Source organism: Gammaproteobacteria bacterium (assembly GCA_016765075.1).
In the GTDB taxonomy this organism is placed as follows: Bacteria; Pseudomonadota; Gammaproteobacteria.
The window spans coordinates 1-44,357 of the sequence record JAESQP010000114.1 but is presented as its reverse complement, the minus strand read 5'-3'; the positions used below and the strand labels follow the sequence as shown (position 1 = coordinate 44,357).

The following is a 44,357-nucleotide window of genomic DNA, read 5'->3' as shown; positions in this document are numbered from 1 at the left end:
TTAAACCCTGTGTCACTTCTCACGTCGGTGATCAATTCGGTCAAAGCAATCAACACCTACTCAGCACCACCTATAGCTGGTTCTATTTTGCCATCAATCTCGGTGCCTTTATCTCGTTTCTATTCACACCCTGACTGTTAAAATATTATGGCGCAAGTGTTGCCTTTGCCGTGCCTGGCATCTTAATGTTAATAGCCACGCTGGTTTTTTGGGCAGGCCGACATCAATTTGCACATATTCCACCCCCGATAGTGTCGCAAGCTCGTCGCTGGCTCGTAACACTACCTCAATGGCTCTACAGCAACTATAGCTGTATTATTTTCTTCTCCATCACTCGCTAACGCTCCTAATTACGAAAAAATAATACAGCGTTGCCTATCGGAGACTACTCGCCCTCGCAGCGCGAGTCCGTAATATATTTAAGGCCGCTCTGAATAAGTCAACGAAAAATAATGTTACACAAAAACATTCATACAATAACTACTCGGCTGCAAACAATACTTCCTTCACCAATGGTACCGTTAACCCTCGTTGCTTCATCAACGAGTGCTTATCAAGCTTATCAAGTAACCCAAATAAGCTATGCGTGCCTCGCTGCGCGCGACTAATTAAATAATTTGCCACATCATCAGCTAAATCTAAACCACGCATTTTTGCGCGTTGCTGCAGGGCAGCTACTTTTTCAATATCCGTTAATACCTGCTGTTCAAAAATTAGGCTTGCAGCAAGACGCGACTGAAGATCTGCAAACACATTCAAGTATTGTGGTGAATAACGGCCACTAATCACCATATTCGTATCGCTTACTTTCGCACGATTAAGCAAATGAAACAGGGCTTGTTGCCAGGCTCGATCATCAATAATTGCATCAATATCGTCTATACAAATAAGGCGGCATTGTTCTAACCCTTCACACACCCGACTATCTGGCCGTTGACTATTTTTTAATGATAACAATGCAACTGCTTTCCCCTGCCGAACCTGCTGGCTCAATAAAGCGTGTAGAAGATGTGTTTTACCACTACCAGCTTCCCCCCAAAAATATAAGGGATGCTCTGCATGTACAGTGCTTAATACAGAAACAAGTTGCTGGTTTGATGAAGAAGAATAACTATCAAAGTTGAAATCATCGCGCAAATGTAGGTCTAGTGCTAGTTGTGTCATAGGGAAGACGCCTATTACTGGCTACGGTTCAACCAGGCTTTTTTACTCCATATCCAAACGTAGTCAATACCGCTAAGCACAGTGGTTGCAAAGACAATATAAACCAGGGGCGTAATAATAATTTCTAGCCCGCTTATCAAACTAATCAGCAACACTACTACCACTAGCGTTATTTGCACACCTGTATTAATTTTACTAATAATCGATGGTGCCATATCAACGCGGCCAATTAAAACAAAATAGCCCAAGGAACCGATAACAATAATAATATCGCGCAGAATAACGGTCGCAACCAACCAAACAGGCAGCAAACCAACCCAACCGAGAACAAGGTAACTGCTGATTAGTAGCGTTTTATCAGCAAGCGGGTCAAGAAAAGTGCCTAGCGTACTGATCCAACCATTACGCTTTGCCAGATAACCATCGACACCATCGGAAACACCAGCAATAACAAATAAGACCAAGGCAAAAACAAGTTGTTGATGGTACAACAGATAAACGATGGGCAATACCAAGAGTATTCTAAAAATACTGATCAGGTTCGGTATATCGCGTTGTGTCACGGAACTAAGCTATAACTCAACGTATCGTCATTAAAAGAAAACTGTGTGCTAGCACTAGATCGTAAAACGCTACCACGCTCAATGCTAGCCCTAACATCGTCGAGATGACCTTTATAACGCACGATAAAGCTGGCATTGGCACCGCGCACTTCGTGTACGCTAACACGATCAACAAAGTTTAATGACTCAAGATACGCCAATGCCTTAGCGTAGTCTTCAACACCACTAATATTATTGACGGATAGCGTGACAATGGCGCGCCGCGTATTATCAATCCGGCTTGCATAGCGACGACCCAATCTGTCTGCCAAAGCGTCTATCCCAGCGGCCAATACGGCTGCCTCATTATTGCCCTCAGCATCCCAAATATCAGTCGAACCATCTTCGTTAAGTAATGACCAATGGCTGCGCCAACCACCAGCGGCTTGGTATAAACGCCCTATTACGGTTGCTTCAGGCGAATAGCGAATGGATGCTTGACGGATCACATCACGAAAACCACCCCACACTTCAGCCACGGAAACTAAGGCACGATCATCAAGATCTAACAGCGGCAGAAAATAAGGTATACCGCGCCTCTGCATCGATTGTTCAATCGCATCTTGAGTGTGAGGATGGCTATTGGCGCCAATCAGTTGTCGTTTATTGGCTTTTTCCACCACCAGCCACAGCAACACTGAGGGACGCTCTGCCTGCCATAATGGGAGATTATTATTGAGCAACAGGTCGTTGACAGCGGTTTCATCAAACTCGACGTTAAGTCGCTGAGCACCACTATCATTGCTATAGCCAAATTGACTCAGATAACGCAGGGGCTTGTTAATGGCTTGCTTTACCTGAGCTTCAACCAAGACACTACGACTACCGCTAAGCTTGACCAGCACTTGCGCCAATGCGCGTTGTAATCCACGTTGACGCTCGGTATCACCCTGATCACTGACAATAACGCTGGCGCTGTGTAGATCCGTCACGCTTACTGCGTTCACAGTAAAAGAGAGGAATAAAGTGATAAACAGGAATAATGGCAAATGCTTAGAAAATATCTGATTCATAGTAATATTATAAAGGCTGATAAGGAAAGAGATAAAGCTCTCTAAATCCAACAGGCCGCCATACATTGGCAATCAATGTTGCGGCAACCTGAGAGTAATCGCCGCACCTTGTAAGCGGCTGCGACCAATGGTCATCACACCCTTATAAATATTAATAATTTCAGCAGCCGCAGAAAGCCCTATACCCTGACCAGGTGTAGATGTATCAGCGCGCGCGCCACGCCGCAACACTTGATCAACCATGTCTTCTGCAATGCCCTGTCCATCATCTTCAATAACAATGACAACTTCGCCAGGCTCCGAAACATGAATGCTCACCTCAACGCGCTTATGACACCACTTAAAGGCATTATCTAATAAATTACCCAGTAATTCGTAAAGGTCACTCTCATCCATACGAATTTTGGCCTTATGCGTATCAAGCAAGCGTGTCGATACGTGTTTTTCAGCATGCACTTTTTCTAAGGCTAAAAGAATCTTGGACGCGATGCTGGAAATAGCAATCGGTACCGTTATCGATTCGCCGCCCGATGTCGCGGCACGGCGCAACTGAGAGTCAATAATGCTGCGCATACGCTCAATCTGCTCATCAAAGATCTTGGTCGTTTTATCATCGATGGCAGTATTACTTTCTATTGTGCTACGCATCAATGCCAGCGGCGTTTTTAAACTGTGCGCAAGATTATCCAGGGTATTGCGATAGCGTAGTAGACGCTCATGATTACTGTGAATTAATGAGTTAATATTTTCAGTCAAACCCAATAATTCTTTTGGATAAGCACCACTTAAGCTGGCCTTGCTACCACTCTTAATCGCATCGAGGTCTTTTTCTGCGCGTCTTAACGGCACCAGGCTCCAGTGCAAAACACTACCTTGCACTGCCAACAAAATTAGTGACACAGTACCGAGCCAACCCCACAGAATACGGCGAAAATTTGCGATCCGCTCATCGACATCGGCAGAGGCTTCGGCAATGCTAAAGGTATAGCCCGTTGCATTATCAAGCTCATCATCGGTATCAACACCCCAGGTGACTCCAATACTAAATGCATAGACATCTTCTGCATCATCAGACTCTTGCATCTCTATCCGCTCGAAACTGCTATTGCCACTGGCAAGACCAGAACGAAAGGGAATATCCCGACCTGCCATCGATGCCGAATACCAACCATATTGACCATCGTTGCTGACAAAGCGTGCATACAGGCCAGAATTAGAATAATTGAAACGCTCCTCAGGCAAAACATCAATCAAACGCGCAACGCCTTCTTCACTTTGTTCAGACAATGCGATAAGCACGCCAGCATAACCCTCTAGCCGATCGTACAAACTACCCTTGGCACTATTGGTAAAGGCACGCTCCAGCGTTACTCCAGTGACACCAAAAAATAGCATCAACACAATGGTGAGTGCGATCAATAGCCGCGCTTTAAGCGAGGACATCAGGCCCTAATCGCTATGTCGTTGCAACGTAAAGCGATAACCCTGGCCACGTAATGTCTCGATAGGTTTAATTTCGTTGTTGGGATCTAATTTGCGCCGCAAACGACCAATAAAGACCTCAATAACATTACTGTCACGATCAAAATCCTGATCATAGATATGCTCAGTCAACTCGCTTTTTGACACCACGGCACCGCTGTTTAGCATCAAATACTCTAATGTCTTGTATTCGTAGGCGGTAAGATCGACATCGTTATCGTTTACCGTCACCTTACGCGAACGTGTATCAAGCGCCACTGACTCACACACCAATACAGGCTGTGACCAGCCGCTGGATCGACGCAGCAATGCCTGCACGCGCGCCAGCAACTCTTCGATATGAAAGGGCTTGACCAAATAATCATCAGCACCGGCATTAAGCCCTTCGACTTTTTCTTGCCAACGACCGCGTGCGGTCAATATGAGTACAGGAAACGACTTACCCTGACTACGTAGCGCCTTGATTAGATCGATGCCATCAATTTTGGGTAAGCCCAGGTCAATAATGGCGGCGTCAAAGGGGAATTCGCAACCCAGATATTGACCTTCTAAACCATCAGCGGCAACATCAACAGCATAGCCCTCTTTTTTTAGCTGAGACTGTAGCTGCTCGCGTAAGGAGGGTTCATCTTCTACTAGCAATAAACGCATAGGTACGTCCTATTATTATAGAGAATTTGCTAAAAGCACCTACTATAGCGATAGAAAAACGATAGTGATAGCAAAAGCTAGTGCCCTGTCACACATCTAATAGCGCACTCAGCAAGACGAGAAGCGCGCAGATGCTAGGCGCGCGCGAGCAGGACTAGCGGTGGCTAATTCAAGTGAGCGCAACAACGTAGATGGGCGTTTCTCGTCTTGCCCGAAGGGGACCCCGCAAAAACGCGCCAATGCTGCGTTGCAGCCCTTAAAAAGGGCTTCAGCCATCCTCTGCGGACTGCGCCTTGCCTTGACGCGTTTTGCGGGGCTCTGAGTGCGCCATTAGATGTGTGACAGAACACTAAGCACAAAAAAGCCGACCCTTGTGAGGTCGGCTTTTATCTTTATTGCCCTGGCCGCTGGTTCGGTGAGCCAGGTCAAGTGAACCCCTAAAGCCTATAGGGCCAGGATAAAGTCCACCAACTTCTCGATGTTTTCATCACTCACACGCGGTGAGTAAGGAGGCATGGCAGCCGTGATACCTTGATCGGCCCAAGCGCCTTTGCCGCCTTTAGCGACCTTGGTCAACAGCAGGGCTTTGCCTGCAGCCTTGTCACCAGCATATTTTGCAGCAACGTCTTTCCAGCCCGGACCAAGCACCTTTTTTTCAATTGAATGGCATGCAAAACAACCACTGGCTTTGGCTAATGCTTCATCTGCACTTACCGTGCTAACACCCACCACTAAACTCGCAGCTGCTGCTGCACTCACAATCCAACTTGCTTTCATGTTAATTTCCTCGTTTTTTTAAAACTTAGAGCCTTCATAAAGGTTCCGAACCAAGAATGGTTGATGCGAATATTAGGCTTTTTTCACTGAATCCATCCTGAACTATCTGAATAAAGCTAAATATATAGTGATATCAATGATTTCTGGCTCTTACACTACTTGCTGAGATATAATAGCAGCTCATAATTTCATATTACACAGCCTAGAATATACCCTAATGAATACCCTATGAGCACACTAAGTTACCGTGATGCCGGCGTTGACATTGAAGCTGGCAACTCTTTAGTTGAGCGTATCAAGCCACACGCGAAAGCGACTTTTCGGCCTGAGGTGCTCACTGGCCTTGGCGGTTTTGGCGCCTTATTTGAACTGCCTGTTGACCGCTACCGCAAACCAGTATTGGTTGCCGGCACCGATGGCGTAGGCACCAAGCTTAAACTCGCCATTGAAAGCCAACGCTATGATGGCGTCGGCATTGATTTAGTCGCCATGTGCGTTAACGATTTAATTGTTCAAGGTGCTGAGCCCCTGTTTTTCCTCGATTATTACGCCACTGGCAAACTCAATGTCGATATTGCCAGCGCCGTTATCGCTGGTATCGCCGAAGGTTGCAAACTCTCTGGCGCCGCATTGATCGGCGGTGAAACGGCCGAGATGCCCGGCATGTACGCTAAAGGTGATTTTGATCTGGCTGGCTTTTGTGTCGGCATTGTCGAACGTGACGAGATTATTGATGGTTCCAGTTGTGCCGAGGGTGACTCATTAATTGGCATAGCCTCCAGCGGCCCGCATTCAAATGGCTACTCGCTGGTTCGCAAAGTACTCGAAATATCAGGACAATCATTAGCTAGCCCATTTGAAAAGGGTACACTCGGCGATGCTTTGATGGCGCCAACCAAGATTTACGTCAAAACCATACTCGAATTGTTGAAATCACATTCAGTAAAAGCCATTTCACATATTACCGGTGGTGGCTTGACTGAAAACCTACCGCGCGTATTACCTAATAATCTAACCGCTGAAATTGATCTTAATGCCTGGGCAAAACCTGAGATATTCAATTGGCTATCGCAACAGGGCAATATCAGCAACGAGGAGTTGTTGCGCACATTTAACTGCGGTATTGGGATGGTGCTTTGCGTAGACGCTAACGATGAAGCTGCGGTACTAAAAAGCCTAGACCAACTAGGCGAACAAGCCTGGAACATTGGCCACCTTATTGAACGCGTCAACCAGCAAGGCGTTGTCTACGCGAATAGCTGATGGTGTCAGAAAACCGCTTACGCATTGTCGTACTCATCTCCGGCAATGGCAGCAACTTACAAGCCATCATTAATGCCAACCAAGCTGGTCTGCCCATCGAGATTTGTGCGGTTATCAGTAATCGTCCCAAAGCCTATGGTCTGCACCGAGCAGCTAGCGCAGGGATCGCGCATCATGCCATCGATCATACGCAATACGCTAACCGCAAGGCCTTTGATGCAGCGCTTAAAATCACCATAGACCAATACAAACCTGATTTTGTCCTGCTTGCAGGCTTCATGCGCGTCTTAACTAACACGTTTGCCCGCAGCTATCGAGGCCGCATGCTGAACATCCATCCGTCTTTACTGCCGAAATATCGCGGCCTCAATACCCACGCCAAAGCCATCGCTGCTGGTGACACACATCACGGCGCCAGCGTTCATTTTGTTACCGAGACTTTAGACAGCGGGCCGGTTGTCGTTCAGACAAGAGTGCCTATACTGACTAACGACACAATAGAAAGCCTGTCACAACGTGTGCAACAGGAAGAACACAAGATCTACGTTGAGGTATTGCATTGGCTTTGTCAGCAACGCCTGGTTTGGCAAGATGATAAACTCATGCTCGACGACAAACCATTACTGCAACCTGTTGTTATAGAGAGCAAGTAAGCGCATGAAACATGCCATTATTTAAAACCTTTCTTTTTGGCTTGCTGACTCTGGTAATCAGCTCAGGGGCAGTCAGCCCAGGCGCAATAGCGCAATCCGGTTTCACCTTGCCAGTGGGCATGAATCTGGAGTACGTCTTCTATCGTGGCAACACCAAAATCGGTACTATGCAACGCACACTCACTCGCTCTGATGACGATCATTACGTTTTAGAATCTAACGTCAAAGTCACTCATTTTTTCGCAAGGTTATTCTTAAAAGGCATCGTCGAGCGTTCAACGTTTACCTTTGAAAATAACCACGCTAAACCACTCAAATATTTGCATCATCGTAGCGGCAGTAAAAAATCACGCAATCAAAATTTAACATTCGACTGGGACGCCGGGCAGATTGGCGGCACCGGGCAGGTAAGCGACAACAGCCAAGAAACGCCTTGGGTCTTAGAAATTCCAGCCAATACTGTCGATCGCCATCTTTACCAACTTAACGTCATGTTTGATATGCAGGATGAACCCACGTCACTGCAATACCTTGTCGCAGATAAAGGCAGACTCAAAACCTATAACGTCGAAAACCTCGGTAGTGAAACCATCGACACACCGCTTGGCGAAATCGACACCATAAAGCTGTTACGTCAAACAGAAAAACGCTCAACAACGATTTGGGTCGCGCCTAAATATAATTACCTACCCGTACAAATTGAACAAAATGAAAAAGGTCAGAAATTCAGGTCGGTAATCAAAAATATCGGCGGCCTATAGCGACCAGGGGGTGTTAACAATTACCTTCGTTAGCGTGATTGTGAGTCATTTTTCGTGCTGGCGAGGCGCACTGAGGCGTAATAGTTGTTCTATTACAACGAAGTGCAACGTTGCCAGCGCGGAAAAGGGTCACAATCTCGGCACGAACGGTAATTGTTAACACCCCCCTAGGGAGCCTGTCGGACTTAGGATGAATCTACTGCGCAAAAGCCCTTTTAGCCCCTTTTTTCGATCCTTTTCGTTAAATATGCTCAATATTCGCCTCAAACGATCAAAAAAATGGACTCAAAATGGCTTTTTCTCGTTACGATCACCTAAGCCCGACAGGCTCCTAGGCCTTAGGTAAGGTCACTCCCTTCTGGCCTTGATATTTGCCACCACGGTCTTTATACGACACGTCACACACCTCATCCGACTCAAAAAACAGCATTTGAGCGATGCCTTCATTGGCATAGATACGCGCAGGCAGCGGTGTGGTATTGGAAAATTCCAGGGTCACATGGCCTTCCCACTCTGGCTCCAAGGGTGTTACGTTGACAATAATTCCACAACGCGCATAGGTCGATTTACCTAAACAGATAGTGAGGATGTTGCGTGGGATACGGAAGTACTCAATGGTACGAGCCAAAGCGAATGAGTTGGGCGGAATAATGCATTCATCACCCTGGACATCAACAAAGCTGTTTTCATCAAAATTCTTGGGATCAACAATGGCAGAATTAATGTTAGTAAAAATCTTGAACTCATCGGCGCAACGTACATCGTAGCCATAGCTGGAGGTACCATAAGAAATGACACGATCATCACCGTGATAACGCACTTGCCCTGCTTCAAATGGTTCAATCAAACTGTTGTTTTCAGCCATACGTCGGATCCAAAGATCAGATTTAATACTCATTATTCGCTACCCTAAGTCGGAACACATGATTGCGTAAGGTTAATTATTCTCGATAACAATATTGGGGAACTTCGAGGCATATTCTTTTTGTTGTAACGATAGCTTTGCTGCAACATTGCGTGCAATAGCACGATAGCTTTTAGTGATAACGCCATCAGGTTCGGCGACAACTGTCGGTCTGCCACCATCAGCATCTTCGCGTATACGCATCGCCAAAGGTAAACTGCCGAGAAAACTAATGTCGTAGTCTTGCGCCATAGCTTGACCACCACCTTGACCAAAAATATGTTCTTCATTACCGCATTGCCCACAGACATACGTGCTCATATTTTCAACAACACCAAGCACTGGTATTTTAACCTTCTCAAACATTTTGTAGGCTTTGCGTGCATCTAATAGCGCAATGTCTTGCGGTGTTGTGACAATAACCGCTGCGCTCACTGGGATTTTTTGTGCCAAGGTTAATTGAATATCGCCGGTACCAGGCGGTAGATCAATGATTAAATAATCAAGGTCACGCCAGCGCGTATCTCGTAATAACTGCTCCAGCGCCTGCGTCACCATTGGCCCACGCCAAATCATCGGTGTTTCGTCGTCAATGAGAAAACCAATTGACATCACTTGTATACCGTAATTTTCTTTTGGCTCTAAAGACTTGCCATCCTTGGTGTCCGGCTTACCGCTAACACCTAACATACGTGGCTGGCTAGGGCCATAGATATCAGCATCAAGCACACCCACATGCGCACCTTCAGCGGCCAAGGCCAAGGCCAAGTTGGCGGAAACCGTTGATTTCCCCACGCCACCTTTACCGGACGCAACGGCAATTGTGTTTTTAACACCAGCCAATAATTTCACGCCTGCTTGCACCGAACGTGAAGCAATGATGGTATCAATGTTCAACACAACATCACTAGCGCCATCCAGCGTCGATACTGCGTTTTTAACATCCTCCGTTAGTTGGCTATGATAGCCCGCAGCAGGATAGGCCAAGGTTGCTTTGATCACAACACGGCCACTGTCTTCAATCACAACATCACCGATAATTCCCGCTGACACCAGGTCTTTTTCTAAGTACGGCTCTGCTATACCAGACAACACTGACAACACCTGCTCTTTTGTTACCTCTACCACGCTTACTCCTGCTCGCCTTATTTTTAAATGGCCAGCCAACTTTATTTAAAAGAAGGCGATTTTACTCTATCGTAGCGCTTAAAGCAGCTTAACGAGTGTCATGCCCCCTATAAATTGCACATTCAGAACCCTCCTTAACACGCCTTACAGAGGATTGTTTGTCAATTCACTGAATATGCAGTTTATAGGGAAGGCTCACAACACTGAATATCAATGATGGCAGTGAGTTTATCCACACGCGAACAAAGCTATTTTAGTGAACAGGCAGAGACAGCCTTATGCTAGTATCGCCGCGTGCCACGCGGCGGCTAATCACCTCGCAGCGACGAGCAACAAACCACACAACCGTTACAAAGGAACTCCAATGCGTCGCAGTTTGACTCTAACCTTAACTATTTGTTTATTCAGCCCATTTACCTATGCCGACAAAGATGCGCCAGGCTGGCACGGCGAAGGCGAATTCGGCCTAGCAATCACAAGTGGTAATAGCGATACAGAAAATCTCCACGGCCGTTTAAAACTCACCAATAACACTGACTTATGGCGCTATACCTTAGGGCTTGAAGCGCTCTTTGTTTCTGATAGTAATGCAACCACAGCAGAACGCTATACCTTTGGCTATAAAGCTGATCGTAAAATTAGCGCTGATAACTATTTATTTGGCGCCTTTCGTTATGACGATGACCGTTTCAGTGGCTTCGATTTCCAGTCCTCACTGACAGCAGGTTATGGTCGCAGACTATTTAAATACTCACGTAGCCGTCTCGACGTCGAGGCAGGTGCCGGTTATAGATTCAGCGAAACCGTTGATGGTGCAAGCCAAAACCAAGTCATTGGTCGTTTTTATGGTGATTACGAATATACAGTCAGCGACAATGCCTTGTTCAGCCAGACCCTGCTCATAGAACCAGGCTCAGACAACACCTTCACCGAAAGCGTGACTGCCTTTAAGGTTGGCTCTGCTAAAAAACTAGCGTTGAAGCTATCGCTAACAGCGAGAAACAATAGCAACACACCCACTGGTACAGTATCAACCGATACGATCAGCACCGCTTCCGTTGTTTATTCTTTCTAGAATTTGCTAACTCAAGCCACAGTAAAACGAAAAAACCTGGCTGGCAATGAGAAGTGAGGGGAGGTAGTACAAAAACGCCAGCCAGTTATATAGACATAAACTATATTAAGATCAACAGTTCAAGTAGGGTAAAACTGCTGAGTGGTGGTAACATTACCGCTAGGGCTCGATTATGACTATTTAATTAAACTAATCAGCCTTATAGCTTTCTTCTATAATCAGGTGTTTGCAGCATATTAGTAACGACAGCACCTATAGCCGACCATCTTAGATACAATAGGGGGTTTGCCTACTCACAGAACTCACATGCTCCTATCAAAACAAAAAATACCGGCAAAACGAAAAATGCTGGTTACCAGCGCCTTACCCTACGCCAATGGACCCATTCATTTGGGTCACTTAGTCGAATATATCCAGACCGACATCTGGTCGCGCTTTCAGAAAATGCGTGGTCACGATTGTTATTATATTTGCGCCGATGATGCCCACGGCACACCGATTATGCTGCACGCAGAAAAGCGTGGTATCAGCCCAGAACAGCTAATTGAAGAAAGCTCAATTGAGCACCAACGTGATTTTGCCGCCTTTGCCATCGATTTCGATTATTACTACAGTACCCATTCTGACGAAAACCGTGAATTGGCTGAAACCATTTATACCCGCTTAAAGGATGCTGGCCATATCACCACACGCGACGTCGAGCAAGCCTATGACCCTGAAAAAGAGATGTTTCTACCCGATCGCTTTATCAAAGGTGAGTGTCCGCGCTGCCACGCGCCAGATCAATATGGCGACAACTGTGAAGTCTGTGGCGCCAGCTACAGCCCAACCGAACTGATTAATCCAGTCTCTGCTGTCAGCGGCGCTACGCCTATCACGCGCTCATCAGAGCATCATTTCTTCAAGCTACAAAACTTTGCCGACATGTTGCGTCACTGGATAAAACAAGGCCATGTCCAGACAGAAATGGCCAATAAACTTGGTGAATGGCTGGACGGCGATTTGCGTGAATGGGATATCTCACGCGACGCACCGTATTTTGGTTTTGAAATTCCTGGCGCGCCAGGTAAATATTTTTACGTCTGGCTTGATGCGCCTGTCGGTTATATGGCCAGTTTTAAAAAACTGTGCGCAGCAAAAAACCTAAACTTTGACGAATACTGGGGTAAAGAGTCAACGACTGAGCTTTACCATTTCATCGGCAAAGACATTGTCTATTTCCACGCCCTGTTCTGGCCAGCCATGCTTGAAGGCGCAGGCTTTCGCAAACCCAGTGGTATTTTTGCCCACGGTTTTCTTACCGTTAATGGTGAGAAGATGTCAAAGTCACGCGGCACCTTTATCAAGGCCAGCACCTATCTCGATCATTTAAACCCTGAGTATTTACGCTATTACTTCGCCGCCAAACTGGGTAGCAAAGTGGCAGACCTTGACCTTAATTTCGATGACTTTACCAGCCGCGTCAATTCTGACCTAGTTGGCAAGGTCATTAACATTGCCAGCCGTTGCGCCGGTTTCATCGCAAAACGCTTTGCTAGCAAGCTCAGCGCAGAGATTGATCAGCCCGGTTTACTGGCCGAACTGGTTGACGCTGGCGACACCATTGCTGAGTCATATGAAAACCGCGACTATAACCGAGCCATGCGCGATATCATGGCGTTAGCCGATCGTGCCAATCAATACATAGATCAAAAACAACCCTGGGTCATGGCCAAAGTAGAAGGTAAAGACCAAGAGTTACATCAAGTCTGCAGCATGGGTATTAATCTGTTCCGTATTCTAGTGACTTATCTCAAGCCAGTGCTACCAGTCACCGTCGAAAAGTCTGAAGCCTTTTTGAACATCGCAGCGCTTACTTGGGCTGATCGTACGCAGCCACTAACCAATCACACTATTAATCAATTTAAACCGTTAATGACCCGCGTTGACCCGAAAGCGGTTGAAGCCATCATTAACACCGCACAACACACCCTCGGAGCTCAAGATAAAGTGTCTCAAGCCACCTCCACGCAAAAAACGACCAAGGCCGTTCAACAGAACAATGCAAGCCAAGACAGTAGCACCATTACCTTTGACGACTTCGCCAAAATCGACCTACGTATCGCTCGCATCACCAAAGCCGAACACGTTGACGGCGCCGACAAATTATTACAACTCACACTCGACTTGGGCGACATGGGTACACGTAATGTGTTGGCCGGAATTAAATCCGCCTACCGGCCTGAAGACCTTGAAGGCAAGCTAACCATCATGGTCGCCAACCTCGCGCCACGCAAAATGCGCTTTGGCGTCTCCGAAGGCATGGTATTGGCTGCCGGGCCAGGTGGCGAAGATCTGTGGCTACTAGAACCCCATATTGGTGCCCAACCAGGCATGAAAGTAAAATAAGCAATGAAGCACTGGATTTTCAATCACTTACTGAACACAGCGTTTGAAACGAAGCTCAAGCTCAGTTAACATGTCAATGTAGAATTTTTTATTATAACTTACGGGTTTATTATATTTTTTAATTATATGAAAACTACTTACCGCGATAAGAAACGACCATGACTGAAAGTTTGACCGGGTATGCTCTGATATTGGTGAGCACGGTCCTCGTCAACAACTTTGTTTTGTCACAGTTTCTTGGGCTGTGCCCGTTTCTCGGTGTGTCGAAGAAACTCGATACCGCACTGGGCATGGCTTTCGCCACCACCTTTGTGCTCACGCTGTCCTCGGTTTGCAGCTACCTTGCCAACGAATACCTGCTTGCGCCGTTAGGCCTGGAATATTTACGCACCATTACTTTTATTCTGGTGATTGCCGCCGTCGTGCAATTCACTGAAATGGTGATCTACAAAACCAGCCCCTTACTCTATCAAGTATTAGGTATTTTTCTTCCGCTGATCACCACTAACTGCGCTGTACTGGGTGTGGCACTACTTAACATTCAAAAGCAACATGACCTCATCGACTCCTTTATTTATGGCTTTGGTGCATCAGTCGGTTTTTCTTTGGTTTTAATTTTGTTCGGCGCTATGCGTGAGAGGTTAGAAGTCGCCGATGTGCCTGTCGCCTTTCGTGGCCCGGCAATCGCACTGATAACCGCTGGTTTGATGTCGATGGCATTCCTCGGCTTTGCTGGCTTGGTCAGAACGTAACGTCGTGTTAAGTGCAATATTGGCACTCAGTACATTGGCCCTGGTCTTTGGTTTAATCCTCGGTTTTGCAGCGGTGTATTTCAAAGTCGAAGGCGACCCACTGGTCGAAAAAATCGACGCCTTGTTGCCGCAAACCCAATGCGGCCAATGTACCTATCCTGGCTGTAAACCCTATGCCACAGCAATCGCTAATGGTGAGGCCGATATCAACCAATGCCCCCCTGGTGGCGAAGCAACCATTCAAGCACTTGCCGATTTGCTTGGCAGGGAACCGAAAGAACTCAACCCGGAAAACGGCGAAGAAAGCGTTAAAGCCATTGCTATCATTAACGAAGCAACCTGTATTGGCTGTACCCGTTGCATACAAGCCTGCCCGGTGGATGCCATTCTCGGTGCAGCCAAACAAATGCACACCGTGATTGGCCCTGAATGTACTGGCTGTAAACTGTGTATCGAACCTTGCCCGGTAATCGACTGTATTACCATGGTGCCAATAGCAACCGATATCAGCGAATGGAATTGGCCGTTCCCAACTGACAATGTCACACTTGCTAAGCTGGCTCAATACAATGAGCCAGAGAAAAAAAGCGCATGATTGAATCATTGCTTCATCATTGGCGTTCACCACATAAATTCCCCGGCGGCGTGCATCCACCGCAACATAAGGCAGAATCAAACAAGCTTGCTTCAATAAAGGCAAAAATCCCTGCGCGTTTGATTTTGCCACTACACCAACATATTGGTGAGCCGGCAGAGCCGGTTGTGGCTATTGGTGACACGGTATTAAAAGGCCAGCGCATCGCTAAAGCCAATGGCTACGTCAGTGCTGCCATCCACGCCCCCACCTCTGGCACCGTCACTGATATTGCCAACTACCCTATTCCTCACCCATCCGGTATGAATGCGCCCTGCATCATTATCGAAACCGACGGTGAGGATAAATGGGGTCAGCGCAACGCCGTACAGGACTGGAAAAAACTCGACGCCAGCGCGCTGCGTAATGTCATTCGCGACGCCGGCATTGTTGGTTTAGGGGGCGCCGGTTTTCCCTCGTTTATAAAATTAAACCCTGGCGCTAATAAACAAATCGATACCTTGATTTTAAATGGTGTTGAGTGCGAGCCATACATCACCTGCGACGATGTCATCATGCGCGAACGTTCGGGTGAGATCATGCTCGGCCTGACCATTATGCGTCATGCTTTAAATGCTAAAGAGTGCGTTATCGCCGTCGAAGAAAATAAACCACAAGCGCTTGCCGCTATGACGATGATGGCCAAAGAAACCAGCGGCGTAAAAGTCGTTAGTGTGCCGACCATCTACCCACACGGCAGCGAAAAACAACTAATCCAGGCCATTACCGGCAAAGAAGTCCCTGTCAACGGACTCGCCACACAAATCGGCATTGTTTGCCATAACGTTGCAACAGCCGCTGCCGTCTATCGCGCCGTTTATCAAGGCGAGCCCTTAATATCACGTTACGTCACCATCACCGGTAGCGGCGTGACTAAGCCACGCAATATTCGTGCGTTCATAGGCACACCTATGTCTGAGCTAGTAAAACAATGCGATGGCGATTTTTCAGCCATATCGCGCCTCATCATGGGCGGTCCGATGATGGGTTATGCTATGCAAACTGACCAGGTGCCTGTGATTAAAACGACCAATTGTATTATCGCTTGCACTGAAGAAGATGTAGTGAGCGAACCTGCCGTTATGCCCTGTATACGTTGTGGCGCCTGTGCAGAAGTATGCCCCGTCTCGCTACTACCACAGCAACTCTATTGGCATGCAAAATCACGAAACCATGAAAAAGCACAAGAATTTGACCTGTTCGATTGCATCGAATGTGGCTGCTGCTCCTATGTCTGCCCCAGCAAAATTCCTTTGGTACAATATTATCGTCATGCCAAAGGGGAAATCTGGGCAGCTGAACGCGAAAAACAACAAGCCGATATTGCCCGCGATCGCCATGAGTTTCGTCAAGCAAGAATAGAACGCGAAGCCGCAGAAAAAGCCGAACGCCATCGCCAAAAAAAGGCTGCCCTGGCTGCAAAGAAAAAGGCTACCGACACAGTGATAAAGACTGGCGATAGCGAAACAAAATCCGTTATTGATGAAGCCGTAGCCAAGGCTAAAGCGAAGCGCTTGCAACAAGGGAGCCTCTGATTAATTCTGGGACAACGAAATTGACGGCTGAAATCTTTCAGATCAAGGCGCGAATTGCAGTCAATAGTGGGGCTATTGACAAGATTCGCAACGTAGAGATGGAAGATTTCAGCCGTCAAGGTCGTGTTCCACGAATTGATCAGAGGTTCCCAATGCCCTTCTCATGAGAATAAACCTGAGACCAACGACAGCTAATGGAATTTAAGACTCCGACATCACCGCATATTCACAGTGGCGACAGCGTCAGCCGCGTCATGCTGCTGGTTATCGCGGCAACCATTCCAGGCATCGCTGTCTACGTTGGCTATTTTGGTTGGGGCGTGGTCATCAATATTCTTTTGGCCTTAGTCACCGCGCTGGTTTGTGAAGCCGGCATGTTACTCATTCGCAAACGTCCTGTATTGCCCTTTTTGTATGATGGCAGCGCAGTAGTAACTGCTGTCTTGTTAGCATTAGCATTACCACCTATCGCACCGTGGTGGATGGTGGTAATGGGTGCCGCTTTCGCCATTATTATTGCCAAACAACTTTATGGTGGCCTGGGCTATAACCCGTTTAATCCCGCTATGGCCGGTTATGTCATGTTATTGCTGTCATTCCCCATTGAAATGACTCGCTGGCAAGCACCGCTAAATAATACCAATGTAAGTCTGAGTTTTATCGATTCCTGGAACATTACCTTTAGTGGCTTAAAAGATAATGTTAACGATGCCATCAGCATGGCGACACCACTAGACACACTAAAAACGCAACTGCGTTTAGAACAAAACATAGAACAAATTATCACCGGCAACCCTTTATTCAGCAACCTGGCCGGTTTAGGCTGGGAATGGATTAATATTGCCTTTCTCATTGGTGGTCTATTCTTAATTTATAAACGGATTATTAGCTGGCATATCCCCGTTGCCATGCTCACAACTATTGCCGTGCTATCAGGTGTGTTTTATCTTATCGATGCCGATACTTTCTCATCGCCAATGATTCACTTACTGAGCGGCGCAACCATGCTCGGTGCTTTTTTTATCGCCACCGACCCAGTGAGCGCCGCCACCAGCAACCCCGGCCGCATTGTTTACGGTATCGGTATTGGCGTCTTCACCTATGTCATTCGCACCTGGGGCGGCTATCCTGATGCAGTAGCCTTCAGTGTGCTGCTAATGAATATGGTTGCACCGACTATTGACTACTACATTAAACCACGCGTATTTGGCCATGGTAAGGATTAATCATGTTAGCGAATAACATGGCAAAAACCGGCGTGGCACTGGCGATCTTCGCTTTAATCGGCACAGCCTTATTGGCGCTGACTAATGAAATAACAAAAGACCGTATCGCCGAGGAAGAACGTTTATTCACTCTACGCACCCTAGGCGAAATGGTGCCAGATGTGTTTTACGATAACGATTTGGTTGCAGACAGTTTTCAGCTCATCGCGCCCGGCTATCTCGGCAATGCCAATCCTAAAACTATCTACCGCGCGCGCAAACATAATGCCCCTGTCGCCGCTGTCATCAGCACCACAACACCCGATGGTTATAGTGGCAATATTGACCTGCTGGTAGCGATTAATATCGATGGAAAACTCATGGGAGTTCGCGTAATCAAACACAAAGAGACACCCGGTCTTGGTGATGGCATCGATATTCAACGTAATGACTGGATCAGCCGCTTTGATGGTCACTCATTGAATAATCCCGGCAAGCGCGGCTGGGCAGTAAAAAAAGATGGCGGCATTTTTGATCAGCTCACTGGCGCAACGATTACCCCACGCGCTGTAGTCAAAGCTGTACATCTTTGTTTACAATACTTTAATCAGCAACAATCACTTATCTTCTCCGCCGAAAGCGATAAGATAATTGATACCAGCGAGTAGTTTATGTCACAGACACGTAAAATTATTAATGACGGTTTATGGACCAACAACCCCGCCCTGGTACAAGTCCTCGGCTTGTGTCCTCTACTCGCCGTGTCATCCACTGTTATCAATGCGCTGGGCATGGGTTTGGCCACAATCTTAACGCTGGTTGCATCGAATTTGACCGTATCCTTAATTCGCAATCAAATACGTCCTGAGATTCGTATTCCTATCTTTGTCTTAATCATCGCTGCGGTAGTCACCACCATCGAATTGTCAATGAATGCCTTTTTCCATGAACTCTATTTGATATTGGGTATTTTCATCCCCTTGATTGTAACCAATTGCGTCATCATCGCCCGCGCCGAAGCCTTCGCTTCGAAAAATACCCCTGCGGCATCTATCCTCGATGGTTTAATGATGGGCCTGGGTTTTACCGCCGTACTGCTCGTTCTCGGCGGACTACGTGAAGCAATTGGTCAAGGCACCTTGTTCGCCAACGCTCATTTAATGTTTGGCGAAATAGGCCACAGCATGACGATCACCTTGATTGAAGACTACCGCGGTTTCTTGTTAGCTGTATTGCCACCGGGTGCCTTTATGCTGCTTGGCTTTATGATTGCCATTAAAAACGTTATCGATGCCAAGCGTAGGCGTATGGCTAGTGCTATCGTTGTCACTGCACCTGCCGAAGCCTAGCCCAATCAGCATTCGCACTTAAGGGGCTGACTGGCCAAAGTGAACAAACTAAAACGTACAGAAATTTTTACACGTTGGCGTGAAAATAACCCCAAGCCAACAACAGAGCTTAATTATTCTAACCCGTTTGAGTTATTAATTGCCGTGATTCTCTCAGCCCAAGCCACCGATGTTGGCGTTAACAAAGCGACCGATAAACTCTACCCCATTGCCAACACCCCAGAAAAAATTTACGCCTTGGGCGAGAAAAAACTCAAAAGCACTATCAAAACCATTGGTTTGTATAACACCAAGGGTGCTAACATCATCAAGACCTGCAAACTATTGATCGACAGGCACAACAGCGAAGTACCCAATGATCGTGAAGCATTAGAGGCACTACCCGGCGTTGGCCGTAAAACCGCCAATGTCGTGCTCAATACCGCTTTTGGCGAACCTACCATTGCTGTTGATACCCATATTTTTCGAGTTTCAAATCGCACCGGTATTGCTCCCGGTAAAAACGTTAACGAAGTCGAGAAAAAGCTTCTCAAATTCGTTGCTGATGAATTTAAGGTTGACGCCCATCACTGGCTAATCCTGCACGGCCGTTACACCTGCATCGCTCGTAAACCTCGTTGTGGTTCTTGCATCATTGAAGACCTGTGCGAATACAAAAAAAAGACTGAAATTTAATCATGTTCACCCAAGATCGCGACCAACTCAGAAAGTTTTTTATTACTTCATGGCAAAAGAAACAAAACAACGAACCTATGGAACAACTGGAAACCATTGTCGCTGACATCATTGCCAAGCACCCAGAGTACCAACCACTACTAGCAAAAGAAGACGCCGCCATCGGTCGTGAATATTTACCTGAATTTGGCGAAACCAACCCCTTTTTGCATATGGGCATGCATATCGCCATCTACGAACAACTTAGCACCAACCGCCCCGATGGCATTCGCGCGGCCTACCAAAAAATTTGCAACAAAGCTGGTGATGAACACGAAGCCGAGCATCGCATCATGGATTGCCTAGGCGAAGTCATGTGGCAGGCACAGCGAAACCAAACCGAGCCTGACGAACAAGCCTATCTAATAATGTTAAAAGAGTTGTAAACTACTTTCCTGAATTAACTAAATACTATTCATCATGACCGACTACTGGAGCAAGCTCGTTCACAACCTGGAACCCTATGTTCCGGGTGAACAGCCAAAAATAAACAACCTCATTAAGCTCAACACCAATGAGAACCCCTATGGCCCATCGCCTAGAGTCTTGGATGCTTTGAAAACAGAGGCTACGGATTCATTACGTCTCTACCCTGACCCAAATTCGGATAAACTCAGACAAACTATTGCTGATTACTATGGCGTAAAATCAAGACAAGTCTTCGTCGGTAACGGCTCTGATGAAGTCTTAGCACATATCTTTCAGGCTTTGCTTAAACACGACAAACCCATTCTCTATCCCGGTATTACTTACAGCTTCTATCCAGTATATTGCGCTTTATATGAAATAGAATTTGAAACTATTGCGCTGGATGACAGTTTTAGTGTCAATGTCGATGATTACAAAAAACCAAACGGTGGCATTATCTTCCCCAATCCTAATGCCCCAACCGGCGTTGGACTTGGCTTAGAGGCTATCAAGCAACTATTGGACAACAATACTGATTCCGTTGTTGTCGTCGACGAGGCCTATATCGATTTTGGTGGCAACACCGCAATTGCACTGATCGACCAATACCCGAACCTGTTAGTCGTGCAAACGCTGTCCAAATCCCGCTCACTGGCAGGGCTACGTTTAGGCTTTGCTATAGGTAATGAAAAATTAATAGAGGCTCTGGAACGAATCAAAAATAGTTTTAACTCCTACCCTATCGATCGCTTTGCATCGGCTGGCGCCATCGCTGCCTTTGAAGACGAAGATCACTTCCAACAAACCAAGAAAAAAATTATCACTACGCGAGAAAAGTTGGTTGCCGATTTGGCAGACTTAGGCTTTAAAGTATTGCCGTCTCAAGCTAACTTTGTCTTTATCCGCCACCCTGACAATGATGCTGCCGCACTCAGCCAACGCTTACGTGAAAAAAATATTATCGTCCGACATTTCGCAAAACCACGTATTGATCAGTTTTTACGTATCACCGTGGGTACAGATGCAGAGTGTGCTGCCTTGATTAACTGCTTGAAATCACTACTGTCTTAGAATATTCAAATAGAGAATATTCTAACCGAACTAGGAGGCTGTCGGGCTTAGGTGATCGTAGCGAGGGAAAGCCATTTTGAGTCCATTTTATGGATCGTTTGAGGCGAATAGTGAGCCTATTTAACGAAAAGGATCCATAAAATGGGGTCAAAATGGCTTTGTCGTAGTAGATTCATCCTAAGTCCGACAGCCTCCTAATCCACGAAAAATTTTTCCATTTCACCCTGAATAAAATCATTGTCGTAGTTAGTGCCAATCGAAAACCCGGCAATCTGACTTAAATGGGTATAAGGCAATCCCGTTTCCTCATGCCACTCGTTAAACGCATGCTGTATTTTAGCCAGATCACGTTTTGACGCTGGCTTATCGGCAACATCAACACCAGCATTCTGAACTGCGGTGACTACGTCTTGCGATAAGACAAAACAATCTTTACCCACATAACGCATAAACCATTGCCCACTATTACCGCCTAGGCGCGAACCGTGTTTTTTTAAATAAGCCATCAAGCCCACCTGGTCATTTTCAGGCCATTCAGCAATAAATTGTGCAAAGCTGCCATGCTCTCTGACAATTCCCTGAATGAAATAGGTGTTCTCCATCACCGCCTTAATCTTTAGCCAATGACGCACAACCCGTTTATCCTTAAGATATTCCTCCCACCTCTCTGGTGGCATACAGCCTAGCGTCTTAATATCAAAACCAAAAAACGCCTGTTCAAACTGCGGCCATTTATTAGCAATCACCGTCCAATTAAATCCTGCCTGATTAATCGCCCGCGCCATCATCGCAAGAAAACGATCATCGCCTTTTTGTGTCAGTTGTTTTTTTGATAAGACAGACTTAAGCAGCTTTTTAAGCTTCTTAGAGCCACCTTTTCGCTTTTCAGCACGCGCTAGAATGGTTGCGAAGGTATGCATAGTCATTATCGGAAAAATTAATTTTTAAGCTAACTTAACCAAAAAAATAGAATACAGCGATGCGCAATGGTGTTTTTTTTGGTCAAATTAATCGCATTACTAAAGATATTACTCATAGGATGCCGTGAGATTTTTAAATGCTTTATTTGTTTGTGATTTGATAACGTAATTACTAATAAAGGGTATGACTAAGAGGATGCCAAGTATGTCAGTTACAATGTCTGGAACTGCTACAAGTAAGCACGCAATATAAAATACTGCTGTAAAAGCAAAATGCTTTAATTTTTCTGCTTCTCTTGAAGACAATGCAGATGTCTCTAGTTTTTCTTTTATATCTTCTGAAACTTCTATTCCATTTACTTTTTTTATGTATCGTTTATATTTTGGATATTAAAATAGTAAACATATTGCACCTATGAGCGTGGTAACAATATATACAGCGACTAGATATAATGTTCCGATAACAGCATGTAATTCACCAATACTAATTATCTCCAAAATTCCTATAATGAAAATTATTAGTAATGCCATAAATTATTTTAAATTCATAGCAGTTTATTTAAGGTTATTTTTTCTGTCTCAACGCTAATCTCAACGCATTCAACTTAATAAAGCCATGTGCATCCGCTTGCGTATAGGCACCACCATCATCCTCAAAAGTAACAATGCTCGGGCTATAGAGACTATCCGTTGCAGATTCTCTGCCAACAACAATAACATTGCCTTTGTAGAGTTTGATGCGAACGCGGCCATTAACACGTTGTTGCGAGGCATCGATCATGGTTTGCATCATTTCACGCTCGGGTGACCACCAGTAACCGTTATAGATTAGGCTGGCATAGCGTGGCATGAGCTCATCTTTAAGATGGGCGACTTCACGATCCAGGGTGATGGATTCAATAGCGCGATGACCTTTTAATAAAATGGTGCCACCGGGGGTTTCATAACAGCCGCGTGACTTCATGCCGACATAGCGATTTTCTACGATGTCTAAACGACCAATACCGTGTTGGCCGCCAATCTCATTGAGCTTGGCTAGCACCGCGTAAGGTGTCATGGCGACACCATCAATGGCGACGGCATCACCTTGTTTATAATCGAGTTCAATATATTGCGCTTGGTCTAGCGCCTTTTCAGGTGAAACACTCCAGCGCCACATGTCTGCTTCTGGTTCAGCAGCCGGGTCTTCGAGAATGCCGCCTTCATAAGAAATATGCAGGGCATTGGCATCCATGGAATACGGGGATTTCTTGCCTTGCTTACGCTCGATAGGAATACCATGATTTTTAGCATACTTCATCAAGTCTTCGCGTGAATTCAAATCCCACTCGCGCCACGGTGCAATGACTTTAATATCTGAACGCAGGCCATAATAACCCAGCTCAAAACGCACTTGATCGTTACCCTTGCCGGTAGCGCCATGTGATACGGCATCGGCACCAGTTTCATTGGCGATTTCGATTTGGCGTTTGGCAATGAGTGGCCGCGCAATCGAGGTGCCTAACAGGTATTCACCTTCATACACTGCGTTAGAACGAAACATGGGAAAGACAAAATCACGAACGAATTCTTCACGTAGATCGTCGATATAGATTTCTTTGACATCGAGCTGTTGCGCCTTGGCACGCGCGGGCTCCACTTCTTCGCCTTGGCCAATGTCAGCGGTAAAGGTGACCACTTCACAATCGTAAGTATCACGTAACCATTGCAGAATAACGGAGGTATCGAGACCACCGGAATAGGCGAGCACCACTTTATTAATTTTGCTCATAGGATATAGACTTATTTTTTTACGCCAAATTACTTTTTACGTCGGGCACTACGACGTAGACGCGACAACAAACGACGTGCCATCTCACCAAACATTTCGGTTTGTGTTGGGTGCGGATGTATCGCATTACCGACCTGACTCAAGGTCATTTCACCAGCCACCATCATGACAGCTTCGCCAATCAGCGTGTCAGTATGGTCAGCAAGGAAATGTACACCGATGATTTTTTGCGTGGTTTTGTCGGCGACGATTTTAATGAGGCCCAATGTCTCGCCGGTAATCATGGCCTTGGCATCAATGCTCATGGGCATTTTTACTTCGACTGCATCCATACCTTTAGCTTTAGCCTGGGCAACAGATAAACCAACAAAGCCGGCTTGTGGACGCGAGAAGATGACACCACAGTCTTTGGCTTCATCGTAAGCAGCTCTTTCACCCAAAATAGTTTGTGCTGCAACACGACCTTGTTGGCCGGCAGTATGAGCGAGCATTAAACCACCGATGACATCACCAACGGCGAAAATGTGACTGGCACTGGTGCGGCCGGTTTTATCGACCGTAATAACACTGCGATCTGAAGCAACGCCACTCTTATCAAGATGAAGCGGCTCCAGCACTGGACGCTTGCCTGTTGCCATGATGACGTAATCACAGGCGGTTTTATGCTCGATACCTTCAGCATCGACAAACTTGATACTCATTTTTCCAGGCTTGCCGGTAATTTCTACCACCTTGACTGAGGTTTGAATAGTCAGACGCGGGTCATCATTCAAAATACCGGTTAGGGTCTTGGCAATCTCATCTTCAACTTCGACGAGAATACGATCTTGTGCTTCGAGCAAGGTCACTTCGCTGCCAAAGTCCTGGAATATCTGCGCCATTTCAACGCCAATAGCGCCGCCACCGATAACGACTAATTTCTTCGGTACTTTATCCAAGGCCCAAACGGTATCAGAGGTCAATACACCACCGTTTTTCAAGCCTTCTGCCGCACCACCAATAGGCGGTATAAACGGCGGTGCGCCGGTGGCAATAACAGCGCAACCAAAGCTAATTTCTTTACCCTTATCACCAACACTTTGATCTGGACGGATATGAGGGTCATCATTGTTGGTTGAGCTATCAACACGGATAACATGATCGGAAACAAAACCGCCTTGCCCGTGAATGTATTTAATTTTGACACCGATATCGGTTTTATAGGCCATTTCACCGCGGGTTTCGAGTATGCCGCGACGAGTTTTTTCCATATCAGCCCAAACCAATTGACCTTTGTCGGTACCGGTAATGCCTAAGTGTGCGTCGTGCGCTCTGTCGCGCAATTTATCTGCCGCAGCTCGCCATGCCTTTGAGGGAATACAGCCACGCCAGAGGCATTCACCGCCAGGGAATTTAGAATCGTTGATCATAGCGACTTTTAAGCCATGCTCGGTTAAATCACGCGCGCAGTCTTCGCCGCCGGGGCCGCCACCGATTACGACAACATCGTAATCCCAATCACCTTCTGGTATTGCAGAACCCATAGTTGATTCCAGCCATGTTTCAGGTTGTTCGATAGTTGTTTTAAGCGTATTTAAATATTGTGCGACATTGGCACCGTTGACAACACGATGATCACCGGTAATGGTCAGCGGCATGCCGTCAGGGCCTGGGCTGGATATCGCCAGTATTCCCGCCATGCCCGGGGTAACAATGGCATCAAAATACTTAACGCCCATCATACCCATATTAGAAATCATAAAAGTCGGGTTAGCATATTCAGCTGGTGCTAAACGACGTGCGCGAGAACGACTAACGAGATCTTGCCAGTCAGCATTTAATTCTTCTAGTGAACGACTTTCGCAATTGCGTAATACCGGAACGACAAGGCCGCCTTCAACCGAGACTGCCATGCCAATATCGACGTTATCACGTTCAATAATTTGATCACCAGATTTATAGGCCCAGTTCATTGATGGATGTGCTTTCATTGCCAAGGCGCAGGCTTTAGCAATGGCGACGGTAACTGAGATCCCCGCCTTTTTAGCCGCAGCAATGAGTTTGACAGGCTGCGTGTCAACAGTAACGCGAAAATCGGGAATACCAATTGAACTGCTCATGGATTGCGCTATGGCTTTTTCCATGGCGTTCATAGGGCGCCCAACACCCGGTACATCGACTTGCGCAAGCCCAGAAACGGCTGTCGCTGTGCCGCTGCTTGCAGCTTGTTGTACATCGGCAGCCTGGATAACACCAGCCGGGCCGCTACCATGCACTCGATTTAAATCGACCTGCATACCGCCTGCAACCTTACGTGCATACGGGGTAGCACTACCGTTGTGCGGTCGTGATGCGGGTGCGGCCGAACCTGAATAGATTGGAGTGGCTGCCTTCTTGGCTAGTACAACAGCGTCAGAGACATCATTCGATTTTGCTGCACCTGACGATGACGTTGAAAATAATGCTTGCTCAACATCGCTTTTATTTTCAACCAAATAGGCCATAGCATCGCCAACGGCAATAACACTATCGATTTCTGCCATAGGCCCTGAAAGATAACCATCTTTAAAGACTTCGACGTCCATGATGGCTTTGTCAGTCTCAACGGTTGCGACAATGTCACCACGTGATACTTGCGAGCCAAGCTCTTTTTCCCAGCTCACTACGATACCTTCAGTCATGGTGTCTGAAAGCTGCGGCATAGTAATCGTTAATAACGCATTCGCTGGGTCAGATAGTGTAGTAGGTGCAGGCTCTACTGGTACTGCTGCAACCTCTACACCCGATGCTGGTGCAGTCTCATTAGTGATTTCAGATTCATCAGTAACGATATAAGCAATCGCAGCACCAACTTCAACTGTGGCATCGACTTCTGCTAATGGTCCTGACAAATAGCCTTCTTTAAAGACTTCGACATCCATAATGGCTTTGTCGGTCTCAACAGTGGCAACAATGTCGCCACGCTCGACTTTAGCGCCGAGTTCTTTTTCCCAACTAACCAGGACACCTTCTGTCATGGTGTCTGATAGTTGTGGCATTTTTATGCTATAGGGATCGGCCATCGATAATGTTACTCAAAAAATGTGGCTATCGCGGAACGACAGCTATAAAACTAAACAGGATTAGGATCTGCCAAAAGACGCCAATACCGCTGTAACAACATCTTTGGCATCGGGCACTGCTGCTCGTTCTAACGCGTGGTTATACGGAATGGGCACATGTACAGCAGAAACCCGCACCGGTGGCGCATCTAATTCGAAGAAACATTCCTCATTAAGAATCGCCATCACTTCAGAGCCCACACCCACCATCGCTTCAGCTTCTTCAACGATGACTGCGCGATGCGTTTTACTGACTGAGCGTTTGATGCCTTCACGATCCAAAGGACTGAGTGAATACAGATCAATGATTTCTCATTCAATACCATGTTGTTTTGACAGAATATCTGCCGCCTGTTGCGCCCAGTGTACGGAAATATTGTATCCAAACAAGGTGACATCAGAACCTTCTCGCACGACATCTGAGCCTTCTAGAGGATGAAAAAATTCATCATCCGGCACGTCACCTTTCAGGTTGTACATCAACTCATGTTCGTTAATAAACACAGGGTCATTACAACGTACAGCTGATTTAAGCAAGCCATAGGCTTGTTTCGGTGATGACGGCGTAACAACACGCAGACCGGCAACGCCCATAAATACCTTTTCCATACGCGCAGAATGCTGGGCACCCAGTTGGTGGGCCGTACCACCTGGCGAACGAATAACAATAGGTGCGGTTAGCTGACCACCTGACATATAACGTACTTTTGCTGCCGAGTTAAAAATCTGATCCATCGCTAACCAGGAAAAGTTAACCGACATGATTTCAATAATCGGCCGCACGCCAATAAACGAGGCACCAATAGCCAAACCGGTATAGCTGTTTTCTGAAATTGGGGCATCTATAATCCGCTCAGGGCCGTACTTATCATACAAGCCTTGGGTGGCCTTATAGGTGCCACCGACAACGCCAATGTCTTCGCCTATCGCAATCACTAAGGGATCGTTAGCCATTTCTTCATCGTGGGCACGGCGTATGGCTTGCCAATACATCATATTAGCCATTAGCTCGTGCCTCCGCTTACGTAAGGGTCATTGTCGGCTAACACATATTTTTCAAGATCAGCCACCAGCGGTTGCGGAGAATCCTCGGCAAACTTGATAATCTCGTCATCGATTTCAGCAATGAGTTTCTTATCCAGGGCCTTGTATTCATCCATAGAGATATCACCAGATTCAATCAAGCGATCACGCAAAATTTTAACCGGGTCACGCTTGGCCCATTTGGCCTCTTCTTTGTCATCACGGTAGGAATTGGAGTCAGACATGGAGTGACCACGATAGCGATAGGTCATCAGCTCAAGAAAATACGGGCCCCTACCACTGCGCACATGATCAACGGCGATTTTAGCTGCCGCGTGAACCGTCTCAATATCCTGGCCATCGGCCTGCGCAGAAGGAATGTTGTAAACTGCAGCACGTTTGTACTGATCAAGTTCTGACGTCGAACGATCTATACGTGTGCCGATACCATAGAGATTGTTCTCACAAATATATAGCACGGGTAACTTCCAGATTGAGGCCATATTTAAAGACTCGTGGAAGGTGCCCTGGTTATTGGCCGCATCACCCAAAAAACAGATGGAAATATCGTCATCGCCTTTGAGCTGAATGCCTTTGGCAATACCTGTTGCTAAGGGAAAGGGGCCGCCGACCAGCGAATAGCCACCCATAAAGCGGTGTTCAACATCAAAAATATGCATGGAGCCACCACGGCCCTTACTACTGCCAGTTTCTTTACCAAATAGCTCGGCCATCACTGCTTTAGGATCAGCACCACATTTAATGGCGTGAATATGATCGCGATACCCGGTGATCGCGTAATCGCGACCCGGACGTGCTGCTTCTAAAACGCCGTGCGCGCAGGCTTCCTGGCCTGGGTAGAGATGGACGAAGCCGCCAATCTTGCGCTCTTGCGCTCCTTGATAACAGGCTTCTTCAAAGCGGCGGGCAAATAGCATCTCTTGCAGCAGCCGTTTTTTGTCGTCGGTGCTTAACATTCAAATAGGTTTCTTTTGTAATGACAGTAAGCGCGCTATGATCTGTTTTTTAATCCATCAGGTCAAGGTAAAAACGCCCCTTAAACTATGAAAATTCAATTAAAACAATATCTAAGCGCAATCAGCAATGAACAAGCTGATGTGCTCGACACACTGACCTTTCTTGTTAGCGATAGCGACAACCCGACTGATTGGGGGCGCTTTCCATACAAAAAAGTGGTTACCCAGCGTTTTCGTCGTGCACAAAAACGTCATGCGGTGACCAAGCCGTTTACCACCGACCTGCCCAACGACAAGGGCACTCGGGTCTCATTCTGGCGTATTAAAACTGATCTCAGTACCTTTGAAACCCTGAGCTTAGCCCGTAAAATCGCTCAGCAAGCCCTGGCTCAAGGCAGCGAAACCGTCAGCATTCAATTACAAAAGCTGCCTGTCGCCGCCCACAGGCCCTTGGTTGATGCACTGATTTCAGCACTTTATGCTGCGAATTGGCCGATAACGTCGTTTAAAAGTGGCAAAAAAGACAAAAAATCGGCGAAACGCCTACATATTTATGGCCTTAAAAAACGTATCGATACAAAACAGACCGTAGCAACCTCTGAAGGTACTAATATCGCTCGCGATTTAACCCAGCTACCGCCTAATGTATTAACCCCCGGCGAATACCGCAAACGCATTCGCAAGCTTGCCACGCAGTTTGGCTGGCAACATAAATTTTATGGCAAAACCCAGCTGGAACAGAAAAAAGCCGGTGCCTTTGTCGCGGTACTTGAAGCCAGCGACAAACCAACAGGTGGTTTAGTCCACTTACGCTACCAGCCCAGCCGACGGCCAAAGAAAACACTGGCCTTAATCGGCAAAGGCCTGTGCTACGACACCGGTGGTATCAACCTTAAACCGGCCAAGTTTATGTATGGTATGCATGAAGATATGGCAGGCAGCGCCGTCGCACTGGGCACCCTGATCGCGCTAAGCCGACTAAAAGTCGATTACGCTATCGACTGCTATCTGGCTCTCGCTGTTAACGATATTGGCCCAAACGGCTATCGCCCTAATGATGTCATTACGGCCAGCAATGGCACCACCATTGAAATTGTCCATACCGATGCCGAGGGGCGTATGGTGCTGGCCGACACCCTGGCCATTGCCAGCAAAGCCAAACCGGATTTAATGATCGACTACGCGACATTAACCGGCTCCTGTGTGGCCGCACTGGGCACCACTTATTCAGGTGCCTTTAGCAACCGCGAAGAGTTTCACAACGATGTTATTGCTGCGGGCAAAAAATCTGGCGAACGTGTTTGGCCCTTCCCGCAAGACAAGGATTTTGACGCAGCACTTCACAGTAAAATCGCTGACATCAAACAATGTACCGTTGGCGGTGGCCCTGACCATATTCTCGCTGCACGCTTTTTAAATCGCTTTGTTGATAAAAACGTCCCGTGGTTGCACATTGATTTAGCCGCAAGCAACAACAAAAGCGGTCTTGCCCATATGCCCACTGCAACGACCGGCTTTGGCGTACGCTTCACCGTCGATTTATTGCAGAGTAAAGTGTTTAATCGCTAATGCAGAAATCATGACAGCGCTTAGCATCAATGCAGTTCATAAACAGTTCCCTGGCGTCAAAGCGCTCAACGGTATTGATCTGGCAGTAAAGCGCGGCGAGTTTTTTGGTCTGCTTGGGCCAAATGGCGCGGGCAAATCAACGCTCATTAATATTATCGCCGGCTTAACTAGCGCCGACAGTGGGTCGGTCTCGGTGATGGGGTATGACGTAAAAACTGATTTTCGAGCCGCGCGCAAACACCTTGGCATCGTGCCGCAAGAACTGGTCTTTGATCCTTTTCTCACCGTACGTGAGTCGATTCGCATTCAAGCAGGTTATTACGGTGTTGGTAAAGAAGGCTATGACTGGATAGATGAAATCATCGATACTCTGATGCTATCAGGTAAGGCCGATACTAATATGCGCGCTTTATCAGGCGGCATGAAACGACGTGTATTGGTGGCGCAAGCCTTAGCGCACAAACCCTCGGTAATCGTCCTCGATGAGCCAACGGCTGGTGTCGATGTTGAGCTACGGCGCTCGTTATGGAAATTCATTAAACGCTTACACAGCGAAGGCCATACCATCATATTAACAACACATTATCTGGAAGAAGCAGAATCTTTATGCGAGCGTATTGGCATTATCAACCACGGTAAGTTAATTGCGTTAGACACTACGGCTAATTTAATCGCCAGTGGCATTGCTTCGGTGTCACGATTACGCGTCACTGTCGCAAACAAAGACTACGCACTGCCCGATTCCTTACAAGCATTACTTATCGATAGCAGTAATGGCACTGAAGATGCCAAGGATCAGTGGTTGGTATTTGAATTTGATCGCTCGCACTATTCCGCTCTCGATATTATTGATAGTTTACGCACCGCAAAGGTTAACATCGTTGATATCCACACCGAACACGCCGACCTTGAGGATGTGTTTTTATCACTTACCGGCAAGCGGACGTCTTGAATACTATCGGTTTTAAAACACTGTTAAAAAAAGAATTATTGCGCTTTTGGAAAGTTGCTTTTCAAACTATTTTCGCACCTGTAGTCACCACGTTGCTTTACCTTGTTGTCTTTAGCCAGGCATTGGGTTCTCGTATTAGTGTCTTTGACAATACCCCCTATGCCGTTTTCCTGATTCCTGGCCTGGTCATGATGGCCGTATTGCAAAATGCCTTCGCTAACAGCTCATCCAGCCTGACCCAGGCCAAAATAACAGGCAACATCATTTTTATACTCTTGCCACCGCTGTCCTATATTGAACTGTATTTGGCTTATACCGTTGCCGCCATGATACGCGGCATGATAGTGGGGCTAGGCGTGTTAATTGCCGCAACATTGTTCATCCCTATACCCATTCACAGTGTCGGTTTTTTATTGATATTTGCCTTAACCAGTAGTGTTGTGCTCGGCTCTGTCGGCATTATCGCTGGCATTTGGGCAGACAAGTTCGATCAGCTAGCATTGTTTCAAAACTTTATTATCATGCCGCTGACGTTTCTCAGCGGCGTATTTTATTCCATTCAATCATTGCCTGATTTTTGGCAATTTATCTCACATTTGAACCCGTTTTTCTATATGGTAGATGGCTTTCGTTATGGCTTTTTAGGGGTGTCCGATGTGTCACCCTGGCATAGCCTGGTTTTCGTCATTATTGCCATGCTGGTATGCGCCAGTGTTACGCTAGTCATGCTAAAACGTGGCTATAAACTGCGCCATTAAATATGATTCAACACTTATGAATACACTGGATTTGTCGACGCGCTTTCGCGGCTTTTTACCTATTGTGGTCGATGTCGAAACGGCAGGCTTTGATGCCAAAAAAGATGCGCTACTAGAAATAGCCGCGGTGATGCTTACAGTCAGCGAAGATAATCAGCTAATAACAGGTGAAACCCACGCCTGCCACGTTGAGCCATTTGCCGGCGCTAATCTTGATGAGGCAGCACTCGCCTTTAACAAGATCGACCCTTACCATCCCTTTCGCATGGCACTCAGTGAGCGTGATGCTCTGAACGAAATTTTCAAACCCATACGCCAGGCGATTAAAGAGCACCAATGCACACGCGCCATACTGGTCGGTCATAATGCCTTTTTTGATCTGGGTTTTTTAAATGCGGCAGTTGATCGCAGTGGTGTCAAACGCAACCCATTTCATCCCTTTAGCAATTTTGATACGGTGTCGCTGGCAGGGCTTGCTTACCAACAAACAGTGTTAGCAAGAGCCATCCAAGCGGCTGAGATCGAATGGGATCAATCAGAGGCGCACTCTGCCATTTACGATGCACAAAAAACAGCGGAGTTGTTTTGTAAGATTGTTAATCGCTGGGACGCGCAAATCAGCGCCCCAACCATGACATAGCAGCCAGACTAGGCGTCGCTAGCGCTGCTCGCCTCCGCAGCGGGCAACATCTTTTGCAGGTCGCCTTGCTCGTAAAGCTCAAGCATGATGTCGGAACCACCAACTAACTCGCCCTTAATGAACAACTGGGGGAACGTAGGCCAGTTTGAATATTGCGGCAAGTTAGCCCGCACTTCCGGCTCTTCGAGCACATTGACACTAGTAAACTTGGCACCACAATTAGACAAAATTTGTGTCGCTTGTGACGAAAAACCGCATTGTGGAAAGGTTGGCGTGCCTTTCATAAACAGCACAACGTCATTGTCTTTTACGGTCTTGTCGAGTTGACCCATGATATCCATAATTTTATTCCCAGTTAATCGCTATGAGCAAAATATTGGGCAATTCTAACGCTTTTCAAGTCTCATCGCAGACGGTCATCACTACGACCGGACTCATGCCACAGCCGTGGTAACCACTACAGCCCATCAAACATAAGACGAGCGCCTAATGGTACTGATATAATCCCTATTTAACGTTCAAGTGGAAGCTCTAACGATGGCACACGAATTACCGGCATTGCCTTATGCACTGGATGCGCTGGCGCCGCATATCTCAGCTGAAACCCTGGAAATTCACCACGGCAAGCACCATGCAGCCTATGTGACCAATATCAACAACCTGGTTGCTGGCACTGAGTACGAAGGCTTGTCACTGCAACAAATCATCGTCAAGGCGCCTACTGGCGGTATCTTTAATAATGCCGCACAAATCTGGAACCACACGTTTTACTGGAATTGCTTAAGCCCGAATGGTGGTGGCGAACCTACGGGTGCAATCGCCGATGCCATTAATTTGGCTTTCGGATCATTTGCTGAATTCAAGGAACAGTTCTCCAAAACCTCAATCACTACTTTTGGTTCCGGCTGGGGTTGGTTGGTTAAAAATAGCGATGGCTCTTTAGCCCTGGCCAGCACCAGCAACGCTGGCAACCCGATGACTGAAGGCCAAACACCCATCTTGACCTGCGATGTGTGGGAACATGCTTATTATGTCGATTACCGTAACCGCCGACCTGATTATGTCGCCGCGTTCTGGAACCTTGTCAACTGGGACTTTGCCAACACCAATCTTGGCTAGGCTACCCAGCTATTTACTAATAAGCTAATAGATAACCAGTGCGGCAGCCTTCTGGCTGCCGTTTCTTTTTTTAGACACAACACAGGAATCAATATACAGGTGACAGGCTTAATGGCTAACTACTCGCGACTTCCCGTCAGCTTTCGCCATGGTAAAGGCTGCTGGTTATGGGATGATGCGGGTGAAAAATACCTCGATGCCTTATCCGGCATCGCCGTTTGTGGCTTGGGTCATACTCACCCTGCTGTTAGTCAGGCCATCAAAGAGCAGGCCGATTTACTGCTGCACACCTCTAACCTTTACAATATCGAACCTCAGTTACAACTCGCCACCAAGTTAAATGCCTTATGTGCGACCGAGACCGCCTTTTTCTGTAACTCTGGCGCCGAAGCCAACGAAGCCGCTATCAAGATAGCGCGCCGTTATGGTCATGATCACGGCATCAATAATGCAAAAATAATTGTTATGGACGGGGCATTTCACGGTCGCACACTGGCGACGTTATCGGCAACTGGTAATAACAAGATAAAGCAAGGCTTTGGGCCATTGGTCGAAGGCTTTATTCAAGTACCGTATAACGATATCAATGCTGTTTCGACTCATAGCAATGAGTCCAACGTTGTCGCCGTGATGGTTGAGCCCATTCAGGGTGAAAGCGGAATTAATATTCCTAACGAACATTATCTATCTGAATTACGCAAACTCTGCGATAAAAATGAATGGCTGCTGATGACGGATGAGATTCAATCCGGCATCGGCCGCACTGGTCACTGGCTCGCTGCTCAACGTGTCGGCGTGAGCGCTGATGTTGTTACCCTGGCTAAAGGCTTGGCCAATGGCGTGCCTATCGGCGCCTGTCTTGCGCGCGGTAAAGCGGCAAAGGTATTTGGCCCAGGCTCACATGGCTCCACCTTCGGCGGCAACCCCTTAGCTTGTCGAGCAGCACTCGCTGTCATTAACACCATCGAAGATGACGAGTTAATGCACAATGCCAGCACTATGGGCAACTATTTACTAAACGGATTCAAAACACGCTTATCTAATTTAGCGATTATTAAAGAAATCCGTGGACAAGGTTTACTTATCGGCATTGAGTTGAATAAACCCTGCGCCGAGCTCATCAGCAAAGCGCTTAGCCAGCACTTGCTTATCAATGTGACAGCAGAACGTGTTATACGTCTACTACCCCCCTTAATATTACAACAGACCGAGGCCGACATGATTATTGACACCGTCAGCGAGCTGATTGTTGACTTTGCCAAACAGGTTTAACCATGCCAACCAGACATTTTTTAACGCTCTCCGACCTTAGCCCTGATGAATTGAATGCGTTGATTGCGCGTGCGATTGAGCTGAAGTCCATGCACCATAACAACAGCGTTTACCAACCACTGAAAAACAAAGTCCTGGCCATGGTGTTTGAGAAATCATCGACACGCACCCGTGTATCGTTTGAGGCCGGCATGATCCAACTTGGTGGTGGCTCAATCTTTCTTTCGCCGCGCGACACACAGCTAGGCCGCGGCGAACCCATTGCCGATACGGCGCGTGTACTGTCGCGCATGGTCGATGCCATTATGATTCGCACCTTTGCCCATGACAACGTAGTCGAGCTAGCAAAGTATGCTGATGTTCCGGTAATCAATGCGTTGACTGACGACCATCACCCCTGCCAGTTGCTGGCAGATATACAAACCTTTGTTGAGCATCGCGGCAGCATTAAAGGTAAAATGGTTACTTGGGTTGGTGATGGCAATAATATGTGCCACTCTTACATGCAAGCATCTAAACAGTTTGGTTTTAAACTCAATATTACCTGCCCGCCAGGCTATGAACCTGATACTGATATTTTGTCTGCCTGGGGTGACAATAGCCAGTTATTTAATGATCCTCACGCTGGATGCAAAGGAGCTGACCTGGTGGTAACCGATGTCTGGGCTAGCATGGGTCAAGAAGGCGAGGCTAAGGATCGTAATAAGGTGTTTGCGCCTTATCAAGTAAACGCCGACTTGATGGCCAAGGCAAATAACGATGCGCTGTTTATGCATTGTCTGCCTGCACATCGCGGCGAAGAGGTCAGTGCCGATGTCATTGATGGCCCACAAAGCGTGGTCTGGGATGAGGCTGAAAATCGCCTGCATGCGCAAAAAGCGCTGCTTGAATTTTTGATTCCACATACTAAAAATCAACGAGCCTCTGATTAATTCTGGAGCAGCGATATTGGTGAATGAAATTTTTCAGATCGAGGCGCGAATCGTACCCCAAGGGCACTTCCTGCGGGGCGCAGTCAATAGTGGGTCTATTGATAAGATTCGTAACAAAGATCTGGAAGATTTCCGTCAGCAAGGCCGCGTTCCACGAATTGATCAGAGATTCCTTAACCGCAGATTCAAATAATGAGCGCTATTGTCGAGGTGAAATCAATCAGCTGCCGCTACCGCAAAGAAACGGTATTAGATCAGCTTTCATTTCACGTCAATAGCGGCCAGATTGCCTGCCTGCTTGGCCCTTCAGGTTGTGGCAAAACCACCGCACTGCGTGCTATTGCCGGGCTCGAACCCATCAATGAAGGTGAAATTCATCTGCGTGGCAAACAAGTATCCAGCGCCAAACAAACTGTTGCACCGGAAAAACGTAAAATCGGTATGGTCTTTCAGGACTATGCCTTGTTTCCGCATATGGACATCGCTGGCAATATTAGTTTTGGTCTACGTAAACTACCAGCATCGCAACGCCGTGAGCGCGTCGCCGAGCTACTAGCGACAGTTGGCTTGCCTGACTATCAAGAGCGCTATCCTCATGAGCTGTCAGGTGGCCAGCAACAGCGTATCGCACTTGCCCGCGCCCTTGCTTCTAAGCCTGACTTAATCCTTATGGATGAGCCTTTTTCAAATCTCGATGTCGAGCTGCGTGAACAATTAAGCCACGAAGTGCGGAAAATATTAAAATCATTAAACACCAGTACAATCATCGTCACTCATGACCAACAAGAGGCCTTTGCCATTGCCGATGTCATCGGTGTTATGCAACATGGTCGTCTTTTGCAATGGGATACCGCATTTAATCTTTATCATGAACCCAACCACCGTTTTGTCGCTGACTTTGTCGGCCAAGGCGTCTTAATGAAAGGTTATTTAGTCTCGGCCAACTCTGTTGCGACAGAAATCGGGCTGATCCACGGGAACCGTGCCTACGCCTGGCCCAAGGGAACTGAAGTCGATGTGCTGCTAAGGCCCGATGATGTCGTGCCTGATACCAATGCAGACCTTAAAGCAAAGGTCGTGCACAAGGCGTTTAAGGGTGCTGAAATCATGTATACCTTAAAACTACCCACCGGCAGCAAGGTATTGTCATTATTTCCAAGCCACCAAGATCATGCTATTGGTGATCTTGTTGGTGTCCGTATCGCGGCAGATCATTTAGTGGCATTTAATTATACTTAGATAGAGAACCTATTAGTTCTCATATGAGAACTAATAGGCATTCTTATGAGTAAAGCCTTTAAAAATAGTCTTCAGAACAATCTTTGCATCCAGCCACACCGACCAATTATTAATATATTCAAGGTCGCACTCAACACGTTTCTGCATTTTCTCCAACGTATCCGTTTCACCACGCCAACCATTGACCTGCGCCAAGCCTGTAATGCCTGGCTTAACCTTATGACGCAACATATAACCACTGATTAAGCCGCGATACTCTTCGTTATGCGAAACAGCGTGCGGCCTGGGCCCGACAATCGACATGCTACCCAACAAAACATTAAAAAATTGCGGCAATTCATCCAGCGACGTACGGCGCATAAATGCACCAAATTTGGTCACACGAACATCATCTTTGGTTGCTTGACGAACCTCAGAGCCGTTCTCTTCAACCGTCATACTACGAAATTTAAACACCTCGATCATCTCACCATTAATACCGTAACGTCGCTGTTTAAAAATTACCGGGCCAGGAGAAGTTAACTTAACAGCTATAGCAATAAACAACATTGGCAAGGCAATAAGCGTCAATATGCCACTTGTCACGACCACATCAAATGAACGCTTTAACCAACCATCAATGCCATAAAACGGCGTGTCATAGATACTAACAACTGGCAGGCCGCCTATATTCCCCCAACGCGCACTGAGCAAATCGAACATAAAAAAATCAGGAACGATATAAACCGATGCCGTCGTATCCGACAATTGCGAGACCAACATTTTAATACGCTCTTCCGCGCGCATGGGTAGCGCGATAAAGACAACATCAACATCACCTTCGCGTGCCGCACGTACCAAGTCTTCCAGAGTACCTATAACAGGCAAGGGGTCATCTACTAATGGCCGCGGGCCACCACTCTTGCGGTCATCGTAAAAACCAACGGGTTTCATGCCCATATTCTGCGAATTGATCATGGCATAAGCAACTTGCTTACCAAGATCACGAGCGCCAGCAATCGCCACGCGACGCACGTTCCAACCACGCCTATACAACTCACTTTGTAGGCGCAGCAAAGCGGCATGCCAAAGAATAAGCAGTATTGGTGTAATAGCAAACCAGGTAAATAAGGTAAGGCGAGAATACTCGGCCGACGTCTTGGTCGCGTAACCAAACAACAAAAGACCCATAATGACTAGCAGCCAAATATAGCAAACCTTAACAGCGCGCCGCCCTAAAGACAGTGCATTAGAATCGGTATAAACACGCTGCACACTGGCAACAAACAGAAACAAACCGACTGATATGGCAACAATTAAGCTGTATTTATCCGTCCAATTGACTTTATACCAATACGCAACAACGAACAGCGCCAACCCCACCAACAGCGCATCGCCAATACGCGAGATGAAACTCAGCCGTGATGAATAGGAGTCCTTAAACCCAGTTATTGTCGCCAACCTTTCCCTCCGAACCTTTGTCCATTTTTTGACACACTTGAACAGACTCTTAATTCGGTCACAATAATTGACCCTGGTTAAACTTCATACCTGTCTTATTTTTCCATCTTCGACGCAAGACACAAAGCTCACCATACTAGAAATCACGTAATATAGAGGCTTACTTAAAAATATCAAACTAAATACTAACTGAAACCGAGCAGTCCTCCAGACGCACGGCTTCATACAACCTGGCAGACAACGTAATTGCGTCATCTGTAAGGCTATTCATTAGCATCGACTCAGCATTAAGCGTCTTACTAAACTGACGGCCAAGCCATAGACCTATTGTTTCGTCGCCAATTTCTGAATAACAGCTCTTGAAAGTCTGAATAGTATACGCCACCTCTATACCGGGTGGATTATAGGAATAACCAAATTTATTAAAAGGCAGTTCTTTCCCCCGGCTTTGTGGCGTCGGACAAAACCACTCCAAACCTTGACGGTACAAATCAGTCTGAAGAAAACTCAATATACGAAAAAATGTATTACTACGCCAAAACGAGTGCATACTGTACTCTTGAAATAATAAAGCAAACGCATAGGTGTTGAATGCATGATAACCAATCGCTTTGTTAATTACGCTATTTTTGTATAACTCACTTTTATTCTGACGTTTGACTCTTGCCTTTATAAAATCTTTAACTGCTCTTCGCAAAGACTTTTTGTTATTGCTACCACCCAGCGCATGCACTATTAGCCCGCTGTCATATATCTTCAGGTTGTCACCGAGCTTATCGAGGAAGATCTCTATTTGAGATTTGATTTGTTCACTACCCGTCACCAATCCACCTGCAGCGGCAAACCATAACTGATGGTTAAATGTCATATCGACACCAGCGTAAGAACCATCAACATTAACGATACGCCACCTGGCTGTTTTCTCGTCAAATGGGTGCAATAAAAACATTTTTTCTGCCAGTGTATTAAGCGAGGGATCATCTAATTTTTCAGCAGCGTAAGCAAGCGCTTCAATCACCCATGCCTGACCAATTAATCCATTAGAAAAATCCTTCTGCGGGTTTTTGCGTGCCCAAATCGTAGCACCCATAGGTCGGCGCTCTTCAGCAGTAATATAGGACAGAGCCCTGAGCGCAGCATCTCGATATTTTTTCGCGCCGACTATCTCATACGCTTTCAACAAGAGCATCATTATATGAGCAGTATTTCTTACAGGTAATTCTTCGTCGTAATAAGGGCCATTGTGGCCATGCTGAAATGATCCATCTGGAAACTGTCTCAACAACATCGCATCTACAGTTCTTATGATTACTTCACTGATTTTTATCTGCATTTATTTTCCGTTAACTAGCACTCCATCAATACAAGATTGTTGGAGTGCCATGATGTGTATGGCATCTTATTTTTTAATCATCTGCACAAACTCGCCAAGAAAAGCTTTGATATTTTTTCGCGCGCGAAAAATAAAGGCAGCGAACAGTTTTGTTTTTACCTGTGCAGGACAATTATTTAGCAGCAGGCGAATATGGGCAAAGTCAAGGCGCGCGATTTTCTTTGACAGAAACTCACTGGATTGATTGGCGTAATAAGTTGCCAACTCACTCATCTCATCCGAGCTAAACTCAACTGAACCATATTTGTCCAGATTTTTAAATCCAAATTCAAGGTATTCACGTATCACCAGCCCAGTGGAAATTGAACGGGTCTCTTGCCGACCCTCGTGAAGGCCTGTTCTTGTAAAGACACAATGAGCAAAGCCTAAATCATAATTGTCTAGCAACCTTAATGCGAGCTCAGTGTCACCATGAAGATAATTCTTATCAAAGCCGCCAAGGGTATCGTATGCAGATTTTCTATACATAACAGTATTAGGTGAACCACTACAGACATGAAGTTTTCGAAGTAATTGTTTCTTTAAGATATCAGCACCACTAAATACTGACTTATCTGGCGAAAGACCTACATTGGTTAAAGAGCTACCATAAAGACGAAAAGCGGAAACAATTCCAATCCGGTCAGATAATTCGCCGACGGCCAACATTTCGTCTAAACAATTTGGGTAAAGATAATCATCAGCTAGTGCATACTTAATCCACTTGGCATCTGCTGAAACATGCTCAATACACTTACGAAAATTATCTGTCACATCGACTGTCACATCATTCCTGTAAACTTTGACGCGACCATCATTTGAGCAGAGCTTTTTTATAATATCAGGTGTTTTATCGGTCGAAGCGTTATCAACGATAATGTATTCGAAATTGGGGTAACGCTGAGCCAGCACTCCATTGATGCAATCTTCAAGAAAATCTTCGCCGTTGTAGACAGGCGTACATACACTAATTAGCGGTATTTCAGTCATAATAAGGAAATTACAGGTTCCGGGTTGCTAGCAGCAAGTAGGCCGTATTTATCGGCCATTATTCTCTCTTTCCTTAATAATCCTTGCCGGCACACCTGCAGCTAGAACACCAGCAGGGATATTTTTATTCACAACAGATCCGGCACCAATAATTGCGCCCTGACCTATATGCACACCATCAAGCACGACAACACCAACCCCCAGCCAAACGTCATCCCCAATATCAATGCCTCCTTGGCTGAATAGGGGCTGTTCTTTCATTGTTTTGTCTAACGACATGCCATGATTGTAGGGGTAAAAAGCACAATTTAGCGCTATTTGAACATCAGCACCAATACGAATAGTACCTACATACGCAGACAATTGGCAGCGAGGCTGAATCGTAGTGCGATCACCGATAAAAATATGCCCACCTTTCCCTGATTCGAGAATTGTATCTTTGTTAATAGCAACCTCGTTCCCGAGCGTCACCGACTCACTAGAACCACGATTAAAAATAGTGACGCCATCACCTAAAAAGATATTTTTTCCTAATGTGATATTACGCGCGTGAATACATACGGAAGGAGAGATATACCCTATTTCGGACATTCGTGCTAGATCATGCCGGGCTTTATAAGGCGGATAAAACCAACCTGCCATTGACATGGCACCCCGGCCAATCACCCCATAACCAGCAAAGCGCATCCAAAAACGCGCCCATATATTACGTAATTTTGATTTCAATTTTAAAACTTACCAACTCTGCTTTAGCGAATCTCACCAACACAAGCTTCCTATAGTCTGCCTGACACTACAAGCCCTAAAAATTAATTAGCATCCAGGATTATTACGAACGCTAAAAGAAGAAACCGTGAGCAATAACCGTACAATAAAGCCGCTTAGCGCCACTTTGGTCGCTGAGCGGGTGTGCCGCTTTAGCGCCTTAACGACTCGATTAATTCTATAGAGACAATGCAAGTAAACTAACGGTTATTATTCCCCCAGCCATACCTTAATCAGAGCAATCAAGACAATAAAACACCGTGCAAACCCTCAATAATTGTAGATTACACACTAAACCGCCCTAAAACATTCAAGGGCTACAACTTAACCCCAATTGCCCATCTAATCCCTGGCACCATAAATTGGCAATAGACTGATATCCAACACCATCAGGGTGGATGCCATCTATGGAGTATTCACTTGGGTTAGCAGTGAAGTACCCATGTAAGTCTGGCGGCACATAACTAAACTCATTTTCGAATACCAACTCATCAATCACTTGATTATATCCATCCACTATTACATTGCGCACAGTATTGGCAAAATACGGTGGCGCCTTAGCTAAAAATATTACCTTTCCTGCTGATAAAGCCGCATCAATAATCTGTTGTATATTATCTTTAAACGACCCAGCATAACCAGCATCATCAACCGCCAATCCAAGCCCACTAAGAGTCGGCATTGTCCCACCTGAGTCGTTCGCACCATAAAACACTAAAAACGCTTGTGCTTCTGGAGTGCGCTGTATAATGGCTTCGATACGAAGCGCGCCCTCAAAAGATTCTTCCCCCGAATTACCATCATTGATCACCGTTACAGGCATCGAATTATCTGCACTGAGAAGATCATTCAATATTGGCGCATACCCACCTCCCGTATTGCGGGTATCTGCTGACACATCATCACTGGAAATATCATCTTCCAAACCGTTGGTAATACTGTCACCAAAGCTATGTAAATGAATTCCATTAGTGCCAACAAAGGTTAGGTTAACTGTTGCTGCAGCATCGACAATGCGAACTCCACTACTATCAAGCAAGTATGCGTCTATGACATGATCACCAGCAGACAAAGCAGTAAACTGCGTGCTGTAAGGAGACGCAAAGTCAGTTTGAAAAATTTCATTCGCCGCGCCTTCGTCGACAACAAACTCTACCCCACCAACACCATTCAAGCTGGTGCTAAACGCTACCACATCCAACACGCCATCAGTGCTGACAAAATATTCGCTAGACGTGTGATTTAAGCTATTTGCTATCGCCAAACCAAGCTTCGGTGCTGATGATGCAGTAGTAACACTTACATCATCAAAGGCACAAGATGAGTTGCGCGCGCAAAAGAGGGCTATCTCTCCGCTACTAAATGTCGCATCAGCTGCAGCCATAATGTGCTGACCTCCAGCAAAGACCACAATCACGCCATTTTGATACACAATACGTAAATCTAAAGACTGTCCGCGTACGTAACTTTGCGGGCTTGTACTCAATTCCGTATAAAGACCACCCTGCTTACGCCAAAGCTTACGGTGCCCTTTCATTCCGTCTAACTCAAACCGATAATAATTATCATCATCTTGATAACCAAAGATAACGCCAATGGTATCGAATTTCCAGATACTGCTATCGTTAGATGATGTGCCATCGTTAGCAGGATCAGATGACCGAACACTAAGCTGTATTTCTATATCGCTCGGCAGCGATACATCCGACAATGCATACGACCCTATAGCAACCCCTTCTGGGGAGAAACCTCGGCAATCACCAACCTGTATTAGCTCTCCCCCAATCACCGTCCAGGATGGACTCGCTCTCTGGCAATTATTAACTATCGTCCAACCGTTGAAATTTCCATCATTAAAATTATCTTCTAATAGCACTGTAGTACCACCACCGCCTGTAGCCGTATCACGCGCACTCTCTGTTGGCCCAGTACCTGTCGGCACAAAACCCACGTTCGACGTCACCACCAGCTTATCAATTCGAAAACCCGCCTCGCGCATCCACACATTC

41 protein-coding genes and 2 pseudogenes are annotated in these 44,357 nt (G+C 46.4%); 23 read left to right on the top strand and 20 right to left on the bottom strand.

All coding sequences use genetic code 11. From position 1 onward, the window contains the following. Positions 1-341, top strand: a pseudogene (locus JKY90_06825) (hypothetical protein). Positions 342-480: 139 nt separating this feature from the next. On the opposite strand, the gene hda reads toward JKY90_06825, so the two are convergent. The 6 genes from hda to JKY90_06795 all read right to left on the bottom strand — a co-directional run bounded on the left by hda (position 481) and on the right by JKY90_06795 (position 5,689). After that, a complete protein-coding gene (hda, locus tag JKY90_06820; protein ID MBL4851977.1) occupies positions 481-1,164 on the bottom strand; it encodes a DnaA regulatory inactivator Hda in 684 nt (227 codons plus the stop codon). A 14-nt stretch (positions 1,165-1,178) separates the two neighbouring features. After that, the gene (locus JKY90_06815; protein ID MBL4851976.1) at positions 1,179-1,727 is read right to left on the bottom strand and encodes a CDP-alcohol phosphatidyltransferase family protein; all 549 of its coding nucleotides are present in this window, start codon (positions 1,725-1,727) and stop codon (positions 1,179-1,181) included. Further along, a complete protein-coding gene (locus JKY90_06810; GenBank protein ID MBL4851975.1) occupies positions 1,724-2,779 on the bottom strand; it encodes a DUF2066 domain-containing protein in 1,056 nt (351 codons plus the stop codon). The genes JKY90_06815 and JKY90_06810 overlap by 4 nt, the downstream gene beginning before the upstream one ends. Before the next feature lie 72 nt (positions 2,780-2,851). Further along, positions 2,852-4,222, bottom strand: a complete 1,371-nt coding sequence (locus JKY90_06805; protein MBL4851974.1) for a GHKL domain-containing protein — start codon at positions 4,220-4,222, stop codon at positions 2,852-2,854. 6 nt (positions 4,223-4,228) lie between these two features. Then, complete coding sequence (locus JKY90_06800) at positions 4,229-4,912, bottom strand: response regulator transcription factor (GenBank protein ID MBL4851973.1); 684 nt, start codon at positions 4,910-4,912, stop codon at positions 4,229-4,231. 444 nt (positions 4,913-5,356) lie between these two features. Beyond that, positions 5,357-5,689: a c-type cytochrome gene (locus tag JKY90_06795; protein ID MBL4851972.1), complete on the bottom strand. Its 333-nt coding sequence runs from the start codon at positions 5,687-5,689 to the stop codon at positions 5,357-5,359. Between the two features lie 228 nt (positions 5,690-5,917). On the opposite strand from JKY90_06795, the gene purM reads away from it, so the two are divergent. The 3 genes from purM to JKY90_06780 are packed head-to-tail and all read left to right on the top strand — an operon-like array spanning position 5,918 to position 8,366. Further along, a complete protein-coding gene (gene purM, locus JKY90_06790) occupies positions 5,918-6,952 on the top strand; it encodes a phosphoribosylformylglycinamidine cyclo-ligase (protein MBL4851971.1) in 1,035 nt (344 codons plus the stop codon). Next, positions 6,952-7,605 carry a phosphoribosylglycinamide formyltransferase gene (gene purN / locus JKY90_06785; protein MBL4851970.1) on the top strand — a complete coding sequence of 218 codons (654 nt, stop codon included), beginning with the start codon at positions 6,952-6,954 and terminating at the stop codon, positions 7,603-7,605. The genes purM and purN overlap by 1 nt, the downstream gene beginning before the upstream one ends. A gap of 11 nt (positions 7,606-7,616) precedes the next feature. Next, entirely contained in the window at positions 7,617-8,366 is a 750-nt protein-coding gene (locus JKY90_06780; protein ID MBL4851969.1) for a DUF3108 domain-containing protein, read from the top strand. 331 nt (positions 8,367-8,697) lie between these two features. On the opposite strand, the gene JKY90_06775 is transcribed toward JKY90_06780, so the two are convergent. Both JKY90_06775 and apbC read right to left on the bottom strand, forming a co-directional pair. Beyond that, the gene (locus tag JKY90_06775) at positions 8,698-9,264 is read right to left on the bottom strand and encodes a dCTP deaminase (GenBank protein MBL4851968.1); all 567 of its coding nucleotides are present in this window, start codon (positions 9,262-9,264) and stop codon (positions 8,698-8,700) included. A gap of 39 nt (positions 9,265-9,303) precedes the next feature. Continuing rightward, on the bottom strand, positions 9,304-10,398 hold the full coding sequence (gene apbC / locus JKY90_06770) for an iron-sulfur cluster carrier protein ApbC (GenBank protein MBL4851967.1): 1,095 nt from the start codon (positions 10,396-10,398) through the stop codon (positions 9,304-9,306). A gap of 364 nt (positions 10,399-10,762) precedes the next feature. On the opposite strand from apbC, the gene JKY90_06765 reads away from it, so the two are divergent. From JKY90_06765 to JKY90_06715, 11 genes are all read left to right on the top strand, one after another. After that, complete coding sequence (locus JKY90_06765) at positions 10,763-11,473, top strand: DUF481 domain-containing protein (protein MBL4851966.1); 711 nt, start codon at positions 10,763-10,765, stop codon at positions 11,471-11,473. A gap of 306 nt (positions 11,474-11,779) precedes the next feature. Beyond that, positions 11,780-13,861 (top strand): methionine--tRNA ligase, encoded by a 2,082-nt coding sequence (gene metG / locus JKY90_06760; protein MBL4851965.1) that lies wholly within the window; start codon positions 11,780-11,782, stop codon positions 13,859-13,861. Between the two features lie 170 nt (positions 13,862-14,031). Continuing rightward, complete coding sequence (gene rsxA / locus JKY90_06755; protein MBL4851964.1) at positions 14,032-14,613, top strand: electron transport complex subunit RsxA; 582 nt, start codon at positions 14,032-14,034, stop codon at positions 14,611-14,613. 4 nt (positions 14,614-14,617) lie between these two features. Next, entirely contained in the window at positions 14,618-15,208 is a 591-nt protein-coding gene (rsxB, locus tag JKY90_06750) for an electron transport complex subunit RsxB (protein ID MBL4851963.1), read from the top strand. After that, positions 15,205-16,782: an electron transport complex subunit RsxC gene (gene rsxC, locus JKY90_06745; GenBank protein MBL4851962.1), complete on the top strand. Its 1,578-nt coding sequence runs from the start codon at positions 15,205-15,207 to the stop codon at positions 16,780-16,782. The genes rsxB and rsxC overlap by 4 nt, the downstream gene beginning before the upstream one ends. Before the next feature lie 194 nt (positions 16,783-16,976). Further along, a complete protein-coding gene (rsxD, locus tag JKY90_06740; GenBank protein ID MBL4851961.1) occupies positions 16,977-18,008 on the top strand; it encodes an electron transport complex subunit RsxD in 1,032 nt (343 codons plus the stop codon). A gap of 2 nt (positions 18,009-18,010) precedes the next feature. Beyond that, positions 18,011-18,655: an electron transport complex subunit RsxG gene (rsxG, locus tag JKY90_06735; GenBank protein MBL4851960.1), complete on the top strand. Its 645-nt coding sequence runs from the start codon at positions 18,011-18,013 to the stop codon at positions 18,653-18,655. Positions 18,656-18,658: 3 nt separating this feature from the next. Next, positions 18,659-19,336 carry an electron transport complex subunit E gene (locus JKY90_06730; GenBank protein ID MBL4851959.1) on the top strand — a complete coding sequence of 226 codons (678 nt, stop codon included), beginning with the start codon at positions 18,659-18,661 and terminating at the stop codon, positions 19,334-19,336. A 39-nt stretch (positions 19,337-19,375) separates the two neighbouring features. After that, positions 19,376-20,011, top strand: a complete 636-nt coding sequence (gene nth, locus JKY90_06725) for an endonuclease III (GenBank protein ID MBL4851958.1) — start codon at positions 19,376-19,378, stop codon at positions 20,009-20,011. A gap of 2 nt (positions 20,012-20,013) precedes the next feature. Then, the gene (locus JKY90_06720; GenBank protein MBL4851957.1) at positions 20,014-20,436 is read left to right on the top strand and encodes a DUF1841 family protein; all 423 of its coding nucleotides are present in this window, start codon (positions 20,014-20,016) and stop codon (positions 20,434-20,436) included. Between the two features lie 34 nt (positions 20,437-20,470). Beyond that, complete coding sequence (locus JKY90_06715; protein ID MBL4851956.1) at positions 20,471-21,529, top strand: histidinol-phosphate transaminase; 1,059 nt, start codon at positions 20,471-20,473, stop codon at positions 21,527-21,529. A gap of 194 nt (positions 21,530-21,723) precedes the next feature. Here JKY90_06715 and JKY90_06710 read toward each other — a convergent pair whose 3' ends face one another. The 6 genes and pseudogenes from JKY90_06710 to pdhA form a co-directional block, all read right to left on the bottom strand. Continuing rightward, the gene (locus JKY90_06710; protein MBL4851955.1) at positions 21,724-22,449 is read right to left on the bottom strand and encodes a DNA-3-methyladenine glycosylase I; all 726 of its coding nucleotides are present in this window, start codon (positions 22,447-22,449) and stop codon (positions 21,724-21,726) included. Positions 22,450-22,557: 108 nt separating this feature from the next. After that, positions 22,558-22,818, bottom strand: a complete 261-nt coding sequence (locus JKY90_06705) for an FxsA family protein (GenBank protein MBL4851954.1) — start codon at positions 22,816-22,818, stop codon at positions 22,558-22,560. 196 nt (positions 22,819-23,014) lie between these two features. Then, a complete protein-coding gene (locus JKY90_06700) occupies positions 23,015-24,220 on the bottom strand; it encodes an argininosuccinate synthase (GenBank protein ID MBL4851953.1) in 1,206 nt (401 codons plus the stop codon). A gap of 29 nt (positions 24,221-24,249) precedes the next feature. Further along, on the bottom strand, positions 24,250-27,261 hold the full coding sequence (locus tag JKY90_06695; GenBank protein ID MBL4851952.1) for an FAD-dependent oxidoreductase: 3,012 nt from the start codon (positions 27,259-27,261) through the stop codon (positions 24,250-24,252). Between the two features lie 60 nt (positions 27,262-27,321). Continuing rightward, a pseudogene (locus JKY90_06690) lies at positions 27,322-28,305 on the bottom strand (alpha-ketoacid dehydrogenase subunit beta). Continuing rightward, positions 28,305-29,300, bottom strand: coding sequence for a pyruvate dehydrogenase (acetyl-transferring) E1 component subunit alpha (gene pdhA / locus JKY90_06685; protein MBL4851951.1), 996 nt, complete (start codon positions 29,298-29,300; stop codon positions 28,305-28,307). The pseudogene JKY90_06690 and the gene pdhA overlap by 1 nt, the downstream one beginning before the upstream one ends. An 87-nt stretch (positions 29,301-29,387) precedes the next feature. Here pdhA and JKY90_06680 point away from each other — a divergent pair, with 87 nt between their 5' ends. From JKY90_06680 to rnt, 4 genes are read left to right on the top strand one after another with little or no spacing between them, the layout of a single operon-like run. Then, positions 29,388-30,869, top strand: a complete 1,482-nt coding sequence (locus tag JKY90_06680; protein ID MBL4851950.1) for a leucyl aminopeptidase family protein — start codon at positions 29,388-29,390, stop codon at positions 30,867-30,869. A gap of 10 nt (positions 30,870-30,879) precedes the next feature. Then, complete coding sequence (locus JKY90_06675; protein ID MBL4851949.1) at positions 30,880-31,821, top strand: ABC transporter ATP-binding protein; 942 nt, start codon at positions 30,880-30,882, stop codon at positions 31,819-31,821. Then, complete coding sequence (locus tag JKY90_06670) at positions 31,794-32,579, top strand: ABC transporter permease (GenBank protein ID MBL4851948.1); 786 nt, start codon at positions 31,794-31,796, stop codon at positions 32,577-32,579. The genes JKY90_06675 and JKY90_06670 overlap by 28 nt, the downstream gene beginning before the upstream one ends. A 16-nt stretch (positions 32,580-32,595) precedes the next feature. Further along, positions 32,596-33,219 carry a ribonuclease T gene (gene rnt / locus JKY90_06665; GenBank protein MBL4851947.1) on the top strand — a complete coding sequence of 208 codons (624 nt, stop codon included), beginning with the start codon at positions 32,596-32,598 and terminating at the stop codon, positions 33,217-33,219. An 8-nt stretch (positions 33,220-33,227) separates the two neighbouring features. On the opposite strand, the gene grxD is transcribed toward rnt, so the two are convergent. Beyond that, positions 33,228-33,560: a Grx4 family monothiol glutaredoxin gene (gene grxD, locus JKY90_06660; protein MBL4851946.1), complete on the bottom strand. Its 333-nt coding sequence runs from the start codon at positions 33,558-33,560 to the stop codon at positions 33,228-33,230. A 196-nt stretch (positions 33,561-33,756) separates the two neighbouring features. Here grxD and JKY90_06655 point away from each other — a divergent pair, with 196 nt between their 5' ends. The 4 genes from JKY90_06655 to JKY90_06640 all read left to right on the top strand — a co-directional run bounded on the left by JKY90_06655 (position 33,757) and on the right by JKY90_06640 (position 37,781). Continuing rightward, positions 33,757-34,338 (top strand): superoxide dismutase [Fe], encoded by a 582-nt coding sequence (locus JKY90_06655; protein ID MBL4851945.1) that lies wholly within the window; start codon positions 33,757-33,759, stop codon positions 34,336-34,338. A gap of 111 nt (positions 34,339-34,449) precedes the next feature. Then, entirely contained in the window at positions 34,450-35,610 is a 1,161-nt protein-coding gene (locus JKY90_06650) for an aspartate aminotransferase family protein (GenBank protein ID MBL4851944.1), read from the top strand. A gap of 2 nt (positions 35,611-35,612) precedes the next feature. Next, complete coding sequence (argF, locus tag JKY90_06645) at positions 35,613-36,542, top strand: ornithine carbamoyltransferase (GenBank protein MBL4851943.1); 930 nt, start codon at positions 35,613-35,615, stop codon at positions 36,540-36,542. Positions 36,543-36,731: 189 nt separating this feature from the next. Next, the gene (locus JKY90_06640) at positions 36,732-37,781 is read left to right on the top strand and encodes an ABC transporter ATP-binding protein (GenBank protein MBL4851942.1); all 1,050 of its coding nucleotides are present in this window, start codon (positions 36,732-36,734) and stop codon (positions 37,779-37,781) included. Positions 37,782-37,811: 30 nt separating this feature from the next. On the opposite strand, the gene JKY90_06635 is transcribed toward JKY90_06640, so the two are convergent. The 5 genes from JKY90_06635 to JKY90_06615 form a co-directional block, all read right to left on the bottom strand. Continuing rightward, a complete protein-coding gene (locus tag JKY90_06635) occupies positions 37,812-39,137 on the bottom strand; it encodes an undecaprenyl-phosphate glucose phosphotransferase (GenBank protein MBL4851941.1) in 1,326 nt (441 codons plus the stop codon). Between the two features lie 262 nt (positions 39,138-39,399). Continuing rightward, positions 39,400-40,554 (bottom strand): hypothetical protein, encoded by a 1,155-nt coding sequence (locus JKY90_06630; GenBank protein ID MBL4851940.1) that lies wholly within the window; start codon positions 40,552-40,554, stop codon positions 39,400-39,402. Between the two features lie 66 nt (positions 40,555-40,620). Then, on the bottom strand, positions 40,621-41,583 hold the full coding sequence (locus JKY90_06625; protein MBL4851939.1) for a glycosyltransferase: 963 nt from the start codon (positions 41,581-41,583) through the stop codon (positions 40,621-40,623). Between the two features lie 48 nt (positions 41,584-41,631). Beyond that, positions 41,632-42,270, bottom strand: a complete 639-nt coding sequence (locus JKY90_06620; GenBank protein MBL4851938.1) for an acyltransferase — start codon at positions 42,268-42,270, stop codon at positions 41,632-41,634. 388 nt (positions 42,271-42,658) lie between these two features. Further along, positions 42,659-44,357: hypothetical protein (locus JKY90_06615; GenBank protein MBL4851937.1), on the bottom strand; the 1,699-nt coding region annotated here is incomplete at its 5' end.

What these genes read in the sequence shown, in the direction of transcription:
- JKY90_06650 (MBL4851944.1), top strand. Translation starts at nt 34,450, where the DNA reads ATGGCTAACTACTCGCGACTTCCCGTCAGCTTTCGCCATGGTAAAGGC.
- JKY90_06620 (MBL4851938.1), bottom strand. Translation starts at nt 42,270, where the DNA reads ATGCGCTTTGCTGGTTATGGGGTGATTGGCCGGGGTGCCATGTCAATG.
- JKY90_06625 (MBL4851939.1), bottom strand. Translation starts at nt 41,583, where the DNA reads ATGACTGAAATACCGCTAATTAGTGTATGTACGCCTGTCTACAACGGC.
- argF (MBL4851943.1), top strand. Translation starts at nt 35,613, where the DNA reads ATGCCAACCAGACATTTTTTAACGCTCTCCGACCTTAGCCCTGATGAA.
- JKY90_06700 (MBL4851953.1), bottom strand. Translation starts at nt 24,220, where the DNA reads ATGAGCAAAATTAATAAAGTGGTGCTCGCCTATTCCGGTGGTCTCGAT.
- JKY90_06795 (MBL4851972.1), bottom strand. Translation starts at nt 5,689, where the DNA reads ATGAAAGCAAGTTGGATTGTGAGTGCAGCAGCAGCTGCGAGTTTAGTG.
- JKY90_06680 (MBL4851950.1), top strand. Translation starts at nt 29,388, where the DNA reads ATGAAAATTCAATTAAAACAATATCTAAGCGCAATCAGCAATGAACAA.
- rnt (MBL4851947.1), top strand. Translation starts at nt 32,596, where the DNA reads ATGAATACACTGGATTTGTCGACGCGCTTTCGCGGCTTTTTACCTATT.
- JKY90_06655 (MBL4851945.1), top strand. Translation starts at nt 33,757, where the DNA reads ATGGCACACGAATTACCGGCATTGCCTTATGCACTGGATGCGCTGGCG.
- JKY90_06780 (MBL4851969.1), top strand. Translation starts at nt 7,617, where the DNA reads ATGCCATTATTTAAAACCTTTCTTTTTGGCTTGCTGACTCTGGTAATC.
- purN (MBL4851970.1), top strand. Translation starts at nt 6,952, where the DNA reads ATGGTGTCAGAAAACCGCTTACGCATTGTCGTACTCATCTCCGGCAAT.
- metG (MBL4851965.1), top strand. Translation starts at nt 11,780, where the DNA reads ATGCTCCTATCAAAACAAAAAATACCGGCAAAACGAAAAATGCTGGTT.
- JKY90_06805 (MBL4851974.1), bottom strand. Translation starts at nt 4,222, where the DNA reads ATGTCCTCGCTTAAAGCGCGGCTATTGATCGCACTCACCATTGTGTTG.
- pdhA (MBL4851951.1), bottom strand. Translation starts at nt 29,300, where the DNA reads ATGTTAAGCACCGACGACAAAAAACGGCTGCTGCAAGAGATGCTATTT.
- JKY90_06730 (MBL4851959.1), top strand. Translation starts at nt 18,659, where the DNA reads ATGTCACAGACACGTAAAATTATTAATGACGGTTTATGGACCAACAAC.
- JKY90_06720 (MBL4851957.1), top strand. Translation starts at nt 20,014, where the DNA reads ATGTTCACCCAAGATCGCGACCAACTCAGAAAGTTTTTTATTACTTCA.
- JKY90_06765 (MBL4851966.1), top strand. Translation starts at nt 10,763, where the DNA reads ATGCGTCGCAGTTTGACTCTAACCTTAACTATTTGTTTATTCAGCCCA.
- grxD (MBL4851946.1), bottom strand. Translation starts at nt 33,560, where the DNA reads ATGGATATCATGGGTCAACTCGACAAGACCGTAAAAGACAATGACGTT.
- JKY90_06630 (MBL4851940.1), bottom strand. Translation starts at nt 40,554, where the DNA reads ATGCAGATAAAAATCAGTGAAGTAATCATAAGAACTGTAGATGCGATG.
- JKY90_06800 (MBL4851973.1), bottom strand. Translation starts at nt 4,912, where the DNA reads ATGCGTTTATTGCTAGTAGAAGATGAACCCTCCTTACGCGAGCAGCTA.
- rsxD (MBL4851961.1), top strand. Translation starts at nt 16,977, where the DNA reads ATGGAATTTAAGACTCCGACATCACCGCATATTCACAGTGGCGACAGC.
- JKY90_06775 (MBL4851968.1), bottom strand. Translation starts at nt 9,264, where the DNA reads ATGAGTATTAAATCTGATCTTTGGATCCGACGTATGGCTGAAAACAAC.
- JKY90_06710 (MBL4851955.1), bottom strand. Translation starts at nt 22,449, where the DNA reads ATGCATACCTTCGCAACCATTCTAGCGCGTGCTGAAAAGCGAAAAGGT.
- purM (MBL4851971.1), top strand. Translation starts at nt 5,918, where the DNA reads ATGAGCACACTAAGTTACCGTGATGCCGGCGTTGACATTGAAGCTGGC.
- hda (MBL4851977.1), bottom strand. Translation starts at nt 1,164, where the DNA reads ATGACACAACTAGCACTAGACCTACATTTGCGCGATGATTTCAACTTT.
- rsxG (MBL4851960.1), top strand. Translation starts at nt 18,011, where the DNA reads ATGTTAGCGAATAACATGGCAAAAACCGGCGTGGCACTGGCGATCTTC.
- JKY90_06810 (MBL4851975.1), bottom strand. Translation starts at nt 2,779, where the DNA reads ATGAATCAGATATTTTCTAAGCATTTGCCATTATTCCTGTTTATCACT.
- JKY90_06695 (MBL4851952.1), bottom strand. Translation starts at nt 27,261, where the DNA reads ATGGCCGATCCCTATAGCATAAAAATGCCACAACTATCAGACACCATG.
- JKY90_06715 (MBL4851956.1), top strand. Translation starts at nt 20,471, where the DNA reads ATGACCGACTACTGGAGCAAGCTCGTTCACAACCTGGAACCCTATGTT.
- JKY90_06675 (MBL4851949.1), top strand. Translation starts at nt 30,880, where the DNA reads ATGACAGCGCTTAGCATCAATGCAGTTCATAAACAGTTCCCTGGCGTC.
- rsxC (MBL4851962.1), top strand. Translation starts at nt 15,205, where the DNA reads ATGATTGAATCATTGCTTCATCATTGGCGTTCACCACATAAATTCCCC.